The sequence below is a fragment of the Streptococcus sp. 29892 genome (assembly GCF_032594935.1).
Classification (GTDB): Bacteria; Bacillota; Bacilli; order Lactobacillales; family Streptococcaceae; genus Streptococcus; species Streptococcus hyiners.
The window spans coordinates 205,344-263,014 of record NZ_CP118734.1; the positions used below are offsets into that span (position 1 = coordinate 205,344).

Genomic DNA, 57,671 nt, shown 5'->3' on the forward strand with positions numbered 1-57,671 from the left:
CGAAAAATATCAGGCAATCAAGGAAAAGATGCCAACGGCTGACCCTGAAACCTTGGCGCTTTTATTGGCAATCAACGCCCTCTCTGTTCAATTAACGCGTGAAATAGCTTTTGAGCAGACGGAGGCAGAGTTGGCCTCTGTAAAAGAAAAAGTATTGAAGAAAAATGTCACATTAGTTGATTTGGATGAACTTGAGGAGAAGGCATGATTTCATTAGTAATTTTGCTAATTTTGGCCTGGAGCTTCTATATTGGCTACAGTCGTGGCTTGGTCTTGCAGGCTTTCTATGGTCTATCTAGTATTTTGGCCCTGGTCATTGCAACGGCTACTTACAAGAAGTGGATAGCCTTTCTCTACCTTTGGGTGCCTTTTGCCAATGCCACTCAGGGTAGTTCGACCTATTACTTTGATGAAAACTATCTATTTGATTTGGACAAGGTATTCTATGCTGGTCTTGCCTTTCTTTTGATCTATATCCTGATCTATGGATTGGCACGTTTTGTGGGGATTTTTGTCCATCTGCTAGAGGAATTTAACCCGGATACAAGAACGACCAATCTTATTAGTGGTGCTATAGCTGTTTTGGTGACCTTTCTTTCCTTGCAGATTGTTTTGGTCTTGCTATCGACCATCCCCTTGGCAGCAATTCAAGATAGGCTCCATGGAAGTTTTCTGGCCAATTTTATGATTCAGTACACACCATTTACGAGTAGTTTTTTTAAATCTCTTTGGTTGAGTAATATTGCAGGGTAAGGGGAACCTTATCCTTTTTGACTAAGTAGGAAAATATGAATAGTAAAATTATTGAAAGCCTTGAATTTCACAAGGTTATAGGAAAAATCGAGCCCTATCTCTTGACGGAGCAGGGTTTGGAAGAATTAAGGCAGTTGGGGCCTATGGTGGAAGCCCACCGTATCCAGCAGGCCTTTGATGAGTTGACTGATATGGGACAAATCTTTGTCGAAAGTCCTTACTTTAACCTCTCAGCGACCAATGACATCAATCCAGCCATGCGCCGTTTGGAATTGGATACAGACCTAAATATCAGTGAGCTATTGGCCGTTAAGAAGGTATTGGAAGTATCTAAGTCCCTCTTGGATTTCTATGGCAATCTTGAAAATGTCAGCCTCAGTCAGTTGGACAAGCTCTTTGAGAAAATTGAGCTCTTTCCCCATCTACAAGGCTCGCTCCAGTCCATCAATGATGCTGGTTTTGTTGAGGATTTTGCTTCTGAAAAACTGGCCCGTATCCGCCGGAAAATCCGTGAAGCAGAGGATCAGGTCCGTCAGGTTATGCAGGATATTTTGAAGAACAAGAGCGATATGCTGTCAGATACTATCCTGGCTAGCAGGAACGGTCGCAATGTTCTTCCTGTAAAAAATACCTATCGGAATAAGATTGCAGGGGTTGTCCACGATATTTCCGCTTCTGGCTCGACCGTTTATATTGAACCACGGGCTGTAGTGAGTTTAAATGAAGACATAAGTCACTTGCGTGCAGAAGAACGGCATGAAATTAGTCGGATCTTGCAGGAATTGTCGGATATGTTGCGACCACATAGCAGCATCATTCGTAATAATGCTTGGGTCATTGGACATTTGGATTTTGTCCGTGCCAAACATCTTTTTGCGCGTGAGTACAAGGCGGTGGTTCCTAGGCTTTCTGATAAGCAGGATATTGCCCTGCTCAATGTCCGCCATCCTCTGATTGCTCAGCCTGTACCCAATGACCTTTATTTTGGTAGTCAGTTGACGGCTATTGTTATTACAGGTCCCAACACGGGTGGTAAGACTATCATGCTCAAGACCTTGGGTTTGACCCATCTTATGGCCCAGTCTGGCTTACCAATCTTGGCTGATAAGGGCAGTCGGGTCGCTGTTTTCAAGGAAATTTTTGCGGATATTGGTGATGAACAGTCCATCGAGCAGAGTTTATCAACCTTCTCCAGTCACATGACCCATACGGTAGCGATTTTGGCGGAGGCAGATCAGGATTCCCTCATTCTCTTTGACGAGTTGGGAGCTGGGACCGATCCCCAGGAGGGTGCGTCGCTGGCCATGGCTATTCTGGAAGACCTTCGCCTGCGGGGGATCAAGACCATGGCAACTACCCACTATCCGGAGCTCAAGGCCTATGGGATAGAAACCTCTGGTATTGAAAATGCCAGCATGGAATTTGACACCAATAGCCTGCGTCCGACCTATAAGTTTATGCAGGGTGTTCCTGGTCGCTCCAATGCCTTTGAAATTGCCCGTCGTTTGGGCTTATCAGACATCATTATCCAGTCGGCTCAGTCTTGGACTGATACAGATAGCGACGTCAACCGGATTATCGAGAAGTTAGAGAGCCAGACTGTTGAAAGTCGCCGTCGCCTAGATAAGATTCGTGAGGTGGAACAAGAAAACTTCAAGATGAACCGAGCCCTCCGCAAGCTCTATGATGAGCTCAATCGGGAGAGGGAAAACGAGCTTAACAAGGCCCGCTTGGAAGCCAAGGAAATTGTAGATATGGCATTGGCAGAAAGCGAGGATATTCTCAAAAATCTCCATGCGGCAGCTAGTCTTAAGCCCCACCAGATTATTGAAGCCAAGGCCGAGCTGAAAAAGTTGGCGCCTGAAGTGGTGGATTTGTCTAAAAACAAGGTTCTGAAGAAAGCCAAAATCCAGCGTGCTGCCAAGGTGGGCGATGACATTATCGTTACAGCTTATGGACAACGTGGCACCCTGACCAATCAACTAAAGGACGGCCGTTGGGAAGCCCAGGTGGGCTTGATTAAGATGACCTTGACCAAAGATGAGTTTGAACTGATCAAAGCGGAAAAAGCAGAGCAGCCTAAGAAGCGCCAGGTTCACACGGTCAAACGTGCCAATGTACGAGGACCAAAAGCCCGCTTAGACCTCCGTGGCAAACGCTACGAAGAGGCTATGATGGAGCTGGATGAATTTATCGACCAGGCCCTACTCAATAACCTAGCCCAAGTCGATATTGTTCATGGTATTGGTACTGGAGTTATCCGAGAAGGCGTGACCAAGTACCTCCGTCGCAACAAGCAAGTCAAGGAGTTCGGCTATGCCCCACAAAATGCAGGTGGCTCTGGCTGTACCATTGTGACCTTTAAGTAAGGAGGTATGAGTAACATTATGATTATCAGAAACTATCAAACCAGAGATGAAAAAGGATGGGTTTATTGCAAGGCGCTCAGCTATCTCTTTTCCCCATTCTTTGATGATAGGGAAACGGAGAAGCCCGAACTAATGACAGACGTTTATGACTACCGTGTGGAATGGGTGGCGGAAGTAGATGGCTCAAACGGTTTGGGGAACCGTTTGAGGTTGGAGATGGGACTTGCGTAGCAAGTTTCTGCTATTAAGTTGGTCTAATCGACATCGATATTTACACGGAAGAGTGCAGCCAGTCTTATATTTACGCACCGAGTAAGCGAACAGCTTATTTTACTAACCTAGCAGTCCACCCTGATTTTCAAGGACAGGGCATTGCCCAGGCGCTTTTTGAAATAGCAGAGCAGGAGTTGAGAGAGCAAGGTGTAGAGAAACTAGCGATCTTTACCAGAGAGGGAGATGTAGCCAATCATTTGTATCAAAAATGGGGAGGACAGTTAGTCTGTTCAGATTATCTTGTCATCGGTACACCTAAAGACACACCTTATGTCCGTTTTGGTGTCGATCTTCCCAATGCCAAATTGGCCTTTACAGATGAAACAGGTCAGCCAGCACCCTACTATCTCCGCGAAGGTGTCTATGTAGTTAGTGAAGAAAACGGCTTGGAGCTCTTTGACATCGATGATGTCTACCAAGAATTAACCTATGTAGTGGATTTGACAGAGAAAAGTTGAAAAGGTTCAACTTTTTTCTTTTGGCAATGAACCTGGCAAGTCAAGGGGCTGATTCATAATTATGCAGATCCCAAAGACCCTGTCAGTATGGTTGGGCGTGACCTAGACAAAGGAAGTTTAGATTCCGTTGGGATGGTCCACTTCGTGGAAAGTAAGGATATCGATCTTGGCAATCAGCACATGACCTATGGCTATCAGTTAGACTCTTCTGGCAATATTGAGGTCCTACAGACTTCTTCCACTTAATATATTTAAACCACTAAATTTATGTTATACTATGAGGTAAGAAATGCTCTTACTTGATAGGATTTCATAAAGGAGGTTTGGAATGAAAAAAGTAATGAAGATTATTATCGGCATTTTGTTAGTAATCGTGATTGGAATAGGAGGAATTAAGCTGATGCAAAAAATTGAGCACGACCAGATGGTGGAGATTGTGAAGAGTGAGGGGGTGAGGGGAATTATTGAGAAAACTTTAGTAAACGAAGATCCTCAAGCTCTCACTCAAAATGGTCTTATAAAAAGTTATAAAATTGACTACTCTACCATTAGAAAAAATCCAATGGGTGGAATTATGTTTAATGTGATAATAAACGATGATGCAAAACTATACGGAAGATTCGGATTGCAAAAAGAATTTGAAGAATTCCGAGGAACAGGTATGGATTTATCTTCGGAATTAGCAACTTTATTAGAAAGGAAGTAAATATGGAATGGTATATACAGACAAAGATAGAGTAGATATTGCATGGAAACAATATTCAAATTATTCTATGGGTGACGTTGTTAAAATAAATGATAATCAATACACCATCGGCACAGTACGTAAGGTACTCAAAGATGCAACAGGTTTGGATGGCTATGTGGTTGAAGAGCCTGACGGCAATGTGATAGTCTTGTTCCAAGGTTCTAAAGGTCCAGGGAAGGAAGGCGCTGCAGCAGATTGGCTGGATAATGATTTGCCGATGGCGCACAATATTATATCTAATAAGTCAGAAGTGACGCCCCAACTTCAGTCTGCTTCCAGAAGTCTGAACCAGGTTCTGAAGGACTACCCTAATGCTCAAATTACAGTCTACGGTCACTTATTTTATGCTATACTATGAGGTAAGAAATGCTCTTGCTTGATAGGATTTCATAAAGGAGGTCTAAGATGAAAAAAGTAATGAAAGTTATTATCGGCATTTTGTTAGTAATCGTGATTGGAATAGGAGGAATTGGATATATGCAACACAAGGAACATGAGAAAATGGTCGCTATCGCTACTAGCGAGGAGGCGAGGAAGGTTTATGAAGATAAAATTAGAAGAGAGGAGTCAGTTGCCTTTACTAATCAAGGGGTCATTCGAACTTATAAAATTGATGAGGCTAGTTTAGAATATAATCCAATGGGAGGACTTATGGTTGACGTATTTATAAATGACGATAGAGAAGCATATATTAGTTTTAATTTGATTGATAACGGAGATGGGACATATAGTTCGGCGTATTATATTATTTCAGCTAAATTTAATCATCTACTAGAAATGGAATAAAGAAAAATGGTTAAAAAATATATAGATGATCTCAGTCTCCAAACCGCTATGACTGAATATAACTCTAGTATGGTTAAAGGTAATGAAGTCCAAGATCAATACGATCGAAGTATTGGTTATGTCACCCTCGACTTTGACAATGAGAATGGCAATGGTGAACAGGTTTATGCTGTTGTGAAAGATCCAAACCTGCCCGAAGACCAGGTTACGGAAGTTACGGTTCTCTTTCGAGGCTCGACTGGACCAAATGAAGTGTTGACAAAACCTGCAGATGTGTGGAATGACTGGGTTGAAAACGATCTTTTTTTAGGTTTGCGCGTCTTTATATATAGGCATCGCATTTATGCTATACTATGAGGTAAGAAAGCGTCTTACTTGATAGGATTTCATAAAGGAGGTCTAGGATGAAAAAAGTTGTCAAAATACTAGTTGGTGTTATTATCGCCATAGCACTTGGAATTGGAGGAATTGGATATATGCAACACAAGGAACATGAGGAGATGGTCGCTATTGCTACTAGTGAGGAAGCGAAGGCAGTATACAAAGAAATGATTCTTTTTGAGGACCCCGAAGCATTTACTGATAAAGGAATTGTTACTTCTTATACAATTGATACAGACAGTCTATACTACAATCCCATGGGAGGAATGGAAGTAACTCTATTTATTAATGGTGAAAAAGAACTTGAATTTCAATGTGGAATCGTAGAGAACGATAAAGGTCAATTAGAGTCAACGGGTTATGTCTATACGGCTGAATTATCTGAGTTGTTTAAGGAGGGACAACATGAGTAGTAATTTTGTCAATGATCCCCAACTTCAAATTGGAATGACTCAGTATAAAAAATTAATAGAGGGAAGGGTAGCAAAAACGCCAAATGGTCAATCTATAGGCACAGTCACCCTCGACTTCGACAATGAGAATGGCAATGGTGAACAGGTTTATGCTGTCGTGAAAGATCCAAACCTGCCCAAAGACCAAGTGTTGGAAGTAACGGTACTATTTCGAGGCTCGACTGGACCAAATGAAGTGTTGTCAAAACCTGCAGATGTGTGGAATGACTGGGTTGAAAACGATCTTTTTTTAGGTTTGCGCGTCTTTATATGTAAGCATCGCATTTATGCTATACTATGAGGTAAGAGGTGCTCTTATTTGATAGGATTTCATAAAGGAGGTCTGAAATGAAAACAGTTGTCAAAATACTAGTTGGCGTTATTGCTGCTATAGCACTTGGAATAGGAGGGATTAAGCTGATGCAAAAAATTGAGCACGATCAGATGGTAGAGGTTGTGAAGAGTGAGGAAGTGAGGGAGATCGTAGAAGAACAACTTAAATATCTAGATAATGAAGCTCTTTCAGAGGAAGGGCTGATAAAAACATATGAAATCGATGATTCTTCTATCATTCATAGTCCGATGGGAGGGATAAGTTTTAATGTTTTTTTGAATTCAGATAGAAAGTTAAGAGTGGTGTTCGAATTAGAAAAGGATTCAAATACAGGAAAAATTGAATACTCCGGGGGAGGGTATTCTTCTGAAGTGAAAAAACTAGTTGGAGAAATAAACAATGACTGAAAAGTATACTGATCGTGATTGACAGAAAATTGCCAACAAAGAGTTTAAGCATATCTATCTCATTTCTCTTCCGTAGCAAAAATTCGCTTTCTTTTTTTTTTTGGTGTAGAATGATAGTACCAAAATCAGAAATGGAGAAAATCATGGTTCAAGTTATTACAGATGCAAACTTTGAAGTTGAAACACAAGAAGGCGTAGTCCTTGTTGACTTTTGGGCACCTTGGTGTGGTCCATGCCGCATGCAAGCACCAATCTTGGAACAATTAGCAGGCGAAGTGGACGAAGATGAGTTGCGCATCTACAAGATGGATGTGGATGAAAACCCAAACACAGCCCGTCAATTCGGTATTATGTCAATCCCAACCCTTTTGTTCAAAAAAGATGGACAGGTTGTGAAACAAGTTGCTGGTGTTCACACCAAAGACCAAATCAAAGCAATCTTGGCAGAGATTGGTTAATCAGGTAGGTTGAGGAAACTCAGCCTTTTTCTGCATCGAAAGGAAACTCACATGAAAGAAATCTACCTAGCAGGCGGTTGTTTCTGGGGGCTGGAAGGCTACTTTTCCCAGATTGATGGCATTCTAGACACCAGCGTTGGCTATGCCAATGGACAGGTGGAGACGACCAATTATCAACTCCTCAAACAAACAGACCACGCAGAGACGCTCTATCTAGCCTATGACGAGGCTCGTATCAATTTGCGGGAAATTCTCCTTTACTATTTCCGCGTCATTGATCCCTTTTCTGTCAATCAGCAGGGGCCTGACAAGGGTCGCCAGTATCGGACTGGTATCTATTACACAGATGAGGCTGATTTGCCGACCATCGAGCAGGTCATGACGGAGCAGTCCCAGCTCTTTGGCGGACGCCCACTAGCCGTTGAGGTGGAGCCACTCGCGCATTACATCCCCGCCGAAGACTACCATCAGGATTATCTCAAGAAAAATCCCCAAGGGTACTGCCATATCGATCTTGGGCAGGCAAAAATCCCTCTGATTGATGTTGCAGACTACCAAAAGCCAGACCAGCAAGTCTTAAAAGACAGCTTGACTAAACTCCAGTACCAAGTCACTCAAGAAGCTGCGACGGAAAGACCCTTCGAAAATGAGTTTTGGAATAGCGACCAGGCTGGTATCTACGTCGATATTACGACTGGTGAGCCCCTCTTTCTCTCGACGGACAAATTCGACTCAGGCTGCGGCTGGCCCTCCTTTACCAAACCAATCAGCAAGGAAGTTGCGACTTATTTCCAAGATCTTTCCCACGGTATGAATCGCATTGAAGTTCGCAGTCGGGCTGGTCATGCTCATTTAGGTCATGTCTTTGATGACGGACCGCGTGACAAGGGTGGATTACGTTACTGTATCAACTCAGCAGCCCTTCGTTTCATACCGAGAGAGGAAATGGAAGAAGCAGGATATGGCTTGTTTTTGGAACTACTTAAATAAATTTAGTAACGTAGGAAGTCTATTCGTCAAGAATAGGCTTTTTTGTGTCAAAATAGTATATTTAAACATATAATTTTGATATAATGATTTATACATAGATAATATTTTAGTTGAAGAAGTGGCTATTTTGCTGTTAATCAACCAGTGCGCTGAGATATTAAAGCGAACCCTGAGCAGAGACATTGGAATTTTTTCCTAGCCTATTTCTTGCATTTTAGAGAATAGGAAGACAGGTGATTGTGATGAAAGGAAAATTTGTGCTTGTATCGACTATCATTCTAGCTGTCTTTATGATCTGGTTGGGGGTTAGCCAAAAGGAAACTATGCTAGTTTATTATTATCCTTCTGTGACTACCTTGTCGGTATCTGAGGACGTGACTTACTCAGATGTAAGACAGCGATTAGAGGACTATTCTCAACAGACGGATAGTGTCATTGCCAGACGGGTGATTGAGCCAAGTACATCAGGCGGACGTACCTTTTCTTATGATAATTTTAGTCAAACTCCCCTACCAAGAGGACTAGAGGAATTTCAGGCATCAGAAAAAGTGGAGTCTGCACTTTTAACCAAGTATTTTATTTTCCAAGGGAAAGCGACGGTAGAGGAGCTTGGTTCTCTTCTTGTTTCGCTTGGATTTGATGAAGTTCAGATTCGGAAACCTTCGACTATTGCTACTTTACTCGCATTTCTGACCCAAGGAGGTCAATTCTTAGCCATACTGGTCTTTCTCATTACCTATATGGCTTTGGTCGTGATTGCCAATGTAAGGCAGTTGCGTACAGCAGGTATCCGTTTGATTGCAGGAGATTCACGTTGGCATTTATTTCTACTATCTCTACAGGAAAATGCGAAAGAGATAGCTCTAACTATCCCATTTGCGGTTCTTCCAGCAGTTGGACTGGCCTACCTCGTTGGATTAGATGGCTATTCTGTCTACTATCTGGTCGCAGCTCTAATGGGCTATCATTTCTTGCTTGGTTTGATTGTCCTTTTTTTCGCTGCTACATTTACCTTAGCCATTCGGACCTATCACTTTTTACCCTTGTTAAAAGGGAAGATGCCCCTGCAAGGAATCCTGACCATTATGGTTATGGGACAAATGCTGGCTCTACTGGTGGTGTCATTGGGTGTGGCTCAAACCGTCTATTATTCAGGGGTTTGGCAAGAATACCAAGCAGGTGCCCAGCAATGGGAGAATGAAAGGGATTACTATAGTTTAGCTTGGAATATTTCTGCGGATGGTCGCTCAGGACTAAATTCGCCTGAAAATTGGTATCCTTTACTAAAGCAAGCTTTGGAGGAAGACGGCGCGCTCTTTGTCAAAAGTAATTTGAATGCCTATTTAATGGGCTCCCAACTGGAAGATGGGACACGCCTTGACAGCTACCATCCAGCAGGCAACACTCTCTACGTTAGTCCAAATTATTTGCAGATACAGGATGTAAACTTAGCAGAAGGAGAAGTAGCGCTCTCTCTACAAGAAGGAGAATTTGAGCTTCTGTTGCCTGAAAAATTGCACCCTGAAAGTGATAGGTATCTCCATCTTTACCAAGATTATATCAATCGTATGGTTAGCCCTGCTAATCAAGCACGCTCAGCTACCATTAAGGGAAAAGTTGTTTATCTAAAAGATGGGCAGAAGCAGTTTATCTACAATCATCGTTCTGGTCAACATGTACAATACCTGACAGACCCCATTTTAGTTGTGCTGGCACCGTCAAGTCTGGGAAAAGATTCTGCTGACTTTTGGTTGAATGAAGTAGATAGCAGTATTTTATTTAAAAACAGAGATAAACTTTTGCGCGAATTGAAGGCAAGAAATCTGTTTCAGTTTGTCAATGAAGTGAAAAGTAGTTCCTCCCTCTTTACGGAACTTTTGGATCGTATTCGGATAGAGACCATTTCAACCTCTATGGGTGCCATTTTAGGGATTGTGACATCAATTGTCCTGTTTAATACCATGAATCTTCTATACTTTGAAGAATTTAAACGTGATATTTTGCTCAAGGAAATTGCAGGGATGGATTTTTGGGGTATTCATCAGAAATACCTAACGGTTCAGCTACTGGCCCTTTTATTAGCCTTGGGAGCGAGTGTAGTAGTAACAGGTTACATATTCATAAGTAGTATCAGTTTTATCTTGTTTCTGCTCAACGCGCTCTACTTATTGAGGTGGCAGGTGAGAAAAGAAGGAGCTTGGAATATCCGTATTTTGAAAGGAGCCTAGTATGTTTTCTATCCAATCAATTCAAAAGAAATTTGGGAAGCGCAGCTTGTTTTCTGATGTAACGCTAGACTTGCAGGCTGGAAAGGTCTATGCCTTGATAGGTGCCAGTGGTAGCGGCAAAACGACCTTGCTGAATATCTTAGCCAAGTTGGAGTCCTATGATGCAGGTGACATTCTCTACAAGGGAAAGGATTTGAAAAAGTTGAAGCCCCATCTCTTTTTTAGGGAGGAATTAGGCTATCTCTTTCAGAATTTTGGTTTGTTAGAAAGTCAGACAATCAAAGAAAATCTGGATTTGGGACTGATTGGTCAGAAATTGTCCAAAGACGAAAGGAAATCGAGGCAGGAAGTGGCACTTGATGCAGTTGGTCTGTCTTATCTGGGCCTGTCCCAGCCTATCTATGAACTCTCAGGAGGAGAAGCCCAGCGGGTAGCTCTTGCTAAAGTCATTCTGAAAAATCCGCCATTGATTTTGGCAGATGAGCCGACGGCTGCTTTAGACCCTAAGAGCTCCCAAGAAATTATGGATATTTTGTTATCTTTGAAAAGTCCAGATAGACTAATTGTGATTGCCACCCATAATCCTTTGATTTGGGAGCGAGCAGATGTCATCATAAGAATGGAAGACCTATAATTTTTCAAAAAATATTCTTGATTTTTCCCGAAAAATAGTCTAGAATAGAGCAAGATAAAACTGAATAACCGGTTGATAGTGGGCAGAAAGGCGACTGACTGTCCAAAGGACGGAACTCTGGAGAGACCATCAGGCACCGAAGGGGCAAGGTGGTTCTACTTGGAAAAGTAGAACTGCTGAAACTCTCAGGTAAAAGGACAGAGCGCATTGAAGACAGGGGATTTTCCTTTGTTTTTCGCGTTGATTCTGGAGGTTGATGAATTCAGCCTCTTTTGTTTTTTCCGGCAGCTTTATCGGATTAAGAATTATGCTTAGGAGGAAGCTATGTTAGAATTGATGCAGCACATCAATGATTTTGTTTGGGGTCCCCCCCTCTTGTTACTATTGGTCGGAACGGGTGTCTATTTTACCCTTCGTTTGGGAGTGTTTCAGGTCAGCAAGTTACCGACCGCCTTTCGTTTGATTTTCTCCAGTGACCAGTCTGGTCAGGGAGATGTGTCCAGTTTTGCGGCTCTGTGTACGGCCCTTGCGGCAACGGTTGGTACGGGAAATATCGTTGGGGTGGCGACTGCCATTACGACAGGTGGACCTGGTGCCCTTTTCTGGATGTGGGTGGCGGCCTTCTTCGGGATGGCAACCAAGTATGCGGAAGGTTTTTTAGCTATCAAATATAGAACTAAGGATGCCAACGGTCAAGCGGCAGGCGGTCCTATGCACTATATCACCTTGGGGATGGGACAAAAGTGGAAGCCTTTGGCAATTTTCTTTGCTATTTCAGGTGTTTTAGTGGCTCTCTTGGGAATGGGGACCTTCTCTCAGGTTAATTCGATTGCCTCATCCATGTCTGCTAGCTTTGGTCTGGCTCCCCAGTTGGTCAGCATTGTAACTGCCATTTCCATCGCCTTCTTTATCTTTGGGGGAATTGAGAAGATTTCGGATATTTCGACAAAAATTGTTCCTTTCATGGCGATTTTGTATATCTTAGCAAGTGTGGCTGTTTTGGCCCTGCATTGGGAACAACTCTTGCCAACCCTTGCCTTAGTTTTCAAATCTGCCTTTACTCCAGCTGCAGCTGTGGGTGGTTTTACAGGTGCGACCGTGCAACAGGCCATTCAGCGTGGGATTGCGCGTGGGGTGTTTTCAAATGAATCTGGTCTGGGCTCAGCTCCAATTGCGGCTGCGGCTGCCAAGTCTGATAATCCAGTGGAGCAGGGCTTGATTTCCATGACAGGCACCTTTATTGATACGCTTATCATCTGTACCTTGACAGGTTTGACCATTTTGGTGACAGGTCAGTGGTCTGTTGAAGGGTTGGTAGGTGCTCCACTTACTCAAGCTGCCTTTGCTTCGGTCTTCGGACAGCCAGGGGCCTTGGCTCTAACCATCAGTCTGGTTCTCTTTGCCTATACGACCATTCTGGGCTGGTCTTACTATGGGGAACGCTGTATCGAGTTCCTCTTTGGCACCAAGTCTATCTTGCCTTACCGTCTGGTCTTTGTAGCCATGGTTGCTCTGGGTGGTTTCCTCAAGCTGGACTTGATTTGGACCATCGCAGATATTGTGAACGGACTTATGGCTCTGCCAAACTTGATTGCCCTACTAGCTCTCTCACCAGTCATCATCAAGGAAACACGCCAGTATTTTGCCAAGAAGAAATAAAATGAAAGACAGTCATTTGGCTGTCTTTTAGGTTTTTATAGGTTTTTCTGCTATAATGAACGTATGAATGAATTTATCCAGAAATATGTTTCTCAGTTTAATGTGGATGCTCTCTTGACAGCCTTTGTCAATAAAACCCTTTCGTTGGTACTCCTCTTTCTTGCCTTTTATATCATAAAAAAACTCGCTAAGGCATCTGTAAAAAAAGTCTTAGTACCATCTCTGAAAGTATCCACTCAGGACATTGGTCGCCAGAAAACCATCAGCCGTTTGGTTGAAAGTATGCTCAACTACCTGCTCTACTTCATTTTGATTTACAGTATTTTGACCATCTTGGGTCTGCCTGTGTCTAGTCTGTTTGCAGGTGCTGGGATTGCTGGTGTGGCGATTGGTCTAGGTGCGCAAGGGTTCTTATCAGATCTAATCAATGGTTTCTTTATTCTCTTGGAACGTCAGTTTGACGTGGGGGATGTAGTCAAGCTGACCAATGGACCAATTACTATTTCAGGCACCATTGTGAGCATGGGCATTCGGACCACCCAGGTAAGGGATGCGGATGGGACCCTGCATTTTATTCCCAATCGCAACATCCTAGTCGTGTCCAACCAATCTCGTGGCGATATGCGGGCTCAGGTGGATATTCCGCTCAAATTCAATAGCGACTTGGAGCAGGTCGGTCGAGTGATTGAGGAAGTCAATCGGAGAGAGGTTAGCAATTTTGACCAGATTACAGGTGTGACGGTGCTGGGACCGCAAAATACTGCCAACGGTCAATTTGTTTACCGAGTCAATCTCTTTGTTGCCAATGGTCAACAAAGCAGCATTTACCATCAATTCCTTGGATTTTATCAGGAAGCACTACGGCAAGCAGGTATTGACCTGCCGTCTACCAGCCTAACAAAATAAGGAGTTTCAGATGGAAGTAAAGGATTTTGTTGTTGAAAATGGGCAGATGTATTATAAGAAAAAGCCATTCTTCAAGCAACCATTATTTTGGACCAGTATCGTTGGTATGGTCTTGTCTTTTGTCTTGGGGATCACCTGTTTGTTTCTGATGACCAGCCTAAGCTTGTCAGATACAAGTGATTCTTGGGGTTCTGACAGTTACTTCGATGATACTGTGGCCTACACAGAACACCAAGTAGGAGAAAGGGTAAGTTTTCCGGATGGTTTACAGATTACCGTGACTTCGATGGGTAAGGATAGGGAAGTAGATCTTGTAGATACGAGATATACTACAGCCTATGTAGTAGAGATTGAATTGGAAAACACTTCGGAGGAAGATTTGTATTTTGATGAGTATTATTTTAGTCTGTTAGATCCTTCCACCCATATCCCTTATCATTTAGACATGCGGACTTATGATGTTGATATTGCGGAGAAAGTCCAAGCTGGTGCAAGGATGGCTGTGAAGCTCATTTATGGGGTAGACAAGGAAACTAATTTTGCCTTTACTTACGAAGATGCAGTGTGGACTGAATTAGTTGGTGAGGGTATATAAATTGACAAAGGGGGCATCAGCCTCTTTTGTGGTTTTTCATAGATTAAAGTTCAAGTTGTTCCCTTTCCTTATCGATAACATTTCAAAAAAACTCCCAAATTGGCACGTCAATTTGAGAGTCATTTTCATTATAGTAAGGGAAGCTAAAAATTTTCTTACACTAATCCTTGAGCAATCATTGCGTCAGCAACTTGTTCGAAGGCTGCGATATTGGCACCTGCAAGGTAGTCAGTACCAAGGTTGTATTTTTCAGCTGTTTCTTTGGCTGTGTTGAAGATGTTGGCCATGATGTCTTTAAGGCGACCATCAACTTCTTCACGTGTCCATGACAGACGAAGGCTGTTTTGGCTCATTTCAAGGGCAGATACAGCGACACCACCAGCGTTGGCAGCTTTCGCCAAGCCGTAAAGAACACCATTTTCCTTGTAAACTTTGATAGCATCAAGGTCAGATGGCATATTGGCACCCTCAGCAACACAGTAAACACCGTTTTTCACTAGGGCAGCAGCTTGCTCACCGTTGATTTCGTTTTGAGTTGCACATGGAAGGGCAATATCAGCTTTTCCGTCGTAGTTCCATACAGAACCTTCATAGTAAGTGGCAGTTGCTTTTTCAGCAGCATATTCTGTCAAACGAGCACGACGGTTGTTTTTGATGTCGCAAAGAAGGTCAAAGTCGATACCTGTTTCATCAATGATGTAACCATTTGAATCAGACACAGAGATAACTTTTGCACCAAGTTCAGTGGCTTTTTGTACTGCAAATTGAGCTACGTTACCAGAACCTGAGATAAGGACAGTTTGGTCTTTGAAGGATTTGCCGTTTGCAGCTAACATATTGTCAGTGAAGTAAACCAAGCCGTAACCAGTTGCTTCTGGGCGGATGAGTGAACCACCGAAACCAAGAGGCTTACCAGTCAAGACACCTGCATCAAACTGGCGAAGGCGTTTGTATTGACCGTACATATAACCAATCTCGCGACCACCAACACCGATGTCACCGGCAGGAACGTCAAGAGAAGGACCAATGTGTTTTTGCAATTCTGTCATAAAGCTTTGGCAGAAACGCATGATTTCAGCATCAGTCTTGCCTTTAGGATCGAAGTCTGAACCACCTTTACCACCGCCGATTGGAAGACCAGTCAAGACGTTTTTGAAGATTTGCTCAAAACCGAGGAACTTCAAGATAGATTGGTTAACAGTTGGGTGGAAGCGAAGACCGCCCTTGTAAGGGCCAACTGCTGAGTTGTATTGTACACGGTAGCCACGGTTCACCTGTACCTTACCGTCCTTGTCAGTCCATGGTACACGGAAGCTAATCACACGCTCAGGTTCAACGATACGGGCTAAGATGTTTTCTTCGATGTATTCTGGGTGTGCTTCAAAAACAGGCTCAAGTGTAGAGAAAAGTTCTTCTACCGCTTGGAGGAATTCTGTTTCATGTGGGTTGCGAGCTTTAACAGCTTCAAATGATTGGGCAATATAAGCTTTTGCGTTTGACATTGGGTCACCTGATTTCTTTTTTATTTATAGTCATCCAGTTTTTCTTTTATTACTTCGTTAACTCGCTTTGCCGTACTCCGGTACTGTCTGCAGCTCGTTGCCTAGTACTAAAAGCAAACTGAAAGTCTAGATTAAATTATCTGACAATTTAATTTATCTGACAATTATTATAGCACTATGATTTTTAAATGTAAAGAAGTAAATGCAAATTTTTTTTAATTTTTTTGCTTAAAAGACGAACGTTAACAGTTCTTGTTTTAAGCTTGTTTGTTTTACATGCTATAATGAGAAAAATAAAAAGTTGAGGAGTAGTTTATGGTTTCAATAGCAACAAGACTAGGCGGATTTTCGTTTGACAATTGCTTGATGAATGCGGCAGGGGTTTGGTGTATGACCAAGGAAGAGTTGGCTGCGGTCAAGGATTCTGTGGCGGGGACCTTTGTGACCAAAACAGCAACCTTGGACTACCGAGCTGGCAATCCCGAACCGCGTTATCAGAATGTGCCACTTGGTTCTATTAACTCAATGGGCTTGCCAAATCAGGGCTTGGCTTACTATTTGGATTATCTACTAGAATTACAGGAAACTGAACCAAATAGAACCTTTGTTTTGTCCTTGGTAGGCATGTCGCCTGATGAAACGCATGAGATTTTGAGAAGGGTGGAAGCCAGTGACTTTAATGGCTTAATTGAGCTAAATTTATCCTGTCCAAATGTACCAGGTAAGCCGCAGATTGCCTATGATTTCGAAACGACAGAAACCATCTTGCATGAGGTATTTAGCTATTTCACCAAGCCTCTGGGTATCAAGTTGCCACCTTACTTTGATATTGTTCACTTTGATCAGGCTGCAGCTATCTTCAATAAATTCCCACTCAAGTTTGTCAATTGTGTCAACTCTATTGGGAATGGCTTGTACATTGAAGATGAGCAGGTGGTCATCAAGCCTAAAAATGGTTTTGGTGGCATCGGAGGTGAATACATCAAACCGACTGCCTTGGCCAATGTCCATGCCTTTTATCAGCGTTTAAAACCGGAAATTCAGATTATTGGAACAGGTGGCGTTTTGACGGGACGTGATGCCTTCGAACATATCCTTTGTGGCGCCAGCATGGTCCAAATCGGTACAACTCTTCAAAAGGAAGGGCTAGCTGCCTTTGAGCGTATCACTGAGGAATTGCAGGCTATCATGGCAGAGAAGGGCTATGAGAAGATTGAAGATTTTCGCGGAAAGTTGCGCTATATGGACTAATAAGAAGGGGAGTGGGAGGATAATCCCGCTTTTTCTATAGATTTTTGAGGATAAAAAGCGTATAATAAGGGTAAGAAGAGGAGGTGAGAAGATGCCAAATCTTAGAACCTATAGCCGTTTAGAGAATAGAAGAGCTCTAAGAAAACGGAAGCAAGTGGTAGGAATTGCTTATCTAGCTATATTGCTGTTAGGTATTATTCTAGTCTTGGAGCGGATATTGCTAATGGGGCAGGATAATTCGGTAAGTCAGTTACAAGAAGAGGCAGATCGGGCTGGTCAAACAGTTCAAGAAGATGGAATAAGGACCGCTCGTATTATGGCCCACGGTGATTTGCTTTATCATTTGCCTATTCTTCGTGGGGCGGAGCAAGTAGATGGGAGCTATGATTTTTCTGAGAACTTTACCTATGTTAAGCCTTGGATTGAGCAGGCTGATTTTGCCATAGCAGATTTTGAGGGGACCATTTCTCCAGATACGGAGTTGGCAGGCTATCCGCTCTTCAATGCTCCCAGTATCGTGGCTAGTAACATCCGTGATGCAGGCTATGATTTGGTCGATTTGGCCCACAATCATATCTTGGACTCCCATCTGTCTGGCCTGGTTTCCACGGTCCATACATTCAGAGAAGCTGGTGTGGACACTGTTGGTGTCTATGCCGAAGGAAATCGGTCAGCTGCGCCACTCTATATCCGAGAGGTCAATGGTATCCGTATAGCTGTTTTGGCCTATGCCTATGGCTTCAACGGCTTGGAAGTCTTGCTTAGTCAGGAAGAATATGATGGCTACTTATCAGATTTTAATCTTGAAAAGATGCAAGCAGAGATTGAACGAGCAGAAAAAGAGGCGGATATTACTATTGTCATGCCTCAGACGGGTGTGGAATATCAGTTGGAACCAACGGAGGAGCAGACCAGTATCTACCATCAAATGATTGATTGGGGAGCAGACATTGTTTTGGGAGGTCATCCCCATGTAGTCGAGCCGGCAGAAATTCTTGAGAAAGACGGTCAGAGAAAATTGATTATCTATTCTATGGGGAATTTTCTATCCAATCAGCGTATAGAAAGTATGGAAGATACCCCAAATGCCCAGTGGACAGAGCGAGGTGTCTTGATGGATCTTACTATTCAGAAAGAGAATGGACAGACCAGTATTCAAACGGCTCAAGCCCATCCGACCTGGGTCAATCGCTGGTCTAAGGGGACTTACTCGTCAGAAGGCTATGAGCAATTTGCCTATCAGACCTATATTCTGCAAGATTGGATAGCAGGTGGACAGTATTATGGACAGCTGGACCCAGATACCCAGGCGCGTGTGGATCTAGCCTATCAAGAAATGAAGGATTTTGTAAATCTGAATTGGTAAGGAGTGACCTATGACAGTTCGATTAGTGGCTACAGATATGGACGGGACCTTTTTAGATGGTCAGGGAAATTTTGACAGAGAACGTTTTGCATGGATTTTGGATAAGCTAGAAGAGAGAGCTATTCCATTTGTCATCGCTAGTGGCAATGGAATAGGTAGATTACTTCAACTCTTTAAAGGATTTGAAGAACGCTTGATTTTTGTAGCAGATAATGGTTCCCATGTCTATCAAGCTGGCAAAACCATCATTCGGCGAAGCATTCAGCAAGAAGAAATCAGAGCAGTTTTAGACTATTTCAAAGGCCGTTGGGCAGAGGTCTGCCTGATGTTGTCAACGGAGAAGGCCATTTATATGCAGGTTGGGGCAGGTGTGCCTTTTGAAGGTACAGGTTTACCGATTGACCCTGCACAAATGGCGGCTTTTCAAAGTCGGGTAAAATACCTAGATGACCTCAGTGCCTATCCAACCTTTGGACCTATTTATCGGCTTGGTCTTTGGGTTCCTGAAGCGCAGGTAGATAAAATAACGGAAGAGTTTAATCAGGCTTTTCACGGTCAGTTGGTGGCTGTAACCAGTGGTTATGGTTCCGTTGACATTCTACCGCAGGGTATCCATAAGGCATGGGGCTTGGAACAGGTTTTGACGAATTTAGCAATCACGCCAGATCAAGTCCTGGCCTTTGGGGATTCGGATAATGATATCGAATTGTTGTCCTATGTTGGTGTTTCCTATGCTATGGAAAATGCGACAGACAAGGTCAAGGCAGTTGCCAAATACATGGCCCCTAGCCATTTGGAAGCCGGTGTGTTTCAGGTGCTTGAGGAACTTGTTTTATAGGTATATAAAAAAACTAGCATTCTCTGGATGGAGAATGCTAGCTTTTTTAATTTCCAACACTGGTGAACTTGGTCATACCATAGCGGAAGAGCTTATAATTGATGGAAAATAGGACCACTACCACCAGTGGCAGAGCCAGTCCCCACATGGACAAGTCTAGGAAGTAGAGAGCAGGGAAGTAGGCGGTAAAAGCGTAGGGGAAAACAAAAATCAGCAGAATTTGAATGATTTTTGGATAGATGTTGAGGGGATACTGAGCCATTTGATTGAGGGAGAAAATCCCCATGGTCAGAGGGAAAGATTCAACAATCCAAAAGGCTAGAGCCGTTGGTCCTAATTGAATGGTCGCATAGAGTAGACCGATACAAATGGCCACAAAGATTAGTAACATCAGTTTTCCCAAGCTCCACTCTAAGCCTAGTTCACTGGAAGCTTGTACAAGAGCGATAGAGCCGATAAGTGTGGTTCCAATTCCTTGAGGTTGAATTCGTTCACAGATAAGCTGAAAAAGAGGGTTGACAGGCATGAGGAGGAGGCGTTCAAATTCGCCTTGTCGGATGTAGCGACTGCCAAACATCCAGAGATTGTCAAAGAATATCAAGTGAATGGAGCGTCCGACGGTGGCTATTCCATAGATAAAAAGCATTTGACCGTAGTTAAAACCAGCGATTTCCTTGATATTTCCAAAGAGAATATTGAGGAAAATCAAGTAGACAATTTGTTCAATCAAAGAGGAGAAAAGCCCGATGAAGAAGTCCACCCGAAAGGACATCTGGGCCATCATGTAGACCTTGATGTTATATAGATAGAGGCTGATATATTTCTTCATGTTAACCTCCAAAAATCACAATACGACGCTTGGCCTGAGACCAAAGAGCAGCGATGAAGCAGGCTAGAATGGGTATCCATATAACTTGCAATCCCAAAGCCCTTAGATCGCTTTCCTGTCCCAATAAAATGGAAACTGGAACGTTAACTGCATAATTATAGGGAAGGACTTTCAAAAAGTTTTCCACAGCCTGTGGATAGAAGCTGAGTGGCAATAGTGCCCCCGAGGCTAGATTGAAGAGTCCCATTCGGAGCAACATCACTCCCCAAGCATTGACCGTAAAAAATGCTAAGAAGCCAAAAGCCATATCCAGTAATTGAACGATAAACATCCCGAGGATGGAGCTGACTAGAAAGAGCAAAATAGTTTTTCCATCAGGTAGATAAAAATCCTGATGAACAAGCAAGATACCGATAAATACGATAGCAAATTTTATCAGTTCCAAGAGCTTATTTCCAAGGTCTTTGAAAAAGAGGGCTAGGATAAAGGAATAGGGTCTGAGAAATTCTCCAGCAATGCTTCCTTTTAAAATGCTATAGGACAAATCTTCACCAAGTGAGAAAGAATTCAAACTGGCTAGTAGATTAGCAAAGATGATATATGTAGTAAAGGTTTGTAGGGTAAAGCCATTGACTTCTGGTTGAGTGAAGAAAATGGTTTTCCAGACATAGAGAGCTACCAAAATCTTCACTGCCAGTGAAACGAAGGTAGCCAGAAAGAAAGCCTTATACTGCATAGCATTCATCATGGTCAGGCGGGTCATGTAGAGATATTTACGCATGGATACCCTCCTCATAAATCTGACGGACCATGGTTTCAATTTCCAATTCCTTCATGGTAACATCTTCAATGGCATAATGATTGAAAACTTGCTCAATCACCTGGGCACTGGTCCAAACCTTGCTTTGATAATGGATTTCAAAATGGAAGTCATCCAACTGCTCAAACTCCCAGCCATCCACTTGCAAGGCTTTTTCAATTGGTTTTTCTGTGGAGAAGAGAATGGTTTTCACTGTGGAAAAGCGTTCCTTGAGGACGGTCAGTGAACCGTCGTAGACTTTTTTGCCCTTATCAATGATAAAAATCCGCTCACAGAGGCTCTCGATGTCCTTCATATCATGGGAAGTAATCAAAAAAGTGGTCTGGTATTCTTGATTCATATAGCGGATGAAGGAGCGAATGGTCTCCTTGACGCTGGCATCCAAGCCGATGGTCGGTTCGTCCAAAAAGACAACGGCAGGCTGGTGGATAAAGATAGCCGCAAATTCACAGCGAACCCGTTGGCCAAGTGAAAGATTACGAATGGGTTGTTTCATGATGTCTGCCAAGTCCAATAGGTCAATCAAGACAGCCAATCGCTCTTTGAATACCTTATCTGGAACATCATAGATTTTTGCATGGAGAATAAAGGATTCCTGGACAGGCAAGTTCCAATCCAAGTGAGATTTTTGTCCAAAGAGAACGCCGATTTGCTTATTGACAGCCTTGCGGTTTTCTTGTGGATTAAGCCCATTGATTCGGACGGAGCCTTGGTCTGGATAGAGAACACCAGTCAGCATTTTGATGGTGGTGGATTTACCAGAACCGTTGGAGCCGATATATCCAATAATTTCTCCTTTTCCTACCTGTAAAGAAATATCTTGAACAGCAGGGATGGCCTTTTTCTTGGGCTTGAAAAAGGCCTTAATCGAACCTTTTAGCCCGACTTCCTTATCAATGATGGAATAGGTTTTGGATAAATGCTGCGCTTCTATCATATCTATCTCCTTTTAAGAAAACGTTTGCGTAAGACTATTATAACATATCCATCATCAACTGCTGATAAAAAATCTTGTTTACGGTAACAAAAAGTAGCCTATTCTTATAGGCTACTTCGCATTTGTTAGAGTTATTCTGACTTTTCAAGGTTTATGCTTGCATTGACAGCGTCAATGGTCAGGCTATTTTTATTGTTTTTGTTTTCTAGGGTCAGACTGTGCTTGCTGTCTTCTTTTTTGACAGGTAGTTTCTCATACACTCCGCTGGTGTAAATTCCCATGCGCTCCATTGCTTCCTTGAGATAGGTGATGTCCCCCATCATTTCTTCTAGTTCTTGTTCCGTTTCTGCGTAGAAGCCCTGTTCTTGAGCCAGTGCCATTAGATCAAACTGCGTGTTAATATTGAGATTGATGTCTTGTAGGCTTTGCTCTGTCAAGTCAAGTATGGTATGAGTGGATGAACCGACCTTAGCAGGGGTGAAGCTATTATTTCCTTTTAGACTGATTTGGATAGTCTTCAATTCGTAGTAATTCGTAATCTTGACATTTTCAAGATTGGTTTCAGAAAGGCTACCGCCATTATCTGCAGAAATGTCAAGATTTTTCAGACTAGAGTTGGTGACATGAAAGGATCGGCTATATAGCTTGCCGCTGTCGATCTGGCTATTGGTGAGATCGACATTACCTTCTAGATTGATTTCTTTGATATGGACATTCTCTATGTTGAAGATACTACCGTAATAGAAATCTATGCTATGACCTTCCAGTTTATTCAAGGTCTTTCCTTTTGGAATTTCAATGGTAACGGTGTTGACATCAATACCTCGTTGGGCTAAGAGTTCCCCAAAAAATTGCATAATTCCTTCGATTTTAAGCTCTCGTCTTTGAGAGGTAAGTGTTAATGTCCCATCTTTTTCGGATAGACTTAGTGGGCTCTGCATATTGTTGTCAGAATTAGCATAGGTCACATGGTAGTTGCTATCACTAGATTCTTTGATGTAGACGCTATGAGGGATAAAGTCAACTTTAATGCTATTCAGGTCGGTGTAAGTTTGGTGAATTTTCTTGGGAGCAGCTACATCTACCAAACCAGTAATGCCTCCTGTAAAAAATCCAATTCCAGCTAGAATTAAGCCAACAATCAGACTGACAAAGCCGATAATAAGGGCCAGGGTTAGTTTCTTTTTCATGCTCGTTTACCTCGTTTCAAGATCCATTTGAAGCAAGCCTTGACCAAGCGCCAAGACCAGTAGGCAAAAAATCCAGTCAAGATGTAGATGAGAATAGCTCCACCAATCAATGAAAGTCCTGAGCCAAAGCCCATGAGGAAGATGTTAAATCCTTCTGACAGGAGGGTGAAACCTTCCCAGATCAGATAGGCACCGCTAATCAGGAGTAGCACGCCTAAAGCAAAGGCACCGATAATGAGGGCTACGATAAGTGCCGTTAAACCCAATAGGCTAGCTAGTAGAATAAGCAGGAGAGGAATGGCGATTGGTAGGGAAATAACAGCAAGGATGGCTAACCAGAGTGTTCGCTTGGTCTGGCTAAAATTACGGAAGTAGCGACCGAGGAAAAAGGCTCCAAGGATAAGGGTCGCAAACAATGGAATAAATCCGATAAATTCTCCCATGATAAAGAGCAGGAAGAAGGAAAATAAGCCCATCATACTCAAGGCTCCCAGTCCAGCCCAGTGCTTCCAAGTTAGCTGGAGCGGTTCTTTTCTTTCTTTATCCTCTTGAATTTGCTTATTGAGAATATTGTTAATCAGTTCGCTAGCAGCTTCTTTTGGTGAGCCTAGTTCTTCGATAATGTCTGCTTCCTGTTCTGGACCAGCCTCGTCAAAGTATTCATTAAAGAAGTTAATGGCTTCAAAGTATTCCTTGTGGGGTAGTTTTTTCAGGTGTTTTTCCAACTGCTCCATGTACTCAGTTCTTGTCATGGCGGACGCTCCCTTCTATAATACCGTTGATGGTTGCTGTGTAGGTGTCCCAATCATCTTTGAGCCGAACCAGTTCTTCATGGCCCAGCTGGGTCAGGCTGTAATACTTGCGCATGCGGCCTTGGTATTCTTGGGAGTAGGTGGTCAAAAAGTCATTTTGCTCTAGCTTTTTCAGGATAGGATAGAGGGCTGACTCCTTGATATTGGCAATCAGTTTGATGGTCTGACAGATTTCGTATCCGTAGGAATCATCGGATTCCAAAATAGCCATAATAAGAAATTCTGTCAGCACTGCGGGGACTGGAAAATGCATAGGACACTCCTTTCCTTGATAGTTGGGTGATTAGGTTTAGATTTGGTATATCTTTATTTTTTGTTATATATCAAATCTTGGTATATAACAAATATACACCTAAACAAATATTTTGTCAAGAATATTTGTGCAAAAATTACCAAAAAAAATACGGCTGGAAGTCCAACCGTACTCATTCGGATTAGTCGATGTAAAGTTTTGATTTGTTGCTGAGCCAGCTATAGAGCAGACCGATTAGAAGTCCACCACCGACGTAGTTTCCAAGACCTGAGAAGAGGAAGTTCACAAGGACACTGGCCACAGACATACCTTCTACAGCTCCGCCATTTGCAAAGAAGGCAAGAGAGAAGGTAGAGAAGTTAGCGATCACGTGCTCGAAGCCAAGGAAGGCAAAGATGAAGATGATGAAAATCAAGGAAATAACACGTCCAGCATCATCCTTCATACGCATAGAGATGAAGACTGCGATGTTTACAACGATGTTAGCGAAGATCCCTTCGATAAATTGTGTCAATGGTGTTTTCATCAATTTTGCAGTGGTGGCTTGGATTAGGTAGCTATGCTCATCCAAATGCCCAACTTGGTAAGGCTGGGTGTAGGAGAGCAAGAAGCAGACGATAACCGCACCGACAAAGTTGAAGAAAATACATGTTGCCAAGATTTTCAATGCAGTCTTAGTAGGGATGACCTTGCGGTGAATAGCTGATGTCATATACATCATGTTTGATGTACCGAGCTCAGCGTTCATATACAAAATCATGACCAAGCACCAGCCGAACATAAGACCGTAACCGAATTTACCCAAACCATCTACGATGTGGTTGAGTTTGTCAGCCACATAGGCTGAGATGGCCAAACCGATTGCCAAATAAACGCTGGCCATTGCGGCACGGATGGCGTAGGCAAAGTAATTGCTTTCGATCAAGTCGGCTTTTTTCTTGATACTCTTGTCGATATTATAAATCAGCGAATCTTGTTGTGCTGCCATAATAATCCCCTTTATATAATCATATTTGATAGTGTTCTCACAATAAAAGAGTATAACAGAAAATAGCTAAAAATGTAAGTGTTTTTCGGTAAAAAACTCAAGTAACCGTTATCAATTAGTGCTAGTCATGGTCGACCTACTTCATTCTCTTGAAAAGAGTGTGTCAGCTGCTCTTTCTAAAAAAGATTTTCCATCTGTTGAAAGGTGTCTGCTCTGCTATTTTCCAAAAAACTATGCTACAATAAAGCTAGAAAAAATCGGAAAAGAGGCTAGTATATGTCAGATATTATTGCTTTTGGTTATGGTCGTGAGCGTGCAGAGATGAAGCTTAAGCGGCTCAATCGTCATGGAATTATAGCAGGTGCTACGGGTACGGGTAAGACAGTGACCTTGAAGGTCTTAGCGGAGCAGTTGAGTGACGCGGGCATTCCTGTCTTTCTATCAGACATCAAGGGTGATTTGAATAGCTTGGTTGCGGCGAATACCAAGGAAATTGATCCAAGTCGTTTGGAGAAAACCCACTATCCTGACTATAGTCCAGTTGGCTATCCTGTGGAGTTGTGGGATGTTTTGGGTGAAAATGGAACCCCTGTCCGCATGACCATTTCAGAGTTGGGACCTGTCTTATTGACACGCCTTTTGGGCTTGAATGACACCCAAGAATCTATTCTGAATATCGTATTTAGTGTAGCAGATGAGCGTGGGCTTCTCTTGATTGATTTGATGGACCTGCGGGCCATGCTCAATTTTGTGGCTGAAAATGCGGCAGAGCTGAGCCAGTATTATGGAAATATTCCAGCTCGTTCGGTTGGTGCTATCTTGCGTAGTCTGGTTGTTTTGGAGCAACAAGGTGGAAAGATTTTCTTCGGTGAGCCAAGTCTTGATATTGCTGATTTGATGCGTACAGCAGAAGATGGCCGTGGGGTTATCAACGTTCTCCAAGCTACTCAGCTATTTAATCAGCCGACATTGTATTCAACGGTTCTTCTCAGCCTCTTATCAGAACTCTATGAAGTCTTGCCTGAGGTGGGCGATTTGGACAAGCCTAAGATGGTCTTCTTCTTTGATGAGGCCCATGTTCTCTTCAAAGATGCACCAAAAGTTCTTCTTGAAAAGATTGAGCTAATTGTCCGTTTGATTCGTTCAAAAGGTGTAGGGGTCTTCTTTGTCACCCAGAATCCAACGGATATTCCTGATAGCATCGCAGCCCAGTTGGGTAATCGTATCCAGCATGGTCTTCGTGCCTTTACACCAAAAGAGCTCAAAACAGTTGCGACAGTTGCTGAAACCTTCCGCCAAGAAGGCAGTGAGGACTTGGCCAAGGTCATTCAGGAGTTGCAAGTAGGTGAAGCAGTTGTGTCCACCTTGCAAGCCGACGGAACACCTAGCTTTGCGGACCGGGTGACCATTTATCCTCCAAAGAGTATGCTAGGAACCGTGGAGCCAAGTGCCCTCTTGTCAGTTATCAATAATTCTCCTTTGATGGAAAAATATGCTGACGCGGTTAACCGTGAGTCAGCCCACGAACAGATTTTAGCTATGACGGAGGCCAAAGAAGCCGAACTCATCCAAAAAGCAGAGCAGGCCGAAGCGGAAAAGCAGGCAGAAAAAGAAGCTAAGGCAGCCGCAAAAATGGAAGAGAGAGCCCAGAAAGAAGCAGCTAAAGCTGCACAAAAAACTAGTCAGCCAGCCGGTCGCAAAACAGATTCCATGATGGATCGCTTTACCAAGAACCTGATGAGTCAGGTCGGACGGGAAGTTGGGCGCGTGGTGACACGTGGCATTATGGGCATGCTAAAAGGAAAATAAGATGATGAACTGGGAAGGCAACTTCTCAGTTTTTTTGGGTCAAGATACTTGTAGGATTGGTAGAAATTGGTTAAGATAGTGGATATGCATCACTAATTAGTAAGGAATAGAGAGATGATTGATAAGAGTAGAATGATCTTGAAGGATTATCAGCCCCAACCTTTGGGACAAAAAAGCGAGTACGCTGTCTTGTTGCCATTAGTATGGTCAGACAATCAGTGGCAGGTCCTTTATCAAGTCCGTAGTGAAGGAATTTCCCAGCCAGGAGAGGTATCTTTTCCCGGGGGGAGGGTTGAGGTTGGTGAAAGTGCTAAGGAAGCAGCAGTCCGTGAAGCAGTAGAAGAGCTGAATATAAAGCCTGAACAGGTGGAATTACTAGGAGAGATTGATTACTTGGTCTTTGCCCAGTCAACCATTCGTTGTTATGTTGGTCGTTTGGATCTGGATTGGCAGGCCCTCCAACCCAATGAAGAAGTAGCCCGCTTGTTCACCGTTCCGTTAGACTATCTACTGCAAACAAGTCCGGTATACTATGATTTGACCTCTAAAGTCCTGCCAGATTGCGATTTTCCCTTTGACCGCTTACGAGGGGGTGTTGATTATCCCTTTAGTCACCATCAACGGTCTGTACCCTTTTACGAAGGTCTTTCAGAAAATATCTGGGGCATGACAGCCCAATTTACCCATCGCTTTGTGGAGATTATGAAAGAGCGCCTATGAGGTCGATTTTTATCTAAAAATGTAGACATGAAGGCTTGATAAAAGCAAAAAAAAGCACTTGAAATCAATGATTTCGAGTGCTTTTTCAATTCAATTATTTTACTTCAGTAAAAATAACGTGCTTACGCAATTTTGGTGAGTATTTTTTCAATTGAAGACGGTCTGGAGTGTTACGTTTGTTTTTTGAAGTAAGGTACAAACGCTCACCAGATTCTTTGTGTTCAAGTGTAATATTTACGCGCATGGTATCTCCCTTCTATTATTCAGCTGAAGCAGCCTTAGCGATTTTACGTCCTTTGTAGTATCCTTTCAAAGATACACGGTGAGAACGTGAGTAATCTCCAGTAGTTTCATCAAATTTCACAGTTGGAGCTGCTACTTTATAGTGAGTACGACGTTTGTTTTTCTTCGCTTTTGAAGTGCGACGTGCAGGTACTGCCATTTCTTTCTTCCTCCGTTAAATATAAGGGACAAGCCCTTTTTCAATCTAAAATAGTGCGTATGACTTTCGTCAACTTTAACAGTATAACAAAAGTTTTTTGTAAAGTAAAGTTACTTGACAGATTTTTTTTAAAAATTTTTGCCTCAAATGCTTCTAGCGAGCAGAATTCTCCGAACTTTGTTAAAATAGTCAAAAAAATGCAAAAAATACTTGACAGCATATATATAATGGTTGTAGGACAAGTTCCGATAATTCAAATATGAAGGAGAACTGTATGAAAACAGTTGGGAAGTTTTTCGCGAAAAAGTTGGCTAGCCTTTTGGTCTTGCTACTGGTTTTAGGTCTAGGCATTATCTGGTTTAGAAATAGTATTTTTGCCTGGTTTCAAGGGACCCACAAGGTTCAGTATGAATTTGTTATCAAGAAGTTTGAAGCGGAAAGCAAGCTAGTTGTGGCAGGAGCTGAGGTAGCAACCACTGCCAACCAGACCTTTGAAAACAATAAATTAGAAGAATGGCCAGACTGGACAGAGCCCCTTACCAAGCTCTTTGTTGGGCGGGAAATGTCTGTAGACATTCCTGTGCAGACGGAGTTCAAACTGGTCTTGGAAGGAATTGAGCAGTCAGATGTTCACATTCAACATAACACCTTGACATTCAAGCAGCCTGTCCTTGTCGAAGTTGATTCTCAACAGCATGGTCAAATCAAAATCAGCAATAATAGCAATGGTCTTGTCGATAAGGCGGTGGATGTATTTACTGCAGGGCAAAAGGCTCAGGAATTTTTAAATGATAAATCCCAAGAAGCCATATACAAGACAAGTGAGGATGTCTTGAATGATTCAGAACGTAAGGAAAAAGTCGCGGCTTTTGCAGAAACGGCTTTAGAAAACCTCCTCAATCTGAACTCCGAAGAAAAACTTGAGGTTGAGATAGAAGTGAGCGACTTGAATTTCCAGATTGTGGATAAGAAATAGTTTTTAAAACAAGGAGGCTGGGCTCAAGCCCAGCACCGCTTCTCAAAGTTAGTGTCAACATCTCAGCGCAGTGGTTGATTGGCAGATTTGTTCGTGTTTTACACTCCAAATCTGACCTATACGACTGATGCGAACTCTGTTCGCCCTATTCCCAACCTCCAACAGTCACTACTATGACTGTTGGGGCTACACGGGGGTGGGAGTGGAACAGTCTGGGGATAGACTGTTTCAGCTCAACAATTAGAAATAAGGACTTGTTGACGAACTCTTCTATGAATGGTCGAGTTCTTTCCCACTCCCTTTTTGTCTGCTCTGCCATTTCCAAAAAAGATTAAAATATGATAAAATAAGGGGCAAGATATAGAGAAGTGAGAAGACCTATGAAATTACAAAAACCAAAAGGAACCCAGGATTTATTACCACAGGATTCTGCCAAGTGGCAGTATGTGGAAAACTTCACCCGCAGCATTTTCAAGCAATACAATTATGCAGAAATTCGCACACCGATCTTCGAGCATTACGAGGTCATCAGTCGTTCGGTTGGCGACACCACGGATATTGTGACCAAGGAGATGTACGATTTCTATGACAAGGGGGACCGCCATATCACTCTTCGTCCAGAAGGCACGGCACCGGTTGTTCGCTCCTATGTAGAGAACAAGCTCTTTGCCCCAGAAGTGCAAAAGCCTGCTAAGTTCTACTACATGGGTCCAATGTTCCGTTACGAGCGCCCACAAGCTGGTCGTCTGCGCCAGTTCCACCAGATTGGTGTTGAGTGCTTTGGCTCTAGCAACCCAGCAACAGATGTGGAAACCATTGCCATGGCTTATCACTTCTTTGGAGAGTTGGGTATCAGAGGTATCCGCCTCCACCTCAATAGTTTGGGTAATCCTGAGAGCCGTGCCGCTTATCGCCAGGCCTTGATTGACTACCTGACACCGCTCAAGGACCAGCTATCTAAGGATAGCCAGCGCCGTCTAGAAGAAAATCCCCTGCGTGTGTTGGATTCCAAGGAAAAAGAAGACAAGGTCGCTGTGGAAAACGCACCGTCTATCCTGGACTATCTGGACGAAGAAAGTACAGCCCACTTTGAAGCGGTCAAGTCTATGTTGGACAGCCTAGGTATTGCTTACACCATTGACACCAACATGGTACGCGGTCTGGACTACTACAACCACACTATTTTTGAGTTTATGACAGAGGTTGGTGGCAATGACCTGACCATCTGTGCCGGTGGACGTTATGATGGATTGGTGACCTACTTTGGCGGACCAGAAACGCCAGCTTTTGGCTTTGGTATGGGGATTGAGCGCCTCATCCTCGTCCTTGAAAAGCAAGGCATTGACCTTCCTCTCGACACCCAGTTGGATGTCTACATCGCAGTTTTGGGTCAGGAAGCAAATGGCGGAGCGCTAGACTTGGTTCAAGCTATCCGCAAACAAGGTTTCCGAGCAGAGCGCGATTATCTGGACCGCAAGCTCAAGGCCCAGTTCAAGTCAGCAGATGTCTTTGGAGCCAAGACCATTATCACACTTGGTGGAAGCGAGCTGGAAAGCGGACAGGTTGTGGTAAAAAATAACCAGACTAGAAGTCAAGTTGAAACAAGCCTGGAAATCTTAAAAACAGATTTCGCAAGTATTTTAGAAAAATTAGAGAAGTAGTAGCGAGGGCTACTACTTTTTTCTGGTTCTAAAAGCAAAAAAGAAGCGACAATTGGGTCGCTTCTAACTTTAGTAGAGTAGAAATTAGTGACTGTGGCAGAAGTCAAGTACCATACGGCCTTGGATAGTACCGGCAGCCATTTCATCAAAGACGGCTTCTGCATCTTCTACAGGGCGTTTTTGAACAACCGGAACAACTAGGCCTAGAGCACCGAAGTGGAAGGCTTCTTCTAGGTCTTTACGAGTACCAACTAGAGAGCCGACAACCTTGATACCGTCTAGTACTGTTTTGACAATGCTGAGGTCCATGTATTCAGATGGAAGTCCGACTGCAACCACATAACCGCCTGCACGAACGCTGTCAATAGCCTGGTTGAAGGCAACCTTAGAAACAGCCGTTACGACAGTTGAGTGAGCACCGCCGCCAGTTACTTCCTTGATATAGCCAGGCACGTCTTCCACTTCAAGACCATTGATGATGACATCTGCACCGACTTCCTTGGCTAATTCCAATTTGTCATTATTGATATCTACAGCGATAACGTGGGCATTGAACACTTTCTTAGCGTATTGGACTGCAAGGTTGCCTAGTCCACCAGCACCGTAAATGACAATCCATTGACCTGGTTCTAGGTGTGCTTCCTTAATAGCTTTATAACAAGTAACGCCCGCACAAGTGATAGAACTTGCTTGAGCTGGATCAAGACCTTCTGGAACTTTTACCGCATAGTCAGCTGTTACGATACATTGCTCAGCCATACCACCGTCAACAGAGTAGCCTGCATTTTTTACAGTACGGCAGAGGGTTTCACGGCCAGTAGTACAGTATTCGCAAGTACCACAACCTTGGAAGAACCAAGCAACGCTGACACGGTCGCCGACCTTCAGGCTAGTCACATCAGGGGCAATTTCAGTTACGACACCAATCCCTTCATGCCCAAGAACACGGCCAGGGACCTTGCCAAAATCACCTTGAGCAACGTGTAGGTCAGTATGGCAGACACCACAATATTCAATCTGAACCAGAGCTTCGCCAGTTTCAAGTGGACGAAGTTCTTTTTCAACAACGACAACACCAGTAGATTCTGGATTAACGACAACTGCTTTCATGGCAGACCTCCTATTTATTGTAGCACATTTTTTGAATGTGTTAATATAGATATTTTCTTGTTAATAATATCACATAAAACAAGAAAATGCAAGTAAATCAGAAGAGAGGGCTGTGTATCTGCTTTTGAAAACAATCAGATAATTACTGAAATTTTTTCATAAAAAGCCATTTACTTGTAAGCGTTTTCTTGTTAAAATAGAAACCAAGGGGGTTAGTTGTTAGATTTTTATGTCCTAGGTTTATTTTTGAAGCTGTTAACAGATAAATTTCAGAAAGTTTTCTGAAATGTACTCCAGATAAACAAAAAGAAAGCGTTTTCAAAAATAAAACAGAAAAAATGTGAAAAAAATAACAAATTCTCTTTACAAATAAAATAAAAAGTTGTAGAATAAGATTGTGAAAAAATTAACAAAATGTTAATAAGAAAATTTGGAGGAACACAATGGCTGATAAAAAAGTTGTATCACCAGAAGAAAAATTAGCAGAAGCTCGCAAGCACGTTGATGAGCTTGTTCAAAAAGGTTTGGTTGCTCTTGATGAGTTCCGCAAACTTGGTCAAGAAGAGGTAGACTACATTGTAGCTAAGGCTTCGGTAGCTGCTCTCGACAAGCACGGTGAACTGGCAATGCACGCTTTTGAAGAAACCAAACGTGGTGTATTCGAAGATAAGGCAACTAAAAACTTGTTTGCCTGCGAGCACGTTGTTAACAATATGCGCCATACAAAAACAGTTGGTGTCATCGAAGAAGATGATGTAACCGGCTTGACCTTGATTGCTGAGCCAGTTGGTGTTATCTGTGGTATCACTCCAACGACTAACCCAACGTCAACAGCTATTTTTAAAGCCTTGATTGCTTTGAAAACACGTAACCCTATCGTCTTTGCCTTCCATCCATCTGCTCAAGAGTCTTCAGCTCACGCAGCGCGTGTTGTCTATGAAGCAGCTGTGGCAGCTGGTGCTCCAGAAAACTGTATCCAGTGGGTAACAAAACCATCTATGGAAGCAACTTCTGAATTGATGAAGCACGACGGTATTGCGACAATCCTTGCAACGGGTGGTAACGCCATGGTGCGTGCAGCTTACTCTTGTGGTAAACCAGCTCTTGGTGTAGGTGCCGGTAACGTTCCTGCCTATGTTGAAAAATCTGCAAACATCCGTCAAGCTGCTCATGATATCGTGATGTCTAAGTCATTTGACAACGGTATGGTCTGCGCGTCAGAGCAAGCAGTGATCATTGATAAGGAAGTGTATGACGAATTTGTAGCTGAGTTCAAATCTTACAAAACTTACTTTGTTAATAAGAAAGAAAAAGCCCTACTTGAAGAGTACTGCTTCGGTGTAAAAGCCAACAGCAAGAACTGTGCAGAAGGCAAATTGAATGCGGACATCGTAGGTCGTCCAGCTGCATGGATTGCTGAACAAGCTGGTTTCTCAGTTCCAGAAGGTACTAACATCTTGGCAGCTGAAGTTACTGAAATCGGTGAAAAAGAGCCATTGACTCGTGAGAAATTGTCACCAGTTATTGCAGTATTGAAAGTTGAAGGCCGTGAAGAAGGCCTGGCAGCAGCTCGTCAAATGGTTGAATTCCACGGTCTAGGTCACTCAGCAGCTATCCATACAGAAGATGCTGAATTGGCCAAAGAATTTGGTACAATCGTACGTGCGATTCGTGTTATTTGGAACTCTCCATCTACTTTCGGTGGTATCGGTGATGTTTACAATGCCTTCTTGCCATCATTGACACTTGGTTGTGGTTCTTATGGACGTAACTCAATCAGTGATAACGTAAGTGCGATGAACTTGCTCAACATCAAGAAAGTAGGAAGACGTAGAAATAATATGCAATGGTTTAAAGTTCCTTCTAAAACATACTTCGAACGTGATTCTATCCAATACCTCCAAAAATGTCGTGACGTTGAACGTGTGATGATCGTTACGGACCATGCCATGGTAGAACTTGGTTTCTTGGATCGTATTATTGAACAATTGGATCTTCGTCGTAATAAAGTGGTTTACCAAATCTTCTCAGACGTTGAACCAGATCCAGATATCACAACAGTTTATAAAGGTACAGAATTGATGCGTACCTTCAAACCAGATACAATCATCGCACTCGGTGGTGGTTCACCAATGGATGCTGCCAAAGTTATGTGGCTCTTCTACGAGCAACCAACAGTTGACTTCCATGACCTTGTTCAAAAATTCATGGACATCCGTAAACGTGCCTTCAAGTTCCCAGAACTTGGTAAGAAATCTAAGTTTATCGCGATTCCAACAACATCTGGTACAGGTTCAGAAGTAACACCATTTGCTGTAATTTCTGATAAGGCAAACAACCGCAAGTACCCAATTGCTGACTACTCATTGACGCCAACTGTGGCAATTGTTGACCCAGCTCTTGTATTGACAGTACCTGCCCATGTTACTGCCGATACTGGTATGGACGTATTGACCCACGCAACAGAAGCATATGTATCAACAGTAGCAAACGACTTCACAGACGGTCTTGCGCTTCAAGCTATTAAACTTGTCTTTGAAAACCTTGAAAGCTCAGTGAAGAATGCTGACTTCCACTCACGTGAGAAAATGCATAATGCTTCGACTATTGCAGGTATGGCCTTCGCCAACGCCTTCTTGGGTATTTCACACTCAATGGCCCACAAGATTGGTGGACGTTTCCACACAGTTCACGGTCGTACAAACGCTATCTTGCTTCCATACGTTATCCGCTACAACGGTACTCGTCCAGCTAAGACAGCTACATGGCCGAAGTACAACTACTACAAAGCCGATGAGAAATACCAAGACATCGCGAAAATGCTAGGACTTCCAGCTTCAACACCAGAGGAAGGTGTTGCTTCATACGCACAAGCTGTTTATGACCTCGGTGAGCGTATCGGTATCCAAATGAACTTGAAAGCGCAAGGTGTGGACGAGAAAGAACTAAAAGAATATTCTCGTGAATTGGCTCTCCTTGCCTACGAAGACCAATGTACACCAGCTAACCCTCGTCTAGCAATGGTTGATCATATGCAAGAAATTATTGAGGATGCGTATTATGGCTACAAAGAACGTCCAGGCCGTTTGAAATAATTTTTCCGTCGAGCCTCTGCGTTGGCTTGGCTAGGTGAACTTGAGTTCAACCGTCGTCTTCGCCGCCTAGACTCTCTTAGGAAAAATTGATTTCAAAATGAACATGTAAGTGTTTGTTACACAAATCATTTCTTAATAATCCTTATATAAACAATTGGACTAGCCTCCAAAACTTTCTCAAACACCAGCTTACGTGAGTAGGTTGGTGTTTTTGTCACTATTGAAGCTATAAATCTATTTTGATATACTGTTAAAGAAGATAGGAGGACTAGTATGGTAGCAGGAATTATTTTTGATATGGATGGTGTCATTGTTGATACAGATTATATTGATTTTCAAATACTAACCCAATTTATTTGTAGTTTGACGAACGGAAGTGTAGAGTTGAGTGAGGAAGAGGCTGGTTTATTAGTGGGATCTTCCTATACTAGCCTCCACAAAACAATCAAATACTTATCCGAGACAAATTTGGATTTATCACCGGTTGCCAGTCAATTAGAGAAATTATAGAGGCTTGTGGAATTGCTCATTATTTTGATGCTATTGTGAGTGGAGAAGATTTTGAGGAAAGTAAGCCTAATCCTGCGATTTATCATGCTACCTTAAAAAGATTAAATCTCACTCCTGACAAAGCTGTTGTTATTGAGGACTCGGTTTATGGTATTCAGGTTGCTCAATCAGCGGGTATAACTGTTATCGGTTATTTAGAAACGAGGCTTCCTGTTGATCAAAGTAAGGCAGACTATATTGAGTCGGATATGGTTGGGATTTTGTCACGGATAAAAAGATTAGAAAAAGAAGGGTTAAACTAGAATCTGTTTAAATTGCTCTTCACCAAAGCCGGACAGATGTTCGGTTTTTTGTCTTATCTTCCCAATTTTCTGTCAATTTATGGTAGAATAGAAAAAATAGATTTTTTACGAGGGATACTATGACACTAGTTTATCAATCAACACGCGATGCTAAAAATACCGTATCGGCTAGTCAGGCTATTTTACAGGGCTTGGCGACCGACGGTGGTTTGTTTACACCGATTTCCATTCCAACAGTTGACTTGGACTTTTCTGTTCTCAAAGACGCTTCTTATCAGGAAGTAGCCAAGCTGATTTTGTCGGCTTTCTTGGATGATTTTACGGCAGATGAACTGGACTACTGTATCAATAACGCCTACGACAGCAAGTTTGACACGCCAGTTATTGCCCCGGTTGTAAAGCTCAATGGTCAGTACAACTTGGAGTTGTTCCGTGGCTCAACCATTGCCTTTAAGGATATGGCACTGTCTATCCTGCCTTACCTGATGACAACTGCGGCGAAAAAGCATGGCTTGGAAAACGAGATTGTCATCTTGACAGCGACTTCAGGCGATACAGGCAAGGCGGCTATGGCTGGCTTTGCGGATGTTCCTGGCACGCAAATCATCGTTTTTTATCCACGCGACGGGGTATCTAAGGTTCAGGAATTGCAGATGACCACACAGACAGGGGCTAATACGCACGTGGTGGCTATTGATGGTAACTTCGACGACGCTCAGACCAATGTCAAACATATGTTCAACGATGAGGCCCTCCGTGCCAAATTGGCAGCTAAGAAACTCCAGTTTTCATCTGCCAACTCTATGAACATCGGTCGCTTGGTGCCACAGATTGTTTACTATGTCTATGCCTACGCTCAGTTGGTTAAAACTGGCGAGATTGCGGCGGGTGACAAGGTCAACTTCACCGTTCCGACAGGTAACTTCGGTAACATCTTGGCGGCTTATTACGCCAAACAAATCGGTCTGCCAGTTGGCAAGCTCATCTGTGCGTCTAACGACAACAACGTCCTGACCGACTTCTTCTCGACAGGCGTTTACGACAAGAACCGTACCTTCCGCGTGACCACCAGTCCGTCCATGGACATCTTGGTGTCTTCTAACTTGGAGCGGTTGATTTTCCATCTCTTTGGCAATGACGCTGCAAAAACAGCTGAGCTGATGGAAGCCTTGAACACAGCTGGTCAGTATGACATTCAAGGGGCTGACGCGGATATCCTCTCTCTCTTTGCTGCCGCCTTTGCGACAGAAGAAGAAACAGCTGCGGAAATCAAGCGTGTCTATGAGGAGTCAGACTACATTGAAGATCCACATACGGCTGTTGCCTCAGCTGTCTATAAACAGTATGTGGAGCAAACAGGGGACCAAACTCCGACAGTGATTGCTTCTACAGCAAGTCCTTACAAGTTCCCTGTGGTTGCGGTTGAAGCTGTGACAGGTCAGTCAGGTTTGACCGACTTTGAAGCTCTTGCAACATTGCATGAGATTTCAGGTGTAGCCCTGCCGCCAGCGGTGGACGGATTGGAAACGGCACCTGTTCGTCACACTACCGTTGTTGCAGCTGCAGATATGCAGGCTGAAGTAGAGCGCTATTTGGGTGTGTAATAAAAAATGACTTGTGACAAACTGCTTAAAACAGGCAGTTTGTTTTCTTTTTTAATACAAATTAAAATTTACAGACAATTCAAAGAATGATATACTATATAGGAATACTGAATAGTGAGGTGGATGATGGCACAAGAGCAGGAGAACATTTCCAGAGAAAAGAAAAAAGCCCTCTTGAAGCGGCTCAAAGAACGCATCAAACCCAAGATGAAGCTGGTTTATTTGGCAGCCTTTCTATCCTGGGTGCAGTTTTTAATGCGGATTATTTCCTTCTACCTGATTGCTAAGGGTTTTGTGACCTATTTTGACGGTGGTCAGGTTGATTTGGTACAGTTTGTCCTCATCTTGTTGGGGCTCAATGCTTTTGGCTATGGTGTGGCTCTGATTGCCAAGCGTTTGCAGGGGCTGGGCTCCCAGTTTGCACGGGATTCGCTTAAGCAGTCTTTCTTCGAGGCGCTCTTGGCTAAGGACGGTCAGTTTGAATCAAAAGCGACAGCGGCAGATGTCTTTAACATCGCTTCCCAGGGGATTGACAGCCTGGATACCTACTATTCTTACTACATGGCTTCTTCCTTGCGGACCCAGTTCAACTGTGCGACCGTTCTCTTGCTGGTTTTTCTGATTTTCCCGCTGGGTGCGGTCATTTTCATCTTGGCCTTGCCTCTGATCCCGATTTCCATTATCGCTATGCAGAATCGGTCCAAGCGGATCATGAATCGCTACTGGGGCTCCTATATGGATGTGGGCAATCTCTTCCTAGACGACCTCAAGGGGCTTAATACCCTTTATTCCTATCAGGCAGATGCGACCTATGAGAAGACCTTCAATGAACAGGCGGAGGACTTCCGCGATGCGACCATGGAGTTGCTCAGTTTTCAGCTGCAAGCGGTGGGCTACATGGATGCGGTCATGTATCTGGGGATTGGCTTGTCTGGTTTTGTAGCAGTCAATAGCCTAGCGGCAGGCAATTTGTCCCTCTTTAGTATGCTCTTCTTTGTCCTCATTGCGACGGAGTTTTTTGCACCTATTCGGGAGCAGGGCTACGGTATGCACTTGGTTATGATGAATACCAAGATGGCGGATCGCATCTTTGGTTTCTTGGACAGTATGACAGCGGAGCAGGAAATCGATTCTGTCCATGTGCCTGCTTTTGACAGTCTAAAACTAGAAGATTTGGCCTTTGCCTACGGAGAAAAGCCAGTCTTAAAAGATATTTCCATGACCATGACGGCTGGTAAGGTCTATGCTTTGGCGGGCGAGTCTGGTCAGGGGAAAACGACCTTGGCCCAGCTGCTCTTGGGACGCTTGCGGGCGGATAAGGGAGCGATTTACTTGGGTGAGCAGGAGATTTCAGGTATCAGTCAGCTTTCTCTGAATGAGCAGGTTCTCTATGTATCGGGCCAGTCAACCTTGCTCAACCAGTCGATCTATGAAAATTTACGCATGGCTTGTGACTGGTCCAAGGAGGACATCTTGGCTTGGGCAGATCAGCATGGGGTCTTGCAGTTTGTCAAGAATCTGCCAGACAGTTTGGATACGATTGTTGGTGACGACGGTGCTTTCTTGTCGCCTGGTCAACGCCAGCAGGTTATCTGTGCCCGTGCGGTCTTGTCCAAACGCTCCCTTTATATCTTTGACGAAGTGACGTCCAGCGTCGATCAGGACAATGAAGGCTTGATTTATGACCTCATTGACTTGGTGGCCAAGGATGCGATTGTTATTATTATTACACATAAGATGAAACAAGTGGAGCAGGCAGATGATGTTCTCTTCTTGTCTGCGGAGGGAGCTGTGACAGGCAACCATGCCACGCTTTATCAGACTAGCTCGGCCTATCGTCAGCTGGTTGATCAACAAAGAGAGTTGGAGGAAGCCGTTTATGGATAAGAAAGAAATGCCAACAAGTGTGCTGATTCCGAGACTCTTGCAGTCCATGAAGCACCTCTTGCCACGGATTGCGGTGGCGGTTTGCTTTGCGGTCTTGGGACAGGTGGTGACCATTGCTATTCCAGTCATGCTGGTCTATCTGGCTTTTGACGCCCTTACTGGCAATCCTGCTCCGCTATGGACCTTGGGAGCCCTGGTCATTCTGGCTCTTCTGCGTGGTGCCTTCCGCTATGGTGAGCATTACTTTGGTCATTATGTGGCCTTTCATACGCTGGCGGCCTATCGTCGTTTGATTTTTGCAAAATTGCGGACCTTGGCTCCTGGTAAATTGGATAGACAGGACAGTGGTAGCCTGCTTAAGATGATTGGGGAGGACATTGAGGCCTTGGAGGTTTTCTTTGCCCATACTATTGCACCCATTTGTACAGGTATTTTGGTGGCTCTTGGTTTGACGGTCTATTTTGGTCTATCCAGCTGGGGTTTGGCCCTCTTGGCTCTGGTGACCTATGCTCTGTTGGCCATTGCCATTCCAAATCGTTTTGCCAAGCAGCTGCAGCCCTTGCTCAAGGAGCAAAATGCTAGTCGTAAGGGTTATGTGTCCTACTTTATCGAAAGTCTCAAAAGCATGAAGGACCTGATGCAGTTCCAGCAGACAGATGCTCGTTTTGCAAATCTGACGCAGAAAAGCCAAGATGTCAATGGTCAGGAGCGTAAGGTCGCTCAAACTAACTTTATGCAGTATGCCGTTTCCTTCCTAGTGGTTGGTTTGTCTATCATGGGCTTTGCCTGGCTGACTTTCGACTTAGTCGGCAGTCAGACCTTGGACTTGGCGACGGGGGTAGCTCTTTTAGTTTCCTTCACCAGCTCCTTTGCTCCCTTCTTAGAGCTCAGTCGTCTGCCGCTTGGTTTCAAGCGGGCTATGAATGCCGGTCGCAATATCTATGCTCTTTTGGATGAAAAAGAAGCGGAGCGAACAGGTGAGCTTGTTGAGGTCAGCGTGACGGACATTGCTATCGAACAACTGGACTTCGACTACGATGACCGAGAAACAGGGCTCTATCGGAACCTGTCTGTTCAGTTTGAACAAAGTGGCATTATTGGCTTGGTTGGGGAATCAGGTGCAGGAAAATCCACCTTGATGAAATTGATCATGCGGTGGTATGATTGGCAACAAGGCCAAATCCGCCTGTCTGGCTTGGATAGTCGGCAGGTAGATAAGGCACATTTGCAGGGATCCTTTGCCTATGTACCACAGGTGCCACAAATCTTCCGCCAGACCATTCGAGAAAATCTTGTCTTGGGACGGACAGATGTGTCAGATGAAATCATCATGGACTTGGCAGAAAAATGCCACATGAAAGAACGGATTTTGGCAGCACCGCAGGGCTTGGATACGCTTGTAGAAGCCAGTGACTTTTCAGCAGGAGAAGGGCAACGTTTGGAACTCATGCGGGCCTTGCTCAAAAACGCAGACTGCTATATCTTTGATGAGCCGACAAGTAACTTGGATTCACTCAATGAAGCCCGCTTTATCCAGCTGGTTAAGGAACATTGTCAGGGCATGGTCTTCTTGATTTCCCATAGAAGCTCGACCATGGCTTGTGCGGATACCATTTTCCGTTTGGAAGCCGGGCAATTAGTAAAGGAAAAATAAATGAAGAAATTACAAGTAAAAGATCTGATGGTCACAGGGGCTTTTGCTGCCCTCTACTTTGTTTGTGTTGGCCTAGGAACCTTGTTGAGCTTGGTTTTTGATCGGTCAGGTAATATGATGTATGCACCAGCTGGAGCAGCTCTTTTAGCTGGTCCAGTCTATATGCTCTTGATTGCCAAGGTTGGGAAGCCGGGTTCTATTAGTCTAGTCGGTGCAGTCATGGCCTGCTTCTTTTTCCTGTCAGGCTATATGACAGCGGCCTTTCTGCCTAGCTTGACCTTTGGCTTACTAGCTGAACTGATCGCAAAAGCTGGTCACTATAAACAAAAATGGATCAATCTGCTTAGTTATATTGTTTTCTCCTTTGGAAATTTAGGTCCGATTATTCTCATGTGGTTCATGCGAGATGCCTATGAGGCTAGTCTATTGGCCCGTGGTAAATCAGCAGAGTATGTGGCCCGAGTGATGCTGGACTTTACTCCAGGGAATGTAATCTGGTTGTCAACCACTATTCTTCTAACTGCTCTTGTAAGTGGTCTTTTTGGACAATACATGGTCAAGCGCTATTTCAAACAATCAGGTTTTCTATCATGAAATTAGATGCTCGTACCAAAATCATTCTAGTCATCTTTGCTAGTATTACCTATGGTTTGCGACTGACTATTCTTGAAAATGCAGTGCTAGTCTTGGGATCTAGCCTGCTTTTCTGGTTTTCTCAGAAGAAAAAAATGGCTGTCATTGGGGTCTTGTTCTATACTGGTTTTTGGCTCCTATCCTATATTTCCTTCTTGCCAGCCTGGCTGGCACATGTCTTGGTCGTTCTAACTTATACATGGCCACCACTTTTAGCAGGGCATTTTTTGCTGATGACAACCAGCAGTTACGAACTTGTCCATGGTCTGCGCAAATGGCGCTTACCAGAAGCCTTTCTTTTGACCTTGGGGGTTATGTTTCGCTTTCTGCCAGCCATCAAGGAGGATGCTAGAACCATTCGCGCTTCATTACAGGTGAGGGGGATTTTCCTGCGGAAGAGGGACGTGATTTGTAGACCGCTTCAGTACCTGGAATGTTTCTTGGTTCCTCTCATGATGTCGCTCTTACGAACAGCTCAGGAGTTAACTGTAGCCAGTTTGACCAAGGGCTTGGCCTTGTCTGGTAAACCAACAGAATACCTGCAGTCGTCTTGGAGCCTGCTAGATTGGAGTATTTGCTTATGTTGTGTCAGTTTTCTTCTTCTGGTCCAGCTGTGACGGTAAAAGGGTTGGAATTGCACTATCCCGGATCTGACAAACCAGCCCTTGCTATTTCAGATTTAACCATCCCAACCGGGCAATGTATCGTTCTTTGCGGTCAGAGCGGTTCGGGAAAATCCAGTTTTCTCAAAGTTTTGAATGGCCTGGTTCCCGAATATTATCCAGCCCAACTCTCAGGTCAGGTCTATCTAGGTGACAAGGAGTTGAGAGGGAGGAGTTTAGAAGATTTGTCCCATCATGTTGCTTCTGTTTTTCAGCAACCTTCTACTCAATTCTTTCAAAATCAAGTCTTGCAGGAACTGGTATTTCCCTGTGAAAACCAAGGCTTATCTAAGGAAGAAATAGCTCAGCGTTTGGCTTGGGTCAATAACTTGTTTGACTTAGAGCCCCTGTATGAACGAAAGATTTCCAGCCTATCTGGTGGGCAGCAACAGGTTCTGGCTTTGGCTGTTGCAGCCATGCAGGGAACAGATCTTCTAGTTCTGGATGAGCCGACAGCTAATTTGGATCAGCAAGGTGTGGTAAGAGTTCAAGAAGTCTTGCAGCTCTTGAAAAAACAGGGAAAGACCATTATTATTGCGGAACACCGCTTGTCCTATCTCAGTCACTTGGCGGATCGCTACCTCTATTTTCAAGACGGACAGTTGGTGACGGACTATTTGGCAGCGGACTTTCTCGGCCGAACAGAGGAGTGCCGTCAGGATATGGGCTTGCGGTGTTATGACGCAGCGCCTTATGGGCGGGCAATAGCAGAGCGGGCCAGTCAGTTTACAGATGATGAGCAAGGCTTGCTTGTTGAGAATTTGTCAGTCAGCCCGTCAGAGAGTTTGCTTTACCAGGTTGAAAAGCTCTGTTTGGCACCGGGTCATGTGGTTGGTCTTGTGGGACCAAATGGGTCTGGAAAAACGAGTCTGGCCAACTATCTGGTTGGACTGGCAGAAGACAAGAAGGCCAGCATTGCTTGGTATGGGAAAAAACTCACGGCACGTCAACGCCTGGAAAAAACTGCCCTTGTCATGCAGGATGTCCGCCTACAGCTCTTTGCAGAAACAGTCCGCAGGGAATTGACGCTGGGGCAAAAAGACAAGCAGCTTGATGAGGAGCTAATCAGCCGTTTTCGCTTGGAAGACTTGCTGGACAGGCATCCAGTCAGTTTGTCAGGTGGTGAGCAGCAACGTGTGATGATGGTAGCTAGCTTATTGGCGGACAAGGATATTTTTATCTTTGATGAGCCAACTAGCGGTTTGGATCTGCGACAGATGAAAGCAGTCGCCAGGGCCCTGCTTGATTTAAAAGAGAAAAACAAGTTGGTTCTGTTGATTTCTCATGATGAAGAACTCTTAGACTTGGTTTGTGATAAAATAATAGATATTAAACAATTAAGATGAGGATGATGAACAAGCATACAAAAGAATTACTAAGGATTGCCTTGCCTGCCATGGCTGAAAATATTCTCCAAATGTTGATGGGAATGGTAGATTCTTACTTAGTGGCTAGTATCGGCCTTGTAGCCCTGTCGGGAGTATCTCTGGCCAACAATATATTGGCAGTTTATCAGGCAATTTTTATCGCTTTAGCCGCGGCCATCTCAGCTCGTCTGGCTCAGATTTTGGGTCAAGGGAAGTTTGAAAAGGTGGGCCATACTGCTAATGAGGGCTTAAAAATAACAGCTTGTATCAGTCTGCTGCTGGGAGGACTGGCTGTGCTTACGGGGCCACATTTGCTGACAAGTTTGGGAGCTGAAGTGGCTGTTGCACAAGCGGGAGGCCTCTATCTGATGTTGGTTGGTGGCGGAATTCTCTTTCTCGGATTGATGATGAGTTTAGGTGCGATCTTACGAACCTTGGGTCAACCAAAATTCCCCATGTATATCAGTCTTCTGTCTAATCTGTTGAATGTTCTTTTTTCGGCTTTTGCGGTCTTCGTTCTCCATGCTGGCGTGGCTGGAGTTGCTCTTGGAACAGTCTTGTCACGGCTGGTAGGTTGTTTTCTGCTGTGGGCAAAGCTTGCCCTTCCTTTAGAGAAATGGAACTGGTCTTGGGATAGGGAGCTCATCCGACTTGCCTTACCAACGACTGGGGAGCGCTTGATGATGCGGGCTGGAGATGTGGTTGTTGTCGCTTTGATTACTGGTTTAGGTACAACAGTTGTAGCTGGTAATGCCATTGGAGAAACGCTAACCCAGTTTAACTATATGCCAGCCATGGGAATCGCAACGGCAACCATTATCTTGACAGCCAAGCATAGGCAGAATCAGTCTGCGGTAGAGGACATCTTCAAAAGGAGTTTCTTTCTTTCACTCCTCTTTATGCTACTGGTAGCTGTTACAACCTATTTATCTGGTCCACTTTTAATCGGTTTGTATTCAAAAGAACCACAGGTTGTTCAGGCCAGCCAGACAGTTTTGCTCTATTCCATGTTAGGAGTTCCCTTTACGGCTTCTACTCTTGTTTTAACTGCCTTGTGGCAAGGTCTGGGTAATGTCAAGCTACCATTTTATGCGACCAGTCTAGGTATGTGGGTAGTCCGAATCGGTCTTGCCTATCTACTTATTGGAGTATTTCATCTAGGATTACAGGCTATTTGGATAGCAACCATAGCAGATAATGCCTTTCGTGCAGGATTTTTGTATTGTACTTATATGAGGAAGAGGTAGGGCAGCTCTGATTTTAGTAGCTAGTTAGTAGAAGGTAGAATGGTAGGAAAATAAAAGATATTCTCGCCTTTAAATTTTCTAATTGTTTATAGGAATAATTGCCTATAATTGTATAGTGTGCTATAATAACAATAAAAAAGGATTTAGGAGTAGGCATGGGAGAAGCGGAACGGAAATTGCTCTTGTTTTTGCGCCTGTTAACTGGTGAAAAATTACAAGAAAAAGATGTCGCTGTTGAATACGATGTAGAGATTGTTACTATTCGTCGTGATTTTAACTTTTTCAAAAATTTTTTTGAGTGCAATATTGTATTTTCTGGTAGCCTACTTCAAAACGATAAGAAGGAATGGTACTTTGAGAAACGTTTTGGAATAAACAAGCAGCAGTGTTTAGTGATTTCAAAGATCCTCTTAGAGAATAGAGCTTTTAATAGTAAGGAAAACAATCAGTTGCTGGATGCCCTGTTTATGTCATTGAATGACTGGGAAAAGAAGGAAGTCAATCACATTATCGCATCGGAAAAACTGAACTATGCTCCCCTATCGGATCAACAGGATAAGATCAATAAAATTTGGGAATTCTCGGAATTTATTCGGACTGAACAAGTTATTGATTTTACATATAAAGGAGCTGGAGATAAGGAAGCCCATTCTTATAGCGCCTTATTTGTTTCCTTGTATTATGATGCACATTATTTCTATCTAAAGGCCTACAACTCTGATTGGGATCAGTATCGTGATTTTCGTTTAGACAGACTGTTAGAGTGGAAGCTATCCTCGATTAGTAAGCCGAAAATTGACTTCCGGAATAAGTTTCGTGACGGTGATGTCAGAAACTATAAGGTGGATGCCTTTAATGGTGACAAGATACAACTCAGAGTTCTATATACAGCAACACCTTCCGTCATTTTAGACAAGTTTCCGACAGCTAAAGTCGAAAAAGAAACAGATGAGGGTATTGAATTTCGAATTGAGACCCAAAATACTTTTGGCTTAAAACGGTATCTTATCAGCCAATTAGACTATTTGAAAGTCTTGTCTCCAGCTTATTTAGTGGATGATATAAAAAAAACGCTACATAAAATGATAAAAAATTATGATTAGATGAGGAGAATGACATGTGGTGTCATTCTCTTTTGTTACACTAATTATGTCGATGAGGAATGTTCTAGAAATTCCTTGAGAAATACAGTTAGAGAGGTAGAAATATGGAAATATTCTATAAAAAATCTATTTGGTTTGACATGGATGGTGTGTTGGTCCACTATTGTGCAGATGACTATGCTGGCCTTCAGCCTAGATACCTAGAAGCAGGCTATTTCAAAAATCTTCCAGCAGACCATTTAATGACAGAAACATGTAGAAGGTTGAATGATGAAAAAGCTAGCGACATGTATGTTGGGATTATGTCCAAAGTGAATAAGGATTCCGGAAAATATCTCCAACAGCAAGCTGATAAAACATATTGGTTGGCTAGTCAATTTACTAGCATGCCTTCCACCTTTACGGGTACTTCAAAGGCAAGGAAGGCAATGGCCGTATTGGGTAGGCAATTGACAGAGCATGATATTCTGATTGACGACTACAATCAAAATTTAATAGAGTGGACTGCTGCTGGAGGTTGTGCTGTAAAATATGGAAAAGGTCAGCGAGATAGCTGGCCTGGCTATTCCATACAGGATTTACAGGATGCCCAAGAGATTGTCAGTTTTCTCCACGCTTTAACAAACTAATCACTAAATCGCTTCATTAAGAAAGGAAGAAAGATGAATCTAGTTGAACTTGCCAAACTATTTAAAGGCAATGCACTTACAGATGAGGAATTTGCGTCCTACTTAGCAGACATTGAAATCTTTGAAGTAATAGAATCTACGGATGAGCTGGAAGATACTGTTTATTTCAATGGAGATAAAAATTCTTTTTTTGAAGTGAGAATGCTAGTGTATGGTGCCGGCATGGAAGTTGAGCGTGGGCGGACCTATGTCGATTTTGTGAAGAAAGTACGACAAGTTAAAAATAAGTTATCATAGAAATAAACTGTATGGAATGCCAAAGCGATAAAAAAAGGTTTGCACATGGTGCCTATAATTAATCCAGGTTTATCATAAAAAATATTAGTTTTGATATACGATGTCAGTGAATTTTGTTATAATTAATGTAATGAAATAAAAAATTATATTAGGAGAATAAATATGTTAAAAAAGAAATCAGTCCTAGAATTTGTTCAATGTGTAGAAGCTATTTACGATAGCACACCAGAGCTACAAGATCGTGTTGCGCTTATGCTCCAAGATGAGGAGACCCCTAATTTTTGGAACATTATCGAATATGGTGATACGTTGGATAATAATGGAAAAAGTGCTCACGAGACAAGGTACTCGAGGGTTTTGAAATGGTTGCTTGACCCTCATGCCAGCCACAAATTAGGTTACTTATTTTTGAATAAACTATTGTCTAAAAAAGGGATTGATACAACTGGATTGCTATCAGAGACAGATAAGGTGGAATGTTTCAACGAGTATAAGAATATTGATGTTTATTACTACAATAAAGATAAACAGTTTCAAGTAGCGATTGAAGTGAAGCAGTATAGTTCAGAAATCATTTATGGAAAAGACAATAAAAAAGAAAATATTGTCGCAGGAGAATCTCAATTAACAAAGTATTCGAGAATTTTGGCAGAAAGAGAAGGGAAGGCGTATAAATTCTTCCTGACACCAACTGGTATCGACCCCATCCATGATGAGTTGAATGATAGCAAATCGTGGTCTGCTCTTTCCTATGAAGATATTATTGAGATTGTTGAGGAAATGAAGGATGAGAGCCAATCGGGTGATTTTATCAAGATTGCGAATGACTTTGTTCATGATTTTAAAAAGACGATTTCCACAGTGAAGTTTACTGAAGGAGCCAAAATTACCTTACAGAAAAAAATTGCGAACATTGAAGCAGAGTTGAAATCTTATTTTCCGGCTAACCATTCTGAAAAAGAATATGAAATGGCTGAAGAGCTGCAAGGCCATCTGCTGAATCTTAAGTATCATGAACGGAGAAAACTGGAGGTTATATTGGAGTGCATCAATACATATAGAACAATCCAACAACACGTGGCCAATGAAGCGGTACAGAAAGTTGTTGTTCGCCTCGCTGAAGAATTTACCGGGGTAGCCTTGCAACCAGATGAATTTGCCCCAATAAAAGCAGAATTTTTGCGTTCAGACTCTATCTTTAAATATGTTCATCGAACAAGAGGGAAGGGGCAAGGTCTCTATTTCTTGGAAGAGAAAACAAAAAATTCAAGCAGCAAAAAGGATGTCTATGTCTACTGTTCAGGTGATACCTATGGAGTATTTTTCAATGATGGTTTGCACGCGAAATATAATGGCGATACAAATGCTATAGAACATTACAATTTTAATTATGAAGACTTGTCTCATGAAAATAAAAAACAGCTGAAGAATAAAAAAATAGCCCTCGACTTTTTGGAAGAACAATTTGATTTTTACATTAAGGAAATTAACGAGAGCTTGATCTATTTTACAAAACGTTACCAGGACAGAAAAAATGGTAAGATTTAGCTAACCTGAAAAATCAAATCTGTAGGCCCTGGAGGTGATTGCTTGGTACAGTTGCTAGGAGGTAGATTGTGCTCAGTATAAGAAATGTTTATCATCGTTCGTGTTGCTTTATTCATCGATTCGTCACAACAGAAGTGATGGGTTCTTGGATTCAATGGGAGTGATATATGTAGGAGGTTATAATTGTGGTTTACGGTCATTCAACTGTAAAAGGAAAGGTTAGATTTTTAGCACCATCGTTTGAAATAGCGCGAATGCTCTATCGCTCACAGGAGGAAGAGTGGTCAAATGAGTTTATTTGTGACATATCTATTGAATTTCCTGATGAGATAGATAGGAGCAGAGAGGGTGAAGAAGTTCTTTCGCTCGAATGTGACTTTACCTTTGAAGGTTATAAGCCTTTTCTCTATTTTGTAAAACGCTTGATAAAAGAAATTCTTCCCTTTGAAGAGAGTCTAAATGCTGTGCCTTTTAGTCTGATTTATAGCTATCAGGAACTGAGTAAGTATTTTGTTACAATCAATGAATTTGTTGTGGAAACAAGGTATCAACCAGATCAAAAAGAGATTCTCACCTGTATTCATCATCAATCAGAGTTGCCTTACACCGCAAAACATGTCAGATTGTTGAATGATTTTTCATCTTGTATCGATACAGAGTGGTGTCTAGAGAATTTTGATGAATGTTTAAGCCAGATAGAATTTATTCTGGATGACTGTGAGGCCTGGGACACAAAGACGGAAAGATTAAAGACTATTTTTGAATACATATTGCAGCAGCCGGAGGACTTTAAACAACTGATAAAAGCAAAGAGAGTTACGGGAGTCTATGCTAGTTTTACAGAATATCTAATGTTGGGGCTGGGATATGAACATTTATGCAAATATTATCATTTGGTATAGATAGAATCTGATCTAGTTAATAGTTTTGGTATTTCTGTCAGAATGGGCACTCTTATAACTTTAGAATATTTTTAGAAAAAACTTTTTGATTTTCAGTTTCGCTTAAGTTTGTTCTTGTATACTATATTCAAGCTAGAGATAGCGAATTTCTTTTTCATATAATCTCCAGAGAACAGTCGACTGCGGTCGGCTGTTTTCGTGTTTCTGTGTGCTTTGAAAGTTTATCTAGTTTATATTCGTAATTCTTTTCACCTAAAGGTGTCCCTATCTCTAAGTCGCAAGCGACAAAGAGCTAGGTATCATATAATCTCCAGAGAACAGTCGACTGCGGTCGGCTGTTTTCGTCTATTATTCTTATGAAAAATGGTATAATAGTTGTGATTGTGTAAGGAGAAGAATATGTCAGTAGTAGGAAAAGCAAATGGAAAAATCATTTTGATGGGTGAGCATGCGGTTGTCTATGGCCAGCCAGCAATTGCTATGCCTTTTTCTGCTGTTGAAATTACCGCTCAGGTAAGGGCGCAGGGGCAGGCTCTGAGTGTGGCTTGTGACTTCTATGAAGGCTTGGTTCACAAGATGCCAAAAATCTGGGAAAGCCTCAAGCATGCCATCCGCTTTTCCCTCTACCGTATCGGTGCTCCGACAGATCCAGCTATTCACATCGAAATCAGCTCCAGCATTCCTGCCGAGCGAGGCATGGGCTCCAGTGCTGCGGTGGCAGTTGCGGTGGCCCGCGCCCTCTTTGCCTACTATGAAAAAGAGCTGATAGACAGTGAGCTCTGGGACATTGTACAGTCTTCGGAAAAAATTGCCCACGGCAATCCCTCGGGCATTGATGCGGCAACCACCAGCGGCAAGTCCCCCGTCTTTTTTATCAAGCACCAGCCCATCGAACCTTTTGAGCTGAAACTCCATGCCCACTTGGTAGTGGCTGATACAGGCGTGACGGGAAACACCTTGGAGGCCATTTCAGACGTGGCGGATTTGTTGGAGAAAAAGCCAGAGGCTATCAAGCTAGTAGAAGAACTGGGTAACTTGACCCGACAGGCCAAGGAAGATTTAGCCACAGACCAGGCAGAGCTTCTAGGCAGCAGAATGAACCAAGCCCATGCCCTCCTGCAAGAATTAGGCGTGTCTGATCCCAGCCTGGATAAGCTAGTCAGCCTTGCCCAAGAAAATGGAGCCCTCGGAGCCAAATTAACCGGTGGTGGTCGTGGCGGTTGCATGATTGCACTGGCAAGAACAGGCCAGGATGCCCAAAAACTTGCACACATCCTTGACCAAGCTGGCGCCCGCCAAACCTGGATACAGTACTTAGGAGAAACCAATGACTAAACAGACAGGCATTGCCCGTGCCCATACCAATATTGCCTTGATTAAATACTGGGGAAAACGAGATAAGGAATTATTCCTACCCATGAATTCCAGTTTATCCCTGACCCTTGACGCATTTTATACGGATACCAAGGTTGTTTTTGATCCAGAATTGACTGCCGATGAGTTCTATCTCAACGGAATGTTACAAAAAGAAAAAGAAATGTTAAAAATTTCTCGATTTTTGGATTTGTTTTGCGAATATATAGGTGAAAGGGCATTTGCCCGAGTGGAAAGTCTAAATTTTGTTCCGACTGCGGCTGGTTTAGCCAGCTCAGCATCAGCCTTCGCAGCACTTGCACTTGCAACCGCAACTGCCTTGGATTTAGATTTGTCACCAGCCACCCTATCAACCCTTGCTCGCAGGGGTTCTGGCTCTAGCACCCGTAGCCTATTCGGTGGATTTGTTGAGTGGGATATGGGAACTGGTTCAGAAGATTCGATGGCTCACCCCATTGACGATGCGGATTGGGATATCGGTATGGTCGTCTTGGCGGTCAATACCGGACCCAAAAAGATTGCCAGTCGAGAGGGGATGGACCATACGGTCGCGACTTCGCCTTTCTACTCAGCCTGGGTAGATACCGCCAAGCAAGACTTGGCGGACATCAAGGTAGCTATTGCTAGCCGTGATTTTGAAAAACTTGGTCAGATTACAGAGCACAATGGCATGAAAATGCATGCAACAACGCTCTCTGCCAATCCACCCTTTACCTACTGGTCAGCTGATAGCCTAGTGGCCCAAGAGGCAGTTCGTCAGGTTCGTGAAGAAAGTGGCTTATCAGCCTACATGACCATGGATGCTGGACCAAATGTCAAGGTCCTCTGCCGAGCAAGTCAGATGGATGAATTGGTTGAGGGACTATCAGCAGTCTTCCCAAGAGAAAAAATCATTACCAGTAAGCCTGGACCTGCTGCCTATGTTCTCAGTGAGAAGGATTGGCAGACATCACAAGTAGCATTTGAAAAGGGCTTGTAGCATGAAAGTACAAGTAAAGATACCAGGAAAACTCTTTCTGGCAGGGGAATATGCAGTTGTTGAGGCAGGCTATCCTGCAGTAATTACTGCGGTTGACCAATACCTGACCGTCACCATTGAAACAAGTGACCAAGGCAGTCTTCATTCCAGTCAGAAGGCAGACCTCTATCTGACCTGGGAGCGTAAGGAAGGTGTCGCTCATGTCCAAGATGACCATCCCTATACTCTGATTGAGACAGCCATGCAGGTGACAGAAGCCTATCTGACTGCCAAGGGCTATGCTTGTCATGGAACTTACAGTCTAGCGGTCCAGTCTGACCTAGATGACCAGACTTCAGGTGCCAAGTATGGTCTGGGGTCGTCAGGGGCAGTAACGGTTGCGACGGTCAAGGCCCTGTTGACCTACTACGGTCATCAAGCGGATTCCCTTTTGACCTACAAGTTAGCAGCTCTGACCCAGACCAAGCTAGGCATGACAGGTTCCTTCGGAGATTTGGCAGCCTCCAGTTTCGGTGGCTTGATCGCCTATCATTCTCTGGACCGTTCTTGGCTTTTAGGGAAAATGGCAGAGCTGTCCCTGCTGGATCTGGTGGAAAGTGATTGGCAAGGTTTGTCTATCAGCCCTATCCAGTTACCCCAAGGTTTAGATCTCCTGGTGGGATGGACAGGATCGGCGGCTTCGACGGACAGGCTAGTTTCCCAGATGGAAGACCAAAAAAGTCAGGCTGAAAAAGAGCAAATTCACAGCCAGTTTCTAGCCGACTCCAAGACCTGTGTAGAACGGTTGATAGTGGCTTGTCAGACAAATGATTCAGTATCAGCTAGACAGGCTATTACTCAAAACCGCAAGCTCTTACAGGACTTTGCGAGAGGAATGGGCTTGGTCATTGAAACCCCTCAACTGAGCCAACTCTGTGATCTGGCTCAGACTTATGGAGCGGTGGCCAAATCATCTGGTGCAGGCGGAGGCGACTGCGGCATTTGCCTGGTTGACAGTAAGGAACAAAAAGCAGCGATTGAGAAGGCTTGGCAAGAAGCCGGCATTTTTCCACTCACCCTAAACATCGCAAGTAGAGAATAAGGAGAACCCTATGTTTTATTTAGGAGAATTTGGTTTAGACCGCAAGGATCAACACGTTGGCTTGGCCAACCAGCAATATAGCGCCACGCCGGCCAAGGACTTTACAGAAACTCTATTTGTCCATCATTCCCTGCCACAGACCAAGGTGGATGAGGTGGATATTTCGACCAGTGTAGCTGGTTTGGACTTTGCCTTTCCTTTCTTTGTCAATGCCATGACTGGCGGAAGCAAGAAGACCCGCGAAATCAACCGCTTGTTGGGAATTATGGGGCATTTTGGAAAGATTGCCCTGGCTTCTGGATCGGTTAGTGCGGCGATTAAGGATCCGTCTGTTGCGGAAACCTTCTCCGTGATGCGTCGGGAAAATCCTTATGGGATTATCTTTGCCAACCTAGGTGCCCATCATAGTGTAGAGAATGCCAAGCGGGCGGTGGATTTGTTGGAGGCCAATGCCATTCAGATCCATGTCAATGCACCCCAGGAGATTGTCATGCCTGAGGGAGATCGTGATTTTACGATGTGGTTGAAGAATATTGAAACTCTGGTGCGGGAGATGGAAGTACCTGTCATCGTCAAGGAAGTTGGTTTTGGCATGAGCCGTGAAACAGTAGCCCAGCTGGTTTCTGTCGGTGTGCAAACTATTGATGTGTCTGGTACTGGGGGAACTGATTTCGCCAAGATTGAAAATGCTCGTCGGACCTTCAATGACTATGCCTATTTAGAGGGGTGGGGTCAGTCAACCGTGACTTCCTTGGTGGAAGCCATGTCTGTTTCTGAGGATATCCGTCCAAGTTTGATTGCTTCTGGAGGCATTAAAACACCGCTAGATATTGTTAAATCCTTAGCTCTTGGTGCAGACCTTGTCGGTATGTCCAACCATTTCCTCCAGTATGTCAAGGATGGTAAGGGGCATCGTTTTGATGACGGCTTGCAGGCTATTAAGACCTATCAATGGCAGATAGCTGAAATCATGACCATGTTGGGTGCTAAGAATATTGCAGACCTTCGCAAGAAAGATGTGGTCTTGGCTCCAAATGTCCAGAACTGGTGCGAGGCGCGTGGGATTGACTGGAAAGCCTATGCCCGTCGGTCGCAACAGCTGAAGTAATAATATTCGAAACAGGTAGAAAATGGAAAGATTTCTACCTTTTTCTGTATAATTATGATAAAATAAATGAAAATTTAGAAGAGGTATGTATATGAAGGCTATTGTTACAGTTGTCGGTAAGGACAAGTCAGGAATTGTTGCGGGTGTTGCGACTAAGATTGCGGAGTTGGGTTTGAATATTGATGATATTTCCCAGACAGTTTTGGATGAATATTTTACCATGATGGCAGTGGTATCATCAGATGAGAAGAAAGATTTCACTCAGTTGCGTTCGGAGTTGGATGCCTTTGGTCAGTCCTTGAACGTAAAAATCAACATCCAGAGTGCGGCCATTTTTGATGCCATGCACAACTTGTAAGGAGAGCGGTCATGGATATTAGACAGGTTAGAGAAACCATTGAGATGATTGAGGAGCAGCACTTCGATATTCGGACCATTACCATGGGAATTTCCCTCTTGGACTGTATTGATGCGGATATTGAGAAAGCTGCGGAGAAGGTGTACACTAAAATCGTAACCAAGGCCAAAAACTTGGTAGCAGTCGGCGATGAGATTGCGGCAGAATTGGGCATTCCCATTGTCAACAAACGGGTGTCAGTAACACCTATTGCTTTGATTGGTGCAGCGACGGATGCAACGGATTATCTTCCCTTGGCTCATGCCTTGGACAAGGCGGCTCATGAGATCGGCATCGATTTTATCGGAGGCTTTTCAGCTCTGGTTCAAAAGGGCTACCAAAAAGGAGATGAAATCCTCATCAACTCTATACCGCAGGCATTGGCCCAAACCTCTAAGGTCTGCTCGTCAGTCAACATCGGCTCGACCAAGACGGGTATCAATATGACAGCTGTTCGGGACATGGGGCGGATCATCAAGGAGACGGCGGAGGCTTCTGATATGGGGGCGGCCAAGCTGGTGGTCTTTGCCAATGCGGTCGAGGATAATCCCTTCATGGCGGGTGCCTTCCATGGTGTCGGTGAGGCGGATGTGGTCATCAATGTCGGCGTGTCTGGGCCTGGTGTGGTCAAGCGTGCCCTTGAAAAAGTGCGTGGTGAGAGCTTTGATGTGGTGGCGGAGACCGTCAAGAAGACGGCCTTCAAGATTACCCGTATCGGTCAGTTGGTCGGAAATATGGCCAGTGAACGCCTGGGTGTCAAGTTCGGTATCGTGGACCTGTCCCTTGCTCCGACTCCGGCCGTTGGCGATTCAGTAGCACGAGTTTTGGAGGAAATGGGCTTAGAAACCGTTGGTACGCACGGAACGACTGCTGCCCTTGCTCTGCTCAATGATGCAGTGAAAAAGGGTGGGGTAATGGCCTGCAACCAAGTTGGCGGCTTGTCAGGTGCCTTCATCCCTGTTTCTGAGGACGAGGGCATGATTGCTGCGGTGCAAAATGGCTCGCTTAACCTTGAAAAATTGGAAGCTATGACAGCCATCTGTTCTGTTGGTTTGGACATGATTGCTATTCCAGAAACAACGCCAGCTGAAACCATTGCGGCTATGATTGCGGATGAAGCGGCTATTGGGGTCATCAACCAGAAAACGACTGCGGTCCGTATCATTCCACTTGGAAAAGAAGGAGACATGATCGAATTTGGTGGACTACTTGGAACAGCTCCTGTCATGAAGGTCAATCAGGCTTCGTCTGTGGATTTTATCAACCGTGGCGGACAGATTCCAGCACCGATTCATAGTTTTAAGAACTAAAAAACGTAAACCGATTGCGACAAGCAGTCGGTTTTTTGCTATACTAATAGTAAGAAAAGACAAGGAGAATGCTATGGCAGACGTAAGATTATATATTTCTCGTCACGGGAAAACCATGTTCAATACCATTGGGCGCGTGCAGGGCTGGTGTGACACACCGCTGACCAAGGCAGGTGAGGAAGGGATTCGTGAACTGGGCTTGGGGCTAAAGGATGCGGGTATTGATTTTAAACTTGCTGTATCTAGTGATCTGGGGCGAACCGTTCAGACCATGACCATTGCCCAGCGTGAGTTGGGAATTTTAGGAAAAATCCCTTACTACCAAGACAAGCGTATCCGTGAATGGTGCTTTGGTAGTTTTGAAGGCATGTACGATGCTGAGCTTTTCCAAGGTGTCCTGCCTCGTTTGAAAGGGACTGTTGATGCGACTGGCATGTCCTTTGCGGAAATCGCAGCAGGTATCCAAGAAGCAGACACCGCTGGATGGGCGGAATCTTGGGACGTCTTGAGCAATCGTATCTTGACAGGCTTTGAGGCTATCGCCCAAGACTTGGAAAAGCAGGGCGGCGGCAATGCCCTTGTGGTCAGTCATGGTATGACCATTGCAACCCTGGCCCATCTGTTGGAGCCAGAGCGTGGAGCCAATGTCTTCCTGGATAACGGCTCAATTACCGTCCTCAAATATGAAAATGGCAAGCTCTTAATTGAAGCTGTTGGTGACCTATCCTACCGCAAACGTGGGGCGGAATTAATTGCCCAAGGGGAATAAGATATAAAATCAGGGAGTTTTCTCTGATTTTTTTGTTGACTTATACATCGAGGTGCGATATAATTTATATATCGAAGTTCGATGTATCGTAGTGCGAAAGGAGTTTTATGAACGATAAGTTAAAACGCGTCTATGTTCCTATGACAGAGACAGCCTTCTATATTCTCTTTCATTTACAGGAAGAACGGCATGGTTACGATATTACCCAGAAGACCAAGGAAGTCACGGCAGGTCAGGTCGTGATTAGCCCTGGAACCATGTACGGTACCCTATCAAAGATGGAGAAGGACGGCTTGATTGCCTTTGTTAGAGAAGAAGACAAGCGAAAGTTTTACCAAATAACAGCAACAGGTCGAGAAATTCTAGATATAGAATTGGCTCGAATTGAACGACTTTATCGAAATAGTAAGGGGGAGAGTCATGGAGACTAAGACAGAGTGTAAGGTATTTTTTATCACAGATTTCAGTCAGCAGGCAAGCTATCTCAGTGAGATGCATCAACAAGGGTGGAAACTAGTTAAGATTAGCTGGCTCTTCTTTTATCATTTTGAAAAATGCCAGCCAGAAGAGGTTGTGTATCAGGTTGATTTTAAGGAATCAAAAAATAAAGACCGAGACTCCTATTTGCGTATGTACGAGGATTATGGATGGGAGCTTGTCGTATCCTGCCAAAATTTCAATATTTTTAGAAAACCTGCGAAGATGGGAGAGCTTGAATTGTATGGTGATAGGGAAAGTAAGGTAGAGTTTGTGAAAACAATCTTCCAAAGACGCTATTTGCTATCTTTGGGACTGTATTTCATTCTATTGGGGACGAACATGCGTTCACATCCAGCTTTTGTCTTAGGTATTTCTATCATTTATATTCCACTTTTATTATTACTAGGTACCCGTTTTTATCGTATGGTAAAGAGTAACTAGGTCCTCAGACTGATTTTTAGCACTCTAGGCAAAAGAGTGCTAATTTTTTGTCTTTTTCTCTTGACAATCCATTTTTTCAGCGTATAATGGGAGTATATAGGTTAGCACTCGACATCATAGAGTGCTAACGCTCTTCAAAAATCAACACTATCCGTTGTCAGCTTGCCTTTGTGAACCACAGTTCTACATTCGGCCTCGCTTCCTAGGCTACTGTCGATTTTCATTGAGCGTAACTAAAACAGTGTTCATGAAAGGAGCGGAGATGATTACCCAACGTCAAAATGATATTTTGAATCTGATTGTTGAATTGTTTACGCGTCATCATGAGCCGGTTGGTTCTAAGGCCTTGCAGGAGAT

Annotated in this window: 59 protein-coding genes, 3 pseudogenes and 1 riboswitch (2 of these 63 cut by a window edge); of the genes and pseudogenes, 51 read left to right on the forward strand and 11 right to left on the reverse strand. The window is 43.5% G+C overall.

Translation table 11 applies throughout. From position 1 onward, the window contains the following. The 19 genes and pseudogenes from PW220_RS01175 to PW220_RS01260 form a co-directional block, all read left to right on the forward strand. A protein-coding gene (locus tag PW220_RS01175) for a hypothetical protein (RefSeq protein WP_105117655.1) crosses the window boundary here: on the forward strand, nt 1–208 show its 3' portion. The gene continues 104 nt to the left of window position 1, outside the view; only the last 208 of its 312 coding nucleotides appear in the window; its start codon lies beyond the left edge, outside the window; its stop codon occupies nt 206–208. Then, nucleotides 205–753, forward strand: coding sequence for a CvpA family protein (locus PW220_RS01180; protein ID WP_248055321.1), 549 nt, complete (start codon nt 205–207; stop codon nt 751–753). The genes PW220_RS01175 and PW220_RS01180 overlap by 4 nt, the downstream gene beginning before the upstream one ends. Before the next feature lie 35 nt (nt 754–788). Continuing rightward, nucleotides 789–3,122, forward strand: coding sequence for an endonuclease MutS2 (locus tag PW220_RS01185; RefSeq protein ID WP_248055324.1), 2,334 nt, complete (start codon nt 789–791; stop codon nt 3,120–3,122). A gap of 18 nt (nt 3,123–3,140) precedes the next feature. Further along, nucleotides 3,141–3,853 (forward strand): annotated as a pseudogene (locus tag PW220_RS01190) (GNAT family N-acetyltransferase). A gap of 39 nt (nt 3,854–3,892) precedes the next feature. Then, nucleotides 3,893–4,096 (forward strand): annotated as a pseudogene (locus PW220_RS10320) (triacylglycerol lipase); the annotation flags it as partial. A gap of 85 nt (nt 4,097–4,181) precedes the next feature. After that, on the forward strand, nt 4,182–4,559 hold the full coding sequence (locus tag PW220_RS01195; RefSeq protein WP_248044032.1) for a DUF1310 family protein: 378 nt from the start codon (nt 4,182–4,184) through the stop codon (nt 4,557–4,559). A gap of 7 nt (nt 4,560–4,566) precedes the next feature. Continuing rightward, nucleotides 4,567–4,938, forward strand: a pseudogene (locus tag PW220_RS01200) (triacylglycerol lipase); the annotation flags it as partial. A 68-nt stretch (nt 4,939–5,006) separates the two neighbouring features. Beyond that, nucleotides 5,007–5,387, forward strand: a complete 381-nt coding sequence (locus PW220_RS01205; RefSeq protein ID WP_002935927.1) for a DUF1310 family protein — start codon at nt 5,007–5,009, stop codon at nt 5,385–5,387. A gap of 69 nt (nt 5,388–5,456) precedes the next feature. Next, nucleotides 5,457–5,744, forward strand: a complete 288-nt coding sequence (locus PW220_RS01210) for a hypothetical protein (protein ID WP_238595317.1) — start codon at nt 5,457–5,459, stop codon at nt 5,742–5,744. Between the two features lie 47 nt (nt 5,745–5,791). Beyond that, complete coding sequence (locus PW220_RS01215) at nt 5,792–6,181, forward strand: DUF1310 family protein (RefSeq protein WP_105113562.1); 390 nt, start codon at nt 5,792–5,794, stop codon at nt 6,179–6,181. Next, nucleotides 6,174–6,521: a hypothetical protein gene (locus tag PW220_RS01220; protein ID WP_248055329.1), complete on the forward strand. Its 348-nt coding sequence runs from the start codon at nt 6,174–6,176 to the stop codon at nt 6,519–6,521. The genes PW220_RS01215 and PW220_RS01220 overlap by 8 nt, the downstream gene beginning before the upstream one ends. Before the next feature lie 47 nt (nt 6,522–6,568). After that, nucleotides 6,569–6,961 carry a DUF1310 family protein gene (locus PW220_RS01225; RefSeq protein WP_248055332.1) on the forward strand — a complete coding sequence of 131 codons (393 nt, stop codon included), beginning with the start codon at nt 6,569–6,571 and terminating at the stop codon, nt 6,959–6,961. A 143-nt stretch (nt 6,962–7,104) separates the two neighbouring features. Then, nucleotides 7,105–7,419 carry a thioredoxin gene (trxA, locus tag PW220_RS01230; RefSeq protein WP_002941035.1) on the forward strand — a complete coding sequence of 105 codons (315 nt, stop codon included), beginning with the start codon at nt 7,105–7,107 and terminating at the stop codon, nt 7,417–7,419. 51 nt (nt 7,420–7,470) lie between these two features. Beyond that, complete coding sequence (gene msrB / locus PW220_RS01235) at nt 7,471–8,409, forward strand: peptide-methionine (R)-S-oxide reductase MsrB (RefSeq protein ID WP_248055335.1); 939 nt, start codon at nt 7,471–7,473, stop codon at nt 8,407–8,409. Nucleotides 8,410–8,651: 242 nt separating this feature from the next. Further along, complete coding sequence (locus PW220_RS01240) at nt 8,652–10,637, forward strand: DUF1430 domain-containing protein (protein ID WP_248055337.1); 1,986 nt, start codon at nt 8,652–8,654, stop codon at nt 10,635–10,637. 1 nt (nt 10,638) lies between these two features. Beyond that, nucleotides 10,639–11,271, forward strand: a complete 633-nt coding sequence (locus PW220_RS01245; RefSeq protein WP_248055340.1) for an ABC transporter ATP-binding protein — start codon at nt 10,639–10,641, stop codon at nt 11,269–11,271. A 107-nt stretch (nt 11,272–11,378) separates the two neighbouring features. Then, nucleotides 11,379–11,482: riboswitch (glycine riboswitch) on the forward strand. Between the two features lie 113 nt (nt 11,483–11,595). Beyond that, nucleotides 11,596–12,930 (forward strand): alanine/glycine:cation symporter family protein, encoded by a 1,335-nt coding sequence (locus PW220_RS01250; protein WP_248055343.1) that lies wholly within the window; start codon nt 11,596–11,598, stop codon nt 12,928–12,930. Between the two features lie 63 nt (nt 12,931–12,993). Then, nucleotides 12,994–13,836: a mechanosensitive ion channel family protein gene (locus PW220_RS01255; protein ID WP_248055345.1), complete on the forward strand. Its 843-nt coding sequence runs from the start codon at nt 12,994–12,996 to the stop codon at nt 13,834–13,836. 10 nt (nt 13,837–13,846) lie between these two features. Further along, nucleotides 13,847–14,431: a DUF4352 domain-containing protein gene (locus PW220_RS01260; RefSeq protein ID WP_248055356.1), complete on the forward strand. Its 585-nt coding sequence runs from the start codon at nt 13,847–13,849 to the stop codon at nt 14,429–14,431. 155 nt (nt 14,432–14,586) lie between these two features. Here PW220_RS01260 and gdhA read toward each other — a convergent pair whose 3' ends face one another. Beyond that, a complete protein-coding gene (gene gdhA / locus PW220_RS01265) occupies nt 14,587–15,933 on the reverse strand; it encodes an NADP-specific glutamate dehydrogenase (RefSeq protein ID WP_248055357.1) in 1,347 nt (448 codons plus the stop codon). A gap of 315 nt (nt 15,934–16,248) precedes the next feature. Between gdhA and PW220_RS01270 the strand changes: the two genes are divergently transcribed. The 3 genes from PW220_RS01270 (at nt 16,249) to PW220_RS01280 (ending at nt 19,388) form a co-directional block, all read left to right on the forward strand. Continuing rightward, nucleotides 16,249–17,184, forward strand: a complete 936-nt coding sequence (locus PW220_RS01270) for a dihydroorotate oxidase (RefSeq protein WP_105117664.1) — start codon at nt 16,249–16,251, stop codon at nt 17,182–17,184. A gap of 91 nt (nt 17,185–17,275) precedes the next feature. Next, nucleotides 17,276–18,550: a CapA family protein gene (locus PW220_RS01275; protein ID WP_248055358.1), complete on the forward strand. Its 1,275-nt coding sequence runs from the start codon at nt 17,276–17,278 to the stop codon at nt 18,548–18,550. Between the two features lie 10 nt (nt 18,551–18,560). Next, nucleotides 18,561–19,388, forward strand: coding sequence for a Cof-type HAD-IIB family hydrolase (locus tag PW220_RS01280; RefSeq protein ID WP_248055359.1), 828 nt, complete (start codon nt 18,561–18,563; stop codon nt 19,386–19,388). Nucleotides 19,389–19,434: 46 nt separating this feature from the next. On the opposite strand, the gene PW220_RS01285 is transcribed toward PW220_RS01280, so the two are convergent. From PW220_RS01285 to PW220_RS01315, 7 genes are all read right to left on the reverse strand, one after another. Continuing rightward, entirely contained in the window at nt 19,435–20,217 is a 783-nt protein-coding gene (locus PW220_RS01285; protein WP_248055360.1) for an ABC transporter permease, read from the reverse strand. Nucleotide 20,218: 1 nt separating this feature from the next. Beyond that, nucleotides 20,219–20,998, reverse strand: coding sequence for an ABC transporter permease (locus PW220_RS01290; protein WP_248055361.1), 780 nt, complete (start codon nt 20,996–20,998; stop codon nt 20,219–20,221). After that, nucleotides 20,991–21,974 carry an ABC transporter ATP-binding protein gene (locus PW220_RS01295; RefSeq protein WP_248055362.1) on the reverse strand — a complete coding sequence of 328 codons (984 nt, stop codon included), beginning with the start codon at nt 21,972–21,974 and terminating at the stop codon, nt 20,991–20,993. The genes PW220_RS01290 and PW220_RS01295 overlap by 8 nt, the downstream gene beginning before the upstream one ends. Before the next feature lie 131 nt (nt 21,975–22,105). After that, complete coding sequence (locus tag PW220_RS01300) at nt 22,106–23,164, reverse strand: DUF4097 family beta strand repeat-containing protein (RefSeq protein ID WP_248055363.1); 1,059 nt, start codon at nt 23,162–23,164, stop codon at nt 22,106–22,108. Further along, complete coding sequence (locus PW220_RS01305) at nt 23,161–23,916, reverse strand: DUF1700 domain-containing protein (protein ID WP_105117671.1); 756 nt, start codon at nt 23,914–23,916, stop codon at nt 23,161–23,163. The genes PW220_RS01300 and PW220_RS01305 overlap by 4 nt, the downstream gene beginning before the upstream one ends. Beyond that, complete coding sequence (locus PW220_RS01310) at nt 23,903–24,229, reverse strand: PadR family transcriptional regulator (RefSeq protein ID WP_105114367.1); 327 nt, start codon at nt 24,227–24,229, stop codon at nt 23,903–23,905. The genes PW220_RS01305 and PW220_RS01310 overlap by 14 nt, the downstream gene beginning before the upstream one ends. 181 nt (nt 24,230–24,410) lie before the next feature. Then, nucleotides 24,411–25,217: a formate/nitrite transporter family protein gene (locus PW220_RS01315; RefSeq protein ID WP_105114368.1), complete on the reverse strand. Its 807-nt coding sequence runs from the start codon at nt 25,215–25,217 to the stop codon at nt 24,411–24,413. 276 nt (nt 25,218–25,493) lie between these two features. Between PW220_RS01315 and PW220_RS01320 the strand changes: the two genes are divergently transcribed. Next, a complete protein-coding gene (locus PW220_RS01320; RefSeq protein ID WP_248055364.1) occupies nt 25,494–27,026 on the forward strand; it encodes a helicase HerA-like domain-containing protein in 1,533 nt (510 codons plus the stop codon). Between the two features lie 114 nt (nt 27,027–27,140). Then, on the forward strand, nt 27,141–27,746 hold the full coding sequence (locus tag PW220_RS01325; protein WP_248055365.1) for an NUDIX hydrolase: 606 nt from the start codon (nt 27,141–27,143) through the stop codon (nt 27,744–27,746). A 94-nt stretch (nt 27,747–27,840) separates the two neighbouring features. On the opposite strand, the gene rpmG is transcribed toward PW220_RS01325, so the two are convergent. Further along, nucleotides 27,841–27,990 (reverse strand): 50S ribosomal protein L33, encoded by a 150-nt coding sequence (gene rpmG / locus PW220_RS01330; protein ID WP_002262412.1) that lies wholly within the window; start codon nt 27,988–27,990, stop codon nt 27,841–27,843. 15 nt (nt 27,991–28,005) lie between these two features. Next, complete coding sequence (gene rpmF / locus PW220_RS01335; protein ID WP_002937589.1) at nt 28,006–28,188, reverse strand: 50S ribosomal protein L32; 183 nt, start codon at nt 28,186–28,188, stop codon at nt 28,006–28,008. Nucleotides 28,189–28,462: 274 nt separating this feature from the next. On the opposite strand from rpmF, the gene PW220_RS01340 reads away from it, so the two are divergent. Next, nucleotides 28,463–29,164: a hypothetical protein gene (locus tag PW220_RS01340; RefSeq protein WP_248055366.1), complete on the forward strand. Its 702-nt coding sequence runs from the start codon at nt 28,463–28,465 to the stop codon at nt 29,162–29,164. 380 nt (nt 29,165–29,544) lie between these two features. Next, nucleotides 29,545–30,825, forward strand: coding sequence for a histidine--tRNA ligase (hisS, locus tag PW220_RS01345; protein ID WP_248055367.1), 1,281 nt, complete (start codon nt 29,545–29,547; stop codon nt 30,823–30,825). A gap of 84 nt (nt 30,826–30,909) precedes the next feature. Here hisS and adhP read toward each other — a convergent pair whose 3' ends face one another. Continuing rightward, complete coding sequence (gene adhP, locus PW220_RS01350; RefSeq protein WP_248055369.1) at nt 30,910–31,935, reverse strand: alcohol dehydrogenase AdhP; 1,026 nt, start codon at nt 31,933–31,935, stop codon at nt 30,910–30,912. 443 nt (nt 31,936–32,378) lie between these two features. Between adhP and adhE the strand changes: the two genes are divergently transcribed. From adhE to hrcA, 25 genes are all read left to right on the forward strand, one after another. After that, a complete protein-coding gene (gene adhE, locus PW220_RS01355) occupies nt 32,379–35,030 on the forward strand; it encodes a bifunctional acetaldehyde-CoA/alcohol dehydrogenase (RefSeq protein ID WP_248055371.1) in 2,652 nt (883 codons plus the stop codon). 273 nt (nt 35,031–35,303) lie between these two features. Further along, nucleotides 35,304–35,540 carry an HAD family hydrolase gene (locus PW220_RS01360; RefSeq protein ID WP_248055373.1) on the forward strand — a complete coding sequence of 79 codons (237 nt, stop codon included), beginning with the start codon at nt 35,304–35,306 and terminating at the stop codon, nt 35,538–35,540. A gap of 35 nt (nt 35,541–35,575) precedes the next feature. Then, nucleotides 35,576–35,842, forward strand: coding sequence for an HAD family hydrolase (locus PW220_RS01365; protein ID WP_248055375.1), 267 nt, complete (start codon nt 35,576–35,578; stop codon nt 35,840–35,842). 119 nt (nt 35,843–35,961) lie between these two features. Continuing rightward, on the forward strand, nt 35,962–37,446 hold the full coding sequence (thrC, locus tag PW220_RS01370) for a threonine synthase (RefSeq protein WP_248055376.1): 1,485 nt from the start codon (nt 35,962–35,964) through the stop codon (nt 37,444–37,446). A 126-nt stretch (nt 37,447–37,572) separates the two neighbouring features. After that, nucleotides 37,573–39,333, forward strand: coding sequence for an ABC transporter ATP-binding protein/permease (locus tag PW220_RS01375; protein ID WP_248055407.1), 1,761 nt, complete (start codon nt 37,573–37,575; stop codon nt 39,331–39,333). Then, nucleotides 39,326–40,987 (forward strand): ABC transporter ATP-binding protein, encoded by a 1,662-nt coding sequence (locus PW220_RS01380; protein WP_248055377.1) that lies wholly within the window; start codon nt 39,326–39,328, stop codon nt 40,985–40,987. The genes PW220_RS01375 and PW220_RS01380 overlap by 8 nt, the downstream gene beginning before the upstream one ends. After that, nucleotides 40,988–41,581 (forward strand): MptD family putative ECF transporter S component, encoded by a 594-nt coding sequence (locus tag PW220_RS01385; protein ID WP_248055378.1) that lies wholly within the window; start codon nt 40,988–40,990, stop codon nt 41,579–41,581. It abuts the gene before it with no gap. Then, nucleotides 41,578–42,237: an energy-coupling factor transporter transmembrane component T gene (locus PW220_RS01390; RefSeq protein WP_248055379.1), complete on the forward strand. Its 660-nt coding sequence runs from the start codon at nt 41,578–41,580 to the stop codon at nt 42,235–42,237. The genes PW220_RS01385 and PW220_RS01390 overlap by 4 nt, the downstream gene beginning before the upstream one ends. Continuing rightward, complete coding sequence (locus PW220_RS01395) at nt 42,201–43,628, forward strand: ABC transporter ATP-binding protein (RefSeq protein ID WP_248055380.1); 1,428 nt, start codon at nt 42,201–42,203, stop codon at nt 43,626–43,628. Before PW220_RS01390 ends, PW220_RS01395 begins: the two co-directional genes overlap by 37 nt. Before the next feature lie 5 nt (nt 43,629–43,633). After that, complete coding sequence (locus PW220_RS01400) at nt 43,634–44,896, forward strand: MATE family efflux transporter (protein ID WP_248055381.1); 1,263 nt, start codon at nt 43,634–43,636, stop codon at nt 44,894–44,896. Between the two features lie 155 nt (nt 44,897–45,051). Next, nucleotides 45,052–45,999, forward strand: a complete 948-nt coding sequence (locus PW220_RS01405) for a helix-turn-helix transcriptional regulator (RefSeq protein ID WP_248055382.1) — start codon at nt 45,052–45,054, stop codon at nt 45,997–45,999. A gap of 104 nt (nt 46,000–46,103) precedes the next feature. After that, nucleotides 46,104–46,628, forward strand: a complete 525-nt coding sequence (locus tag PW220_RS01410) for a hypothetical protein (RefSeq protein WP_248055384.1) — start codon at nt 46,104–46,106, stop codon at nt 46,626–46,628. A gap of 33 nt (nt 46,629–46,661) precedes the next feature. After that, on the forward strand, nt 46,662–46,925 hold the full coding sequence (locus tag PW220_RS01415; protein WP_248055386.1) for a hypothetical protein: 264 nt from the start codon (nt 46,662–46,664) through the stop codon (nt 46,923–46,925). A gap of 162 nt (nt 46,926–47,087) precedes the next feature. After that, nucleotides 47,088–48,473, forward strand: a complete 1,386-nt coding sequence (locus PW220_RS01420) for a PD-(D/E)XK nuclease family protein (protein WP_248055387.1) — start codon at nt 47,088–47,090, stop codon at nt 48,471–48,473. A 185-nt stretch (nt 48,474–48,658) separates the two neighbouring features. Then, nucleotides 48,659–49,375 (forward strand): hypothetical protein, encoded by a 717-nt coding sequence (locus PW220_RS01425; RefSeq protein WP_248055390.1) that lies wholly within the window; start codon nt 48,659–48,661, stop codon nt 49,373–49,375. A 399-nt stretch (nt 49,376–49,774) separates the two neighbouring features. Beyond that, on the forward strand, nt 49,775–50,710 hold the full coding sequence (gene mvk / locus PW220_RS01430) for a mevalonate kinase (RefSeq protein WP_248055393.1): 936 nt from the start codon (nt 49,775–49,777) through the stop codon (nt 50,708–50,710). Further along, complete coding sequence (gene mvaD / locus PW220_RS01435) at nt 50,703–51,728, forward strand: diphosphomevalonate decarboxylase (RefSeq protein WP_248055395.1); 1,026 nt, start codon at nt 50,703–50,705, stop codon at nt 51,726–51,728. The genes mvk and mvaD overlap by 8 nt, the downstream gene beginning before the upstream one ends. 1 nt (nt 51,729) lies before the next feature. Beyond that, a complete protein-coding gene (locus PW220_RS01440) occupies nt 51,730–52,809 on the forward strand; it encodes a phosphomevalonate kinase (RefSeq protein WP_248055397.1) in 1,080 nt (359 codons plus the stop codon). 10 nt (nt 52,810–52,819) lie between these two features. Continuing rightward, nucleotides 52,820–53,917: a type 2 isopentenyl-diphosphate Delta-isomerase gene (gene fni / locus PW220_RS01445; RefSeq protein ID WP_248055399.1), complete on the forward strand. Its 1,098-nt coding sequence runs from the start codon at nt 52,820–52,822 to the stop codon at nt 53,915–53,917. Nucleotides 53,918–54,008: 91 nt separating this feature from the next. Next, complete coding sequence (locus PW220_RS01450; RefSeq protein WP_027972534.1) at nt 54,009–54,275, forward strand: ACT domain-containing protein; 267 nt, start codon at nt 54,009–54,011, stop codon at nt 54,273–54,275. A gap of 11 nt (nt 54,276–54,286) precedes the next feature. Continuing rightward, complete coding sequence (locus tag PW220_RS01455; protein ID WP_044669365.1) at nt 54,287–55,624, forward strand: PFL family protein; 1,338 nt, start codon at nt 54,287–54,289, stop codon at nt 55,622–55,624. A gap of 73 nt (nt 55,625–55,697) precedes the next feature. Next, nucleotides 55,698–56,393, forward strand: a complete 696-nt coding sequence (locus tag PW220_RS01460) for a histidine phosphatase family protein (protein ID WP_248055401.1) — start codon at nt 55,698–55,700, stop codon at nt 56,391–56,393. 107 nt (nt 56,394–56,500) lie between these two features. Next, nucleotides 56,501–56,824, forward strand: coding sequence for a PadR family transcriptional regulator (locus PW220_RS01465; protein ID WP_248043976.1), 324 nt, complete (start codon nt 56,501–56,503; stop codon nt 56,822–56,824). Beyond that, a complete protein-coding gene (locus PW220_RS01470; RefSeq protein WP_248055402.1) occupies nt 56,814–57,314 on the forward strand; it encodes a DUF2812 domain-containing protein in 501 nt (166 codons plus the stop codon). The genes PW220_RS01465 and PW220_RS01470 overlap by 11 nt, the downstream gene beginning before the upstream one ends. A gap of 262 nt (nt 57,315–57,576) precedes the next feature. Then, nucleotides 57,577–57,671 carry the start of a heat-inducible transcriptional repressor HrcA gene (gene hrcA / locus PW220_RS01475; RefSeq protein WP_248055403.1) on the forward strand. The gene runs 940 nt beyond the window's last position, so the window shows 95 of its 1,035 coding nt (coding positions 1–95); its start codon is at nt 57,577–57,579; the stop codon falls past the right edge of the window.

Coding starts and splice junctions, on each gene's coding strand:
- PW220_RS01315 (WP_105114368.1), bottom strand. CDS start 25,217: ATGGCAGCACAACAAGATTCGCTGATTTATAATATCGACAAGAGTATC.
- rpmF (WP_002937589.1), bottom strand. CDS start 28,188: ATGGCAGTACCTGCACGTCGCACTTCAAAAGCGAAGAAAAACAAACGT.
- PW220_RS01325 (WP_248055365.1), top strand. CDS start 27,141: ATGATTGATAAGAGTAGAATGATCTTGAAGGATTATCAGCCCCAACCT.
- PW220_RS01455 (WP_044669365.1), top strand. CDS start 54,287: ATGGATATTAGACAGGTTAGAGAAACCATTGAGATGATTGAGGAGCAG.
- PW220_RS01405 (WP_248055382.1), top strand. CDS start 45,052: ATGGGAGAAGCGGAACGGAAATTGCTCTTGTTTTTGCGCCTGTTAACT.
- PW220_RS01460 (WP_248055401.1), top strand. CDS start 55,698: ATGGCAGACGTAAGATTATATATTTCTCGTCACGGGAAAACCATGTTC.
- PW220_RS01240 (WP_248055337.1), top strand. CDS start 8,652: ATGAAAGGAAAATTTGTGCTTGTATCGACTATCATTCTAGCTGTCTTT.
- PW220_RS01260 (WP_248055356.1), top strand. CDS start 13,847: ATGGAAGTAAAGGATTTTGTTGTTGAAAATGGGCAGATGTATTATAAG.
- PW220_RS01465 (WP_248043976.1), top strand. CDS start 56,501: ATGAACGATAAGTTAAAACGCGTCTATGTTCCTATGACAGAGACAGCC.
- PW220_RS01320 (WP_248055364.1), top strand. CDS start 25,494: ATGTCAGATATTATTGCTTTTGGTTATGGTCGTGAGCGTGCAGAGATG.
- PW220_RS01340 (WP_248055366.1), top strand. CDS start 28,463: ATGAAAACAGTTGGGAAGTTTTTCGCGAAAAAGTTGGCTAGCCTTTTG.
- PW220_RS01215 (WP_105113562.1), top strand. CDS start 5,792: ATGAAAAAAGTTGTCAAAATACTAGTTGGTGTTATTATCGCCATAGCA.
- mvk (WP_248055393.1), top strand. CDS start 49,775: ATGTCAGTAGTAGGAAAAGCAAATGGAAAAATCATTTTGATGGGTGAG.
- thrC (WP_248055376.1), top strand. CDS start 35,962: ATGACACTAGTTTATCAATCAACACGCGATGCTAAAAATACCGTATCG.
- PW220_RS01390 (WP_248055379.1), top strand. CDS start 41,578: ATGAAATTAGATGCTCGTACCAAAATCATTCTAGTCATCTTTGCTAGT.
- PW220_RS01270 (WP_105117664.1), top strand. CDS start 16,249: ATGGTTTCAATAGCAACAAGACTAGGCGGATTTTCGTTTGACAATTGC.
- PW220_RS01395 (WP_248055380.1), top strand. CDS start 42,201: ATGTTGTGTCAGTTTTCTTCTTCTGGTCCAGCTGTGACGGTAAAAGGG.
- PW220_RS01440 (WP_248055397.1), top strand. CDS start 51,730: ATGAAAGTACAAGTAAAGATACCAGGAAAACTCTTTCTGGCAGGGGAA.
- PW220_RS01380 (WP_248055377.1), top strand. CDS start 39,326: ATGGATAAGAAAGAAATGCCAACAAGTGTGCTGATTCCGAGACTCTTG.
- PW220_RS01220 (WP_248055329.1), top strand. CDS start 6,174: ATGAGTAGTAATTTTGTCAATGATCCCCAACTTCAAATTGGAATGACT.
- PW220_RS01305 (WP_105117671.1), bottom strand. CDS start 23,916: ATGACAAGAACTGAGTACATGGAGCAGTTGGAAAAACACCTGAAAAAA.
- PW220_RS01180 (WP_248055321.1), top strand. CDS start 205: ATGATTTCATTAGTAATTTTGCTAATTTTGGCCTGGAGCTTCTATATT.
- msrB (WP_248055335.1), top strand. CDS start 7,471: ATGAAAGAAATCTACCTAGCAGGCGGTTGTTTCTGGGGGCTGGAAGGC.
- PW220_RS01275 (WP_248055358.1), top strand. CDS start 17,276: ATGCCAAATCTTAGAACCTATAGCCGTTTAGAGAATAGAAGAGCTCTA.
- PW220_RS01205 (WP_002935927.1), top strand. CDS start 5,007: ATGAAAAAAGTAATGAAAGTTATTATCGGCATTTTGTTAGTAATCGTG.
- PW220_RS01420 (WP_248055387.1), top strand. CDS start 47,088: ATGTTAAAAAAGAAATCAGTCCTAGAATTTGTTCAATGTGTAGAAGCT.
- PW220_RS01400 (WP_248055381.1), top strand. CDS start 43,634: ATGAACAAGCATACAAAAGAATTACTAAGGATTGCCTTGCCTGCCATG.
- PW220_RS01245 (WP_248055340.1), top strand. CDS start 10,639: ATGTTTTCTATCCAATCAATTCAAAAGAAATTTGGGAAGCGCAGCTTG.
- PW220_RS01310 (WP_105114367.1), bottom strand. CDS start 24,229: ATGCATTTTCCAGTCCCCGCAGTGCTGACAGAATTTCTTATTATGGCT.
- PW220_RS01450 (WP_027972534.1), top strand. CDS start 54,009: ATGAAGGCTATTGTTACAGTTGTCGGTAAGGACAAGTCAGGAATTGTT.
- PW220_RS01255 (WP_248055345.1), top strand. CDS start 12,994: ATGAATGAATTTATCCAGAAATATGTTTCTCAGTTTAATGTGGATGCT.
- PW220_RS01295 (WP_248055362.1), bottom strand. CDS start 21,974: ATGATAGAAGCGCAGCATTTATCCAAAACCTATTCCATCATTGATAAG.
- PW220_RS01280 (WP_248055359.1), top strand. CDS start 18,561: ATGACAGTTCGATTAGTGGCTACAGATATGGACGGGACCTTTTTAGAT.
- PW220_RS01410 (WP_248055384.1), top strand. CDS start 46,104: ATGGAAATATTCTATAAAAAATCTATTTGGTTTGACATGGATGGTGTG.
- PW220_RS01375 (WP_248055407.1), top strand. CDS start 37,573: ATGGCACAAGAGCAGGAGAACATTTCCAGAGAAAAGAAAAAAGCCCTC.
- PW220_RS01470 (WP_248055402.1), top strand. CDS start 56,814: ATGGAGACTAAGACAGAGTGTAAGGTATTTTTTATCACAGATTTCAGT.
- trxA (WP_002941035.1), top strand. CDS start 7,105: ATGGTTCAAGTTATTACAGATGCAAACTTTGAAGTTGAAACACAAGAA.
- gdhA (WP_248055357.1), bottom strand. CDS start 15,933: ATGTCAAACGCAAAAGCTTATATTGCCCAATCATTTGAAGCTGTTAAA.
- mvaD (WP_248055395.1), top strand. CDS start 50,703: ATGACTAAACAGACAGGCATTGCCCGTGCCCATACCAATATTGCCTTG.
- hisS (WP_248055367.1), top strand. CDS start 29,545: ATGAAATTACAAAAACCAAAAGGAACCCAGGATTTATTACCACAGGAT.
- adhP (WP_248055369.1), bottom strand. CDS start 31,935: ATGAAAGCAGTTGTCGTTAATCCAGAATCTACTGGTGTTGTCGTTGTT.
- PW220_RS01360 (WP_248055373.1), top strand. CDS start 35,304: ATGGTAGCAGGAATTATTTTTGATATGGATGGTGTCATTGTTGATACA.
- PW220_RS01285 (WP_248055360.1), bottom strand. CDS start 20,217: ATGAAGAAATATATCAGCCTCTATCTATATAACATCAAGGTCTACATG.
- PW220_RS01385 (WP_248055378.1), top strand. CDS start 40,988: ATGAAGAAATTACAAGTAAAAGATCTGATGGTCACAGGGGCTTTTGCT.
- PW220_RS01250 (WP_248055343.1), top strand. CDS start 11,596: ATGTTAGAATTGATGCAGCACATCAATGATTTTGTTTGGGGTCCCCCC.
- PW220_RS01185 (WP_248055324.1), top strand. CDS start 789: ATGAATAGTAAAATTATTGAAAGCCTTGAATTTCACAAGGTTATAGGA.
- PW220_RS01210 (WP_238595317.1), top strand. CDS start 5,457: ATGGTTAAAGGTAATGAAGTCCAAGATCAATACGATCGAAGTATTGGT.
- PW220_RS01415 (WP_248055386.1), top strand. CDS start 46,662: ATGAATCTAGTTGAACTTGCCAAACTATTTAAAGGCAATGCACTTACA.
- rpmG (WP_002262412.1), bottom strand. CDS start 27,990: ATGCGCGTAAATATTACACTTGAACACAAAGAATCTGGTGAGCGTTTG.
- PW220_RS01225 (WP_248055332.1), top strand. CDS start 6,569: ATGAAAACAGTTGTCAAAATACTAGTTGGCGTTATTGCTGCTATAGCA.
- PW220_RS01195 (WP_248044032.1), top strand. CDS start 4,182: ATGAAAAAAGTAATGAAGATTATTATCGGCATTTTGTTAGTAATCGTG.
- PW220_RS01300 (WP_248055363.1), bottom strand. CDS start 23,164: ATGAAAAAGAAACTAACCCTGGCCCTTATTATCGGCTTTGTCAGTCTG.
- adhE (WP_248055371.1), top strand. CDS start 32,379: ATGGCTGATAAAAAAGTTGTATCACCAGAAGAAAAATTAGCAGAAGCT.
- PW220_RS01290 (WP_248055361.1), bottom strand. CDS start 20,998: ATGCGTAAATATCTCTACATGACCCGCCTGACCATGATGAATGCTATG.
- fni (WP_248055399.1), top strand. CDS start 52,820: ATGTTTTATTTAGGAGAATTTGGTTTAGACCGCAAGGATCAACACGTT.